This is a genomic window from Sphingomonas sp. TF3 (assembly GCF_003985085.1).
Classification (GTDB): domain Bacteria; phylum Pseudomonadota; class Alphaproteobacteria; order Sphingomonadales; family Sphingomonadaceae; genus Sphingomonas.
Genome location: NZ_RWKS01000025.1, coordinates 1 through 45489, shown reverse-complemented (window position 1 = coordinate 45489; position 45489 = coordinate 1). Strand labels below are relative to the sequence as shown.

Annotated in this window: 47 protein-coding genes and 2 tRNA genes; 24 read left to right on the top strand and 25 right to left on the bottom strand. The window is 65.1% G+C overall.

Annotation, left to right across the window (positions count from 1 at the left end; translation table 11 throughout):
* On the bottom strand, positions 1–920 hold a 920-nt coding region (locus EJC47_RS17800), incomplete at its 3' end, for an ATP-binding protein (RefSeq protein ID WP_148110558.1).
* 122 nt (positions 921–1042) lie between these two features.
* Between EJC47_RS17800 and epsC the strand changes: the two genes are divergently transcribed.
* A complete protein-coding gene (gene epsC / locus EJC47_RS17795; protein WP_126849142.1) occupies positions 1043–2011 on the top strand; it encodes a serine O-acetyltransferase EpsC in 969 nt (322 codons plus the stop codon).
* Complete coding sequence (locus EJC47_RS17790) at positions 2008–2757, top strand: gamma-glutamyl-gamma-aminobutyrate hydrolase family protein (RefSeq protein ID WP_185867715.1); 750 nt, start codon at positions 2008–2010, stop codon at positions 2755–2757. Before epsC ends, EJC47_RS17790 begins: the two co-directional genes overlap by 4 nt.
* Positions 2758–2779: 22 nt before the next feature.
* Here the strand turns inward: EJC47_RS17790 and EJC47_RS17785 are convergent, their stop codons facing one another.
* On the bottom strand, positions 2780–4129 hold the full coding sequence (locus EJC47_RS17785) for an FAD/NAD(P)-binding protein (protein WP_126849146.1): 1350 nt from the start codon (positions 4127–4129) through the stop codon (positions 2780–2782).
* A gap of 320 nt (positions 4130–4449) precedes the next feature.
* On the opposite strand from EJC47_RS17785, the gene EJC47_RS17780 reads away from it, so the two are divergent.
* The gene (locus EJC47_RS17780; RefSeq protein ID WP_126849141.1) at positions 4450–5052 is read left to right on the top strand and encodes an alpha/beta hydrolase; all 603 of its coding nucleotides are present in this window, start codon (positions 4450–4452) and stop codon (positions 5050–5052) included.
* 77 nt (positions 5053–5129) lie between these two features.
* On the opposite strand, the gene EJC47_RS17775 is transcribed toward EJC47_RS17780, so the two are convergent.
* The 4 genes from EJC47_RS17775 to EJC47_RS17760 are packed head-to-tail and all read right to left on the bottom strand — an operon-like array spanning position 5130 to position 10055.
* Positions 5130–7214, bottom strand: a complete 2085-nt coding sequence (locus tag EJC47_RS17775; protein WP_126849140.1) for a S9 family peptidase — start codon at positions 7212–7214, stop codon at positions 5130–5132.
* 52 nt (positions 7215–7266) lie between these two features.
* Positions 7267–7797, bottom strand: coding sequence for a DUF2497 domain-containing protein (locus EJC47_RS17770; protein WP_033963930.1), 531 nt, complete (start codon positions 7795–7797; stop codon positions 7267–7269).
* A 60-nt stretch (positions 7798–7857) separates the two neighbouring features.
* A complete protein-coding gene (locus EJC47_RS17765) occupies positions 7858–9369 on the bottom strand; it encodes a TolC family outer membrane protein (RefSeq protein ID WP_126849139.1) in 1512 nt (503 codons plus the stop codon).
* A gap of 20 nt (positions 9370–9389) precedes the next feature.
* Positions 9390–10055, bottom strand: a complete 666-nt coding sequence (locus EJC47_RS17760) for a protein-L-isoaspartate O-methyltransferase family protein (RefSeq protein WP_260591647.1) — start codon at positions 10053–10055, stop codon at positions 9390–9392.
* 175 nt (positions 10056–10230) lie between these two features.
* Between EJC47_RS17760 and EJC47_RS17755 the strand changes: the two genes are divergently transcribed.
* The 4 genes from EJC47_RS17755 (at position 10231) to EJC47_RS17740 (ending at position 14684) form a co-directional block, all read left to right on the top strand.
* A tRNA-Cys gene (locus EJC47_RS17755) sits at positions 10231–10304 on the top strand.
* A 143-nt stretch (positions 10305–10447) separates the two neighbouring features.
* A complete protein-coding gene (locus EJC47_RS17750; protein WP_126849137.1) occupies positions 10448–10861 on the top strand; it encodes a DUF2946 family protein in 414 nt (137 codons plus the stop codon).
* A 99-nt stretch (positions 10862–10960) separates the two neighbouring features.
* Positions 10961–13324 (top strand): TonB-dependent receptor family protein, encoded by a 2364-nt coding sequence (locus EJC47_RS17745; RefSeq protein WP_260591646.1) that lies wholly within the window; start codon positions 10961–10963, stop codon positions 13322–13324.
* Positions 13325–13334: 10 nt separating this feature from the next.
* The gene (locus EJC47_RS17740; RefSeq protein WP_126849136.1) at positions 13335–14684 is read left to right on the top strand and encodes a PepSY-associated TM helix domain-containing protein; all 1350 of its coding nucleotides are present in this window, start codon (positions 13335–13337) and stop codon (positions 14682–14684) included.
* Here EJC47_RS17740 and EJC47_RS17735 read toward each other — a convergent pair.
* Positions 14670–15068, bottom strand: coding sequence for a (deoxy)nucleoside triphosphate pyrophosphohydrolase (locus EJC47_RS17735; RefSeq protein ID WP_126849144.1), 399 nt, complete (start codon positions 15066–15068; stop codon positions 14670–14672). The two genes, EJC47_RS17740 and EJC47_RS17735, sit on opposite strands and share 15 nt — an antisense overlap.
* Positions 15069–15168: 100 nt before the next feature.
* Here EJC47_RS17735 and EJC47_RS17730 point away from each other — a divergent pair, with 100 nt between their 5' ends.
* Positions 15169–15354 carry a Flp family type IVb pilin gene (locus EJC47_RS17730; protein ID WP_033963935.1) on the top strand — a complete coding sequence of 62 codons (186 nt, stop codon included), beginning with the start codon at positions 15169–15171 and terminating at the stop codon, positions 15352–15354.
* 130 nt (positions 15355–15484) lie between these two features.
* On the top strand, positions 15485–15652 hold the full coding sequence (locus tag EJC47_RS17725) for a Flp family type IVb pilin (protein WP_010403444.1): 168 nt from the start codon (positions 15485–15487) through the stop codon (positions 15650–15652).
* A 110-nt stretch (positions 15653–15762) separates the two neighbouring features.
* On the opposite strand, the gene EJC47_RS17720 is transcribed toward EJC47_RS17725, so the two are convergent.
* The 4 genes from EJC47_RS17720 to EJC47_RS21090 are packed head-to-tail and all read right to left on the bottom strand — an operon-like array spanning position 15763 to position 19650.
* Positions 15763–16710, bottom strand: coding sequence for an acetyl-CoA carboxylase carboxyltransferase subunit alpha (locus EJC47_RS17720; RefSeq protein ID WP_033963936.1), 948 nt, complete (start codon positions 16708–16710; stop codon positions 15763–15765).
* 12 nt (positions 16711–16722) lie between these two features.
* A complete protein-coding gene (locus tag EJC47_RS17715; protein ID WP_126849135.1) occupies positions 16723–17670 on the bottom strand; it encodes a tyrosine-type recombinase/integrase in 948 nt (315 codons plus the stop codon).
* The gene (locus EJC47_RS17710; RefSeq protein ID WP_260591645.1) at positions 17667–19532 is read right to left on the bottom strand and encodes a hypothetical protein; all 1866 of its coding nucleotides are present in this window, start codon (positions 19530–19532) and stop codon (positions 17667–17669) included. The genes EJC47_RS17715 and EJC47_RS17710 overlap by 4 nt, the downstream gene beginning before the upstream one ends.
* Positions 19513–19650: a hypothetical protein gene (locus tag EJC47_RS21090; RefSeq protein WP_171010473.1), complete on the bottom strand. Its 138-nt coding sequence runs from the start codon at positions 19648–19650 to the stop codon at positions 19513–19515. Before EJC47_RS21090 ends, EJC47_RS17710 begins: the two co-directional genes overlap by 20 nt.
* An 87-nt stretch (positions 19651–19737) precedes the next feature.
* On the opposite strand from EJC47_RS21090, the gene EJC47_RS17705 reads away from it, so the two are divergent.
* The 3 genes from EJC47_RS17705 to EJC47_RS17695 are packed head-to-tail and all read left to right on the top strand — an operon-like array spanning position 19738 to position 21539.
* The gene (locus EJC47_RS17705; RefSeq protein ID WP_126849143.1) at positions 19738–20292 is read left to right on the top strand and encodes a shikimate kinase; all 555 of its coding nucleotides are present in this window, start codon (positions 19738–19740) and stop codon (positions 20290–20292) included.
* On the top strand, positions 20289–21386 hold the full coding sequence (gene aroB, locus EJC47_RS17700) for a 3-dehydroquinate synthase (RefSeq protein ID WP_126849133.1): 1098 nt from the start codon (positions 20289–20291) through the stop codon (positions 21384–21386). The genes EJC47_RS17705 and aroB overlap by 4 nt, the downstream gene beginning before the upstream one ends.
* Positions 21387–21539: a DUF2256 domain-containing protein gene (locus EJC47_RS17695; protein WP_126849132.1), complete on the top strand. Its 153-nt coding sequence runs from the start codon at positions 21387–21389 to the stop codon at positions 21537–21539. It begins immediately after the preceding gene.
* Here the strand turns inward: EJC47_RS17695 and EJC47_RS17690 are convergent.
* From EJC47_RS17690 to radA, 7 genes are all read right to left on the bottom strand, one after another.
* Positions 21526–22776 (bottom strand): MFS transporter, encoded by a 1251-nt coding sequence (locus EJC47_RS17690; RefSeq protein WP_126849131.1) that lies wholly within the window; start codon positions 22774–22776, stop codon positions 21526–21528. The genes EJC47_RS17695 and EJC47_RS17690 overlap by 14 nt on opposite strands.
* A gap of 204 nt (positions 22777–22980) precedes the next feature.
* Positions 22981–23160, bottom strand: a complete 180-nt coding sequence (locus tag EJC47_RS17685) for a hypothetical protein (protein ID WP_126849130.1) — start codon at positions 23158–23160, stop codon at positions 22981–22983.
* Between the two features lie 22 nt (positions 23161–23182).
* Positions 23183–23518, bottom strand: coding sequence for a DUF423 domain-containing protein (locus EJC47_RS17680; protein ID WP_126849129.1), 336 nt, complete (start codon positions 23516–23518; stop codon positions 23183–23185).
* Positions 23515–25272, bottom strand: a complete 1758-nt coding sequence (locus tag EJC47_RS17675; protein WP_126849128.1) for a cation:proton antiporter domain-containing protein — start codon at positions 25270–25272, stop codon at positions 23515–23517. The genes EJC47_RS17680 and EJC47_RS17675 overlap by 4 nt, the downstream gene beginning before the upstream one ends.
* Positions 25269–25703: an iron-sulfur cluster assembly scaffold protein gene (locus EJC47_RS17670; RefSeq protein WP_033963975.1), complete on the bottom strand. Its 435-nt coding sequence runs from the start codon at positions 25701–25703 to the stop codon at positions 25269–25271. The genes EJC47_RS17675 and EJC47_RS17670 overlap by 4 nt, the downstream gene beginning before the upstream one ends.
* 88 nt (positions 25704–25791) lie before the next feature.
* Positions 25792–26349, bottom strand: a complete 558-nt coding sequence (locus EJC47_RS17665; protein WP_033963942.1) for a CvpA family protein — start codon at positions 26347–26349, stop codon at positions 25792–25794.
* A gap of 267 nt (positions 26350–26616) precedes the next feature.
* A complete protein-coding gene (gene radA / locus EJC47_RS17660) occupies positions 26617–27987 on the bottom strand; it encodes a DNA repair protein RadA (RefSeq protein ID WP_033963944.1) in 1371 nt (456 codons plus the stop codon).
* A 173-nt stretch (positions 27988–28160) separates the two neighbouring features.
* Between radA and EJC47_RS17655 the strand changes: the two genes are divergently transcribed.
* Positions 28161–28709 (top strand): hypothetical protein, encoded by a 549-nt coding sequence (locus EJC47_RS17655; RefSeq protein ID WP_126849127.1) that lies wholly within the window; start codon positions 28161–28163, stop codon positions 28707–28709.
* Here EJC47_RS17655 and EJC47_RS17650 read toward each other — a convergent pair whose 3' ends face one another.
* On the bottom strand, positions 28710–29414 hold the full coding sequence (locus tag EJC47_RS17650; protein ID WP_126849126.1) for a glutathione binding-like protein: 705 nt from the start codon (positions 29412–29414) through the stop codon (positions 28710–28712).
* Between the two features lie 66 nt (positions 29415–29480).
* Here EJC47_RS17650 and EJC47_RS17645 point away from each other — a divergent pair, with 66 nt between their 5' ends.
* The gene (locus tag EJC47_RS17645; RefSeq protein ID WP_126849125.1) at positions 29481–30629 is read left to right on the top strand and encodes a glycosyltransferase family 4 protein; all 1149 of its coding nucleotides are present in this window, start codon (positions 29481–29483) and stop codon (positions 30627–30629) included.
* Between the two features lie 9 nt (positions 30630–30638).
* Here the strand turns inward: EJC47_RS17645 and EJC47_RS17640 are convergent, their stop codons facing one another.
* Both EJC47_RS17640 and EJC47_RS17635 read right to left on the bottom strand, forming a co-directional pair.
* Complete coding sequence (locus EJC47_RS17640) at positions 30639–30953, bottom strand: DUF2218 domain-containing protein (protein ID WP_126849124.1); 315 nt, start codon at positions 30951–30953, stop codon at positions 30639–30641.
* A gap of 86 nt (positions 30954–31039) precedes the next feature.
* A complete protein-coding gene (locus tag EJC47_RS17635; RefSeq protein WP_126849123.1) occupies positions 31040–31606 on the bottom strand; it encodes a PadR family transcriptional regulator in 567 nt (188 codons plus the stop codon).
* A 179-nt stretch (positions 31607–31785) separates the two neighbouring features.
* On the opposite strand from EJC47_RS17635, the gene EJC47_RS17630 reads away from it, so the two are divergent.
* From EJC47_RS17630 to EJC47_RS17600, 7 genes are all read left to right on the top strand, one after another.
* Positions 31786–33096 carry a replication-associated recombination protein A gene (locus EJC47_RS17630; RefSeq protein WP_126849122.1) on the top strand — a complete coding sequence of 437 codons (1311 nt, stop codon included), beginning with the start codon at positions 31786–31788 and terminating at the stop codon, positions 33094–33096.
* A complete protein-coding gene (locus EJC47_RS17625; RefSeq protein ID WP_126849121.1) occupies positions 33093–33437 on the top strand; it encodes an MmcQ/YjbR family DNA-binding protein in 345 nt (114 codons plus the stop codon). The genes EJC47_RS17630 and EJC47_RS17625 overlap by 4 nt, the downstream gene beginning before the upstream one ends.
* The gene (locus EJC47_RS17620) at positions 33434–34294 is read left to right on the top strand and encodes a hypothetical protein (protein WP_126849120.1); all 861 of its coding nucleotides are present in this window, start codon (positions 33434–33436) and stop codon (positions 34292–34294) included. The genes EJC47_RS17625 and EJC47_RS17620 overlap by 4 nt, the downstream gene beginning before the upstream one ends.
* A 19-nt stretch (positions 34295–34313) precedes the next feature.
* Positions 34314–34389 (top strand) — tRNA-Thr (locus EJC47_RS17615).
* Between the two features lie 299 nt (positions 34390–34688).
* Complete coding sequence (locus tag EJC47_RS17610; RefSeq protein ID WP_185867714.1) at positions 34689–35741, top strand: efflux RND transporter periplasmic adaptor subunit; 1053 nt, start codon at positions 34689–34691, stop codon at positions 35739–35741.
* Positions 35738–38881 carry an efflux RND transporter permease subunit gene (locus EJC47_RS17605; RefSeq protein WP_126849118.1) on the top strand — a complete coding sequence of 1048 codons (3144 nt, stop codon included), beginning with the start codon at positions 35738–35740 and terminating at the stop codon, positions 38879–38881. The genes EJC47_RS17610 and EJC47_RS17605 overlap by 4 nt, the downstream gene beginning before the upstream one ends.
* 11 nt (positions 38882–38892) lie before the next feature.
* A complete protein-coding gene (locus tag EJC47_RS17600; RefSeq protein WP_185867713.1) occupies positions 38893–40290 on the top strand; it encodes an efflux transporter outer membrane subunit in 1398 nt (465 codons plus the stop codon).
* 79 nt (positions 40291–40369) lie between these two features.
* Here EJC47_RS17600 and EJC47_RS17595 read toward each other — a convergent pair whose 3' ends face one another.
* A complete protein-coding gene (locus EJC47_RS17595; RefSeq protein WP_126849116.1) occupies positions 40370–41032 on the bottom strand; it encodes an RluA family pseudouridine synthase in 663 nt (220 codons plus the stop codon).
* A gap of 92 nt (positions 41033–41124) precedes the next feature.
* Here EJC47_RS17595 and EJC47_RS17590 point away from each other — a divergent pair, with 92 nt between their 5' ends.
* Positions 41125–41904, top strand: coding sequence for a M15 family metallopeptidase (locus EJC47_RS17590; protein ID WP_033963953.1), 780 nt, complete (start codon positions 41125–41127; stop codon positions 41902–41904).
* Here EJC47_RS17590 and wrbA read toward each other — a convergent pair.
* Positions 41894–42496 (bottom strand): NAD(P)H:quinone oxidoreductase, encoded by a 603-nt coding sequence (gene wrbA, locus EJC47_RS17585; protein ID WP_126849115.1) that lies wholly within the window; start codon positions 42494–42496, stop codon positions 41894–41896. The two genes, EJC47_RS17590 and wrbA, sit on opposite strands and share 11 nt — an antisense overlap.
* Positions 42497–42559: 63 nt before the next feature.
* The gene (locus tag EJC47_RS17580; RefSeq protein ID WP_126849114.1) at positions 42560–43258 is read right to left on the bottom strand and encodes a pirin family protein; all 699 of its coding nucleotides are present in this window, start codon (positions 43256–43258) and stop codon (positions 42560–42562) included.
* Positions 43259–43388: 130 nt separating this feature from the next.
* On the opposite strand from EJC47_RS17580, the gene EJC47_RS17575 reads away from it, so the two are divergent.
* Together EJC47_RS17575 and ctrA are read left to right on the top strand one after the other, a co-directional pair.
* Positions 43389–44300: a LysR family transcriptional regulator gene (locus EJC47_RS17575; protein WP_033963958.1), complete on the top strand. Its 912-nt coding sequence runs from the start codon at positions 43389–43391 to the stop codon at positions 44298–44300.
* Positions 44301–44438: 138 nt separating this feature from the next.
* Positions 44439–45143, top strand: coding sequence for a response regulator transcription factor CtrA (gene ctrA / locus EJC47_RS17570; RefSeq protein ID WP_126849113.1), 705 nt, complete (start codon positions 44439–44441; stop codon positions 45141–45143).
* A gap of 5 nt (positions 45144–45148) precedes the next feature.
* Here the strand turns inward: ctrA and EJC47_RS21220 are convergent.
* The coding region (locus tag EJC47_RS21220) for a hypothetical protein (RefSeq protein WP_221885183.1) at positions 45149–45489 on the bottom strand (341 nt) is incomplete at its 5' end.

The window sequence follows — 45489 nt, the reverse complement described above, 5'->3', positions numbered from 1 at the left end:
TGCAACGGTGCCAACGCAATTTCAGTAATCGGGAGCGCATGCGATTTGATGGCGTCCAGAAACCCGGACGGCTTCAGATGCAAATGCGCTTCGTCTTCGCGATAGGCTAGAATGACGAGGGTGTTTTGCGGTGGCGTCCTGGCGAGGCTGACCAACATTTCCAGCGAGAACGGGTCCGCCCACTGAATATCGTCCAGGAACAGAATCAACGGTGCCTCTCGCGTGGCGAGCGCACCGATGGTTGCCAGCAGCGCCTGATGCAGCCGAATTTTCGCAAGCGCGGGCGACATATCTGTTCTCGCACCCGCCGTCCCGAGAACGATCTCCATATCCGGAACAAGATCGACCACCAATCGCGTGTCGTTCCCCAATTGCGGAAGGAGGCGCGCGCGTAGGTTCTGCAACGTCGCGTCGCTTTCGCCGAGCAACGCATGCGTCAGGCCATGCAAAGCCTGGGCAATCGGCGCAAACGGCGCGTTGTGATGTAACTGGTCGCATTTTCCAGTGGTGAAACGATGTGGCGATGCCGCCATGAGCATCCGGAAGCGGCGTACCAACGCCGACTTTCCGACGCCGGACACCCCCGAAAGCAAAATCCCTTCTGCTGTGCCGCTGCCGCAAACCCGCGCCAGCGCGTCTGCGAGGGCAGCGCTCTCGGCGATACGGCCGAACAAACGGCGTGTGAACGTGGTATCCGACGGACCGTCGCTGGCGGGCTCCGCAATATCGCGGTTTGGCGGCGTAAAGCTGGACGGGCTCCAGGGATCGGCTGAGGTCATATCAATCCAATACCGTTCAGAAAGGAGACTCGCATGCATCTGATCGGCATGGCCTTTCGGCCATGCAATAAAGTCGAGCGCGGCTCCGTCCCTGGGGAGGCGAAGGTCGCGCTGGATATATGGCGTAATACGGTTAGTCATCGGCGGATTGTACAATCTCAACACGGACGGCAATGTCGCGCGCAAACCCGCGCTTGCGCGGGCAGAAGCATTTCTATTATTTCCGAGTGGATCGATAGGATATCCTCCACAAAGGAGGCCCCGTGACCGATTTACGCACCGACAACGATATCGCACCGATTCCCCCGCGCACCGTTGGCGACGCGATCGCCGATCTGCGCGAGGCGCGCGAGGAATGGCGGTCACGGCAGGACGAGGCACGCGATGTGGAAAGTTTCCCGTCGCGCGCGGCGCTGGAGCGGGTGCTGTCCCTGCTTGCCGCAGCGTTGTATCCGCGTCGCCTCGGCCATTTCCGCGGCCCCGTAGCGGAGGAGGACACTTTCGTTGTCGCCAAGCTGCTGGCCGCGATAACCGATCTCGAGCGTGAGATCGGCCATGAACTCGGCTATTGGCAGTGCGAGGCCGGGGTCTTCGAGGCCGACCATGCCACCACCATCGTGCGGCTGTTCACGGCCACGCTCGGCGACATCCGGCGCTTGATCGACAGCGATGTCGAGGCGGCGTTTCTCGGCGATCCGGCAGCGCGCAGCGTGGACGAGATCCTGGTCTGCTATCCCGGCGCGATCGCCAGCCTGCACCACCGCATCGCACACGAACTGAACAATCTGGGTGCCCCCATCGTTGCGCGGCTCATTTCGGAAATCGCCAACGAACGCACCGGCATCGATATCCACCCTGGTGCGCAGATCGGCCCGCGCTTCTTCATCGATCACGGCACCGGCGTCGTGATCGGCGAGACGGCGATCATCGGCGCGCGGGTGCGGCTGTATCAGCATGTCACGCTCGGTGCGCGCAGCCCGGTCGGGGCGACCCGCGACGACGTGCGCCACCGCCATGCCCGCCACCCGATCATCGGGGACGATGTCGTCATCTACGCCGGTGCCACCATTTTGGGCCGGGTGACGATCGGCGCGCGATCGACCATTGGCGGCAATGTCTGGCTACTTTCGGATGTGCCCGAGGACAGCGTGCTCGTTCAGCCGGAGGCGCTCCGGCTGGATCGCAAAGCGGGGCTGGACTTGCGCGAGACGTTGCTCGGGCAATCGGCATGACGGTGGCGAAACGCCCCGTCATCGGCGTGCTGTGCTGCAACGAAACACTGGGGCGGCCGGTGCAGACCGTCGCCACCCGCTTTGTCGCCCCCCTTGCGCGCTTTTCGGACAGCACGGTGATGCTGGTGCCGGCGGTGCGCGATGCCGTCGATATCGCCGTGCTCACCAGCCTGCTCGACGGCGTATTGTTGACGGGATCGCGCTCCAACGTCGCGCCGGAACGCTATGGCGGTGCCGCACTTCCCGAAGGCCAGCACATCGACCGCGAACGCGACGAGGTCGCGCTCGCCTTGGCCGGACGGATGATCGAAGCCGGCAAGCCCGTGTTCGGCATTTGTCGTGGTTTGCAGGAGATCAACGTTCTGTTCGGCGGCACGCTGTCGACCGATTCGTGCAGGGGACGGCATCATCGCGGGTCCTGGGACGGGTGCTTCGACACGCTGTTCGGCCACCGCCACGATGTCGAGCTGAACGACGGCGGTCTGCTCGCTTTCGCGACCGGGCGTCAGCGGATGTCGGTTAACTCGGTCCACGAACAGGGCATCGATCGGCTTGGCAGCGGACTGACGGTGGAAGCGGTCGCCGCCGATGATGGCCTGATCGAGGCGATCCGCGCGCAACCGTGCGGGGCCGAGGTGCTGGCGGTGCAATGGCATCCCGAATGGGATGTCGATCACTCCCCAGAAAGCCGCGCCTTCGTCTCCGTGGTCGGCACTTCGCTGCGCGCCGCCTCAGACGCACGATAGCTACGGCCCCGGCGCTCCACCGCTAAAGCCCTTCCGCCACCCAATGCGCGTTGGAGAGGCGGCGGGCCAAGGTCCACGCCTGCCCGCGAATGTCGGGCACCGCGACGATTTCCCAGAACGCGCCGCGCGTCATCGGCCCGAGCGCGAACAGGCGACGGTTGGCCATGCCATCACGACCGATCACCCGCATCTGCTCATCCACATCGATCCCGAGCCGCGCGGTATCGGGGCGAATGACGCCCCGCGCCACCAAAGCGCCGAGCATCGGCGCGCTGGTCCGACCGAGATCGCCTTGCGGGCCCGTGCAATTGATGATCCGTTGAACGATGCGGGTCCGTCGCGCGTCCTCTCCGCGAGGTCGCCACTCGACCGCAACACCGTCGGCGCATGTCGCAGCGAGACCGATCTTGCCAGCGACGATTTCAAGCCGCCCGCTTGACCGCAAGGCGGCGATGCGGTCGGCCACTTCGGGGGCCAAACGGTGGCGGTGAATGTCCCACCACGGGCGCGCGTGGCGAATGAACCGTGCGCGCTCCGCAGCGGTGGCGGCGCGCCACATATCCTGGGTGAATGGGCGCAACTCGTCGATCGCGCTGCGCCAGCCGATGGCCGCGCTGCGCCTGCGGAGGGCTCGCACCAGATGGGAGAGAACCGTCGACGGCCGCTCCGCAATCGCAGTCCACGCGCCAGCCGGTGCAGCATGGGCGTGCGGTAACAATCCTCGCCGCGACAGCGCGACAACCCGCCCCGCAAACCCCTTTGCCTCCAGCAGCAACACGACATCGACCATCGTCAGCCCGGTGCCGAGGATCAGCACCGTATCATCGTCGAGCAAGCCTTCGGTCGCCTCCGCACTCCAGCAATCGCCGACATAGCAGCCGGGTCCAAGCGATTCCGCCGCCAGCTCGACCGGCGTATGCGGTGGCAAATTGCCCACCGCCAGCACAGCGGCATCGGCCTCGACCGAGGCACCATCGGCCAGCAGGACGCGCACGCCGCGATGCTCTGTCACGTCGACCGCCTCGCCGCGCACGATCCGCAAGCGGCCGGGAAAATCCGCGGCGACGCGATCGAGCAGTTCGCGCAGATAGGTGCCGTAAACCAAGCGCGGCACAAAGCTTTGCCCCGCCGCCGCGTGTCCACGACTCGCCAGCCAACGCACGAAATGGCCCGGATCGTCGGGAAACGCGCTCATGTTGGACGCTCGCACGTTGAGCAGATGCGATGGGTGCGCCGCGCCATAAGCAAGGCCAACGCCTGCATCCGCTTGCTGGTCGATCAGGGTCGCACGCGGTCCATCATGGCGCAGCACGTTGATTGCGGCGAGCGACCCCGAGAACCCCCCGCCGACGATCGCCACATGCGCAATCACGCCCTCCCCCGGGGGCCGACGCCATTGCTGCCGTTCCTCGAGCGTACGCGGTTCACATCCATCTCCCATGTCGTGCACTTCACCGAGAAGGACGCACCGGCTGCGGCGATATAGCCGAGCTTAGCGCCCAGATAGATTTCCCTGCGTCCAATTGCCCGCACTTCGGGACAGACTATCGATCTGGCGCAACCGGCATACGCTCTGGCGCAGCTCTATTGCCTAGTACCGTAGTAGGAATAGCTTTTGATACGTGGAAGCGAAATCCGACTCGACCTCCGGGAGAGTCGCAAGCGACTACCAAAGTTGATGGGAGAGCAGTCATGGTCTTTGTTACCGACGTGCTGACCGACACTCCGCTGCCGATCCTGGTATCGGTACGCGGAGATTCGCCGTCCTCCACCCCAATCGCCCGGGTCGAGCTGGACCTTTCGAAATTCCACAATGGCCGCTGGGCGGTGCAGCTCGACGCGACCTTTTCACGCGGCGATGCACCAGTGGTGATCCTCGCGCGTGGGGTGGCATGCCTGGCCATAGCGTGGTGGGCCCAACTTTCGCCGCGCAGCTATCTGCGATCGGTTCGCGGTGCCGTGTTCGACTCGCCGCTCGCAGTGGACATGAGCCAAGTGGCCGTGGCAGCAGCAATCCGGAGTGGGCCTGCCTATCGCCTCCCCTTTCCCTCGATCGTGGTAAACGATGCATCGTTCCGGATCGGGGAGGTTCTGCATCTTGCCGACAAATGGGGCAGCCGGTTCGTCGAAAAGGCCGGAGCTTCGGCTGGCCAGCCCAGCAATCGCAACGGCCGCTTCACTGATGCCGAAGAGGGCCTGCTGGCCTATCTGGACGTGCTCGATCGAAGCGTGCCCGCGCCGCAATCGCACGCCGCGCAGGTGCCCGAAGTCCCGGTCCTCGCCCCGCAAGACTAACCGTCATTGCCAAGGCGTACGACCGCGCGCCTGTTCCTGTCCCCGGGAGCCCGGGGACAGGATCGTCAAAGCAGGCGTCAGCCGCCCTTGCGGCCTGATGCGCCGACGATCGGGGGTTGCGGCGCAGTGGGGGCGGTCCACTTGTTCATCCACCCCAGCACTTCGCGATACCATTGGCGGCTCTCGCGTGGCTTCAGCACCCAATGGCTGCCGCCCGGGAACACCACCAGCCGCGATGGGATGTCGCGCCGCTGGAGCGCGGTAAAAGCGGCGATGCCCTGCGTATAGGGAATGCGGTAATCGCCTTCGCTGGTGATGACGAGCTGCGGCGTCTTCCATGCAGTCACATGGTTGACCGGGTTCCATTTCTCGAACGCGGCGGGGTCCTCATAATAAGGATGGCCGCCATGTTCCCATTCGTCGAACCACAGTTCTTCGGTTTCATAGGCCATGGCGCGGGCGTCGAACACGCCGTCATGCTGCACGATGCACTTGAAGCGATCGGGCCAGTTGCCCTCGATCCAGTTCATCATATAGCCGCCATAAGAGGCCCCCAGCGCACAGGCATTGTCCGCGTCGAGCCACGCAAACTTGTCGGTCGCGGCCTTCAGCCCGGCCTTCAAATCCTCCAGCGGCCAGCCGCCCCAATTGTTGCGGATCGCATCGGTAAAGCCCTGCCCATAGCCGGTCGAGCCATGGAAATCGACCGCGACCAGGCCATAGCCAGCGCCCGCGAACACCGCCGGATTCCAGCGATACGACCAGCTATTGTTGCTCGACCCCTGCGGCCCGCCATGCACCATAAACGCGATCGGCACCTTTCCGGTGCTGCCCGCAGGCTTCACCGCATAGCCCCACACCGTATCGTTATTGGCCCCGGTGAAGCTGAACTTGGTGACGCTCGGCATCTCGACATCGGCCAATTTGGCGGCGTTGACCGACGTCAGGCGGACCGAACTCTTGCCGGCCAGCCGGTAGAAATCGTCGGGCGCGGTCAGCGAGTTCATCGCATAGACGAGCCCGGTCGGCGTCGGCACCACGGCCGACACACTGCCCGGCCCGGTCAGCCGCGCGACCGTGCCGGTCACCGGCGAAACCGACCAAATCGGGGTTTCCTGCGTATCCTCGGCGGTCACGAAAATCGTCTTGCTGTCCGGGCTCCAGGCGATCGAGGCCACCGAGCGATCCCAGCCTTCGGTCAGCGCGCGCACTGCGCCGCTCTTCAGGTCGCGCAGCATCAGCACTTGCCGATCGGCCTCATAGCCCGGCCGCTTCATCGCGAACCAGGCGAGATATTTGCCGTCGGGCGACGTGGTCGGGAGGTTGTCCATCCCGTGATTGGCATCGGTCAGATTGGCCGGTGCAGCCGACCCATCCGCAGGTGCCGCGAAGATATCGAGATTGGTCGACAACGGCTCGATCCGGCCCGCTTCGCGCAACGCGAAATACACCGTCTTGCCATCGGCGCTCCACGACACTTCCTCGCCGCCGCCAAACGGCTTGGACGGCGCGTCCCCAACCAGTTTGCCTTCGATTGGGACGCCATTGCCGGTCGCGCCCGTTGCGGTCAGCGGCAGGACGAACAGTTGCGAGCGCGTGCCATCGGCCCAGCTCGCCCAATGCCGCACGAACATCTGGTCATAAACGCGGCCGTTGCCGGCATTGGCATCGCGCTTGATCATCGCCGGTTCGAGGCTGGGCGCGCCCGGCAAGCGGTCCGCCCATATCAGCAGTTTGTCATCCTGCGGCGAGACCTTGAAGCCGCCCATCCCGCCCTTGAAATGGGTCAGCTGCAGCGGCGCGCCACCCGCGATACCGATCGACCAGACCGCATCCTCGCCGCCCTTGTCGGACTGGAAATACACGGTCTTGCCGTCATGCGAGAATTGCGGCGCAGTCTCGTTGACGTCGGCCTCGGCGATCAGTTTTTCCGGGCTGGCCCCTTTGCGCGTCAAATCGAGCCGCCACAGATCGAAGCGACCACCATCGATGGTCAGGTCGGTCTCGCGCTGCTGCCACACCAGCCAATGCCCGTCGGGCGAAACAGCCGGAGCGGAGACGCGCGACAGCGTGGACACATCGTCGATCGTGAGTTGGCGGGCGACCGCAGGCGCGGCAATGAAGGCGGCCGTCAAAGCGGTCGCAGCAAGCAGTGTTTTCATGAACGCAGGTTACAGCAGAACCGCGCGGCCGCTGCAATCACCGCCGGGCGGCTTATTTGCCGGTAATGCGGTCGATTTCCTTGGCCACCATCGTCTCGACGATCGCGGGCAGATTGGCATCGAGCCAGTCGCGCAACATCGGGCGCAGCATATCGCGGACCATGCCTTCCAACGTGTCCGATCCGCTGACCTCGGGCTTCACCACCAGCCGCGACAGCACATCCAGCGGCCCGCGCGAGGCTTCGGCGGTGCGCGGTGAAACAATCGACTCGGGCGCGGGCGTTTCAGGCACCGGCTTTGCCGCGACGGGCGGCGGCGCGCGAACGGGTTCGGGGGCTGGCTCCGGCACGAGTTCCTCCCTGGTCACGGCCCGGGCGATCCGCGCCGATTGTGGGTAATTCTCGGGCTGAGGACGGCGGTCGAGCTCGGGGGCCGGTTGGCTCAACTCGAGAATTTCGTCGTCACTAAAAGGGGTTGGCTCGGATCGCGCGGGCAAAGCACGCGCCGGTCGCTTGGCACGCGCCGGGGCCGCGTCATTCTCTTCCGCGATGATCCGCTTGATCGATGAGAGGATGTCCTCCATCGATGGCTCCGTGCTCAAATCCCCCATCGACAACCCCTGAAAAGTGCGTCGATCCGCCGGTTAGCGGTTCTTCGTTGCTTCACCTGCGGTAATTGGGGCACTTCTGTCAACTGGCGCGTCCAGAATCGGATCGAGCGGGCGGGTGACCTTGGCGTCTTGCGGGCGAGTCGCGTTGGTCCGCGTGCCCGTAACCGCAGGATCGGGATCCGACGAAAAATCCCAAATCCGTCCGCGCACGCTCTTATAATGCGCCACCGGATCGTAAAGCGGCCCGCCATCAAGCCCAAGGTTGCGCGCCTCGGCCCGCCCCATGGCCGCCAGCAGCGCAAAGCCCGCGACATACGCATCACGCCGCGCCGTCACCAAGGTGACCTGCGAGTTCAGCAATTCCTGCTCGGCATTGAGAATATCGAGAATGGTGCGGTTGCCGACGCTGTTTTCGGCGCGCACACCTTCCAGCGACAATTTGTTGGCGTTGACCGCCACTTCGCTCGACGTAATCACCTCGAGCGAGGACTTCCAGACAGCATAAGCCGACCGCGCTTGCGAGATGACGCCACGCTCGGTCTCGGTAACGCGCTCGATCGCCTGCAAGCGCGCATCCTGCGCCTGCCGGATCTGCGCCGATGGACGCCCGCCCTGATAGAGCGGCATCGTCAGCCCAAGACCGACCGTCGAGGAAGTGCCCGTCTGGCCAATTGCCACGCCGGTGCCCGAACCAAGCGATCCGAGATAGTTGTAATAGTTGCCGCCGACGTTGACGCTGACCTTGGGCAAGCGATTCGAGCGCGCTACGCCAATGTCATACCCTGCGGCTTCGCTCGCTTTGGCGGCCGCCAACAGCGTCGGATTGTCCTTCAACGCCACGTCCACCGCAGTGTCGGGATCGGCGGGAAGATTGGGAAGCGCCGGTGGCGGCTCAAGCGCGTCGGGCGCAGTGCCGACGAAGCGGATATAACTTTCCCGGCTGGAAATCAGCCGCGCCTGCGCCGTTTCAAGCTGCCCGCGAGCGATGGCGAGACGGGCTTCAGACTGCGCGACGTCGGTCCGGGTAAGATCCCCCACCTGAAACCGGTCACGGCTGGCCTGCAGATTGACCTCAAGCACCTTCACATTCTGGGTATTGAGGCCGACGATCGCTTCATCGCGGATCACGTCCATATAGGCCCCCACGACCGTGGTGAACAAATCGGACTCGGTTCCGCGCAAGCTCAACTGGCCGCCTTCGACCCTGGTTTGCGCAGCCCGCACGCTGTTGCGCACCGCGCCACCAGCATAGAGCGGCACCGACAAAGTCGCGCTCGCCGTGCCGCTGCGGTCCGGCGACACGAAGCTGTTCGAGGATTTGACGACGTTTTCGGTATAGGCGCTTTGCAAGGTGACGGCAGGAAGCGCCTGCGACCGCGCGATCGGCACATTTTCGTCGTTTGAGCGCACATTGGCGCGCTGCGCGGCGAGTGTCGGGTTGGTGTTATACGCCTTGACCAGCGCCTCGCGCAGCGTCTCCGCAGAAAGCGGGGTTGCCGCAAGCCCGAGCAGCGCAACGCCAGTCAGAAGGTGTATCGATCGCATGGGTCGCTGGTCTTTTCTGCTTAGAACGTGAAAGTGCGCGGCTGCGCAAAGCCGGGAAGCGGCACGCATTCGATGTCGGCAAAGGCGAGCAGGCCGAAGCCGCCTGCGCTGCGCCGTCCGGCCGCGAGGCGCGTTACGCCGCGATCGATGATCCCGGCCACCGCACGCCCGCCAATCGCGACTTGCTCGACCAGGGCATCGGACACACCCTCGACCGCGCCGTCGATGACCAGTACATCATAGGGCGCGCCAGCGGCATGGCCGTTTTCCAGCGGCCCTTCGACCAGAGTGATATTCGCCGTCCCAGCAAGCGCGGCCCGGGCATGGGCGGCAAGTGCCGGGTCGCATTCGACCGCCACCACCGACGCCACCAGTTCGGCCAGGACCGCAGCGGTGTAGCCGCCCGCCGCGCCGATCAGCAGCACGCGGTCGGTGGGGAGCAGTTCGGCCTGGGTCAGCAAGCGTCCCGTTGCGATCGGCACGTTCTGCGCGCGGCCATGCCCGAGCGGCACGGCGGTATCGCGATACGCCAGCGCTGCCACCTCGCTCGGCAGGAACGCCTCGCGCGGGACCGAGTCCATCGCCGCGACGACGCGCGGGTCGCTGACGGCATTGGTGCGAAGCTGGCTTGCCACCATGGCATGGCGCATCGCGAGCATATCCGAATCGTGCGTATTCAAGTTCATCGTGCCACCCTTGTCGGACACCCGGTTTTGCACAACTGTTGTAGTTGCACAATACACTAGTTGAGAGTGCCCACCTCTATCGTGGCGAACCGGGTTCGCCAAGCGACGTGTATCGGCATTTTTGCAAGCGCGTGGTTGACAGCGGGCGCGGACGCTTGCATCTGCGCCGCTCTTCGGCCCGATGGCGGAGTGGTGACGCAGAGGACTGCAAATCCTTGCACCCGGGTTCGATTCCCGGTCGGGCCTCCACAACAGCTTCCAGAGATCTTCACGCGCTCTGCGAATTGCTGTCTTTCCGATGAGCTTGCTTCGCGCAAGATGACGTCGAATCGACTTCGGTAGAGACATTTTGCCCTCGTGACATCGTGGGCCGTCCGCCATAAAGGCCGCCCGTGCACAGGCTCCGAGCTCATATCCAGCAACACCGCGCCCTTGCGGCATGGCTGCTGGCGTTTGCACTGCTGCTGAAAGTCGTCGTGCCCAGCGGGTACATGCTGGACACCTCCAACGGCGTGATTCGCATCGCCATCTGTTCGGGCATGGGCCCGGTGAAGACGATGGCAATGGCGATGCCCGGCATGGCCGACTCCGCATCGCAAAAGCATCACAAGGACGGCGAAAAAGCCGACCAGCCGTGCGCTTTTGCCGGCCTGAACGCGCATTCGGTCGCGGCGACCGACCCGATCCTGCTTGCGCTCGCCATCGCCTTTGTGATGGCGCTCGGCTCACGGCGGATCGCGCCGCCGCTGATCGGGCTGCGCCTCCATCTCCGCCCGCCGTTACGCGGACCACCTGCCACCCTGTGACGATCGATAGAGCCGCGACGCGCTGAGGCAGCGTCGTCGCGACGGACGCGCATGGCCCAACGCCGCGCGTCCGCTACCAGCGTTTACAGGGGATTTTTCGTGCGCCTTCCATCTTTGTTTCTCGCGGCGTCGATCGCCGCGCTTGCCGCTGCGTCGGCTTCCGCCCAGACCAACGCCGACACACGACGCCAGGACTTGCTGCGCCAACGCGCCGCGATCGATGCCGAATTGCAGCGCCTCGATGCCCCCGCTCCCGCAGCGGAACGTCAGCCGACCCAGTCAAATATCGCAGCAACGTCGACCGACGACATCATCGTCACCGGGCGCGCGTTGACGCTGACGACCAAGGTCGCGGGGCAGACCGACACCACCATCACCAACGCCGCGTTCCGCAATACGCCCGCCACGACCATCGCCGACATCGTCAAACTCTCCCCCGGCGTCACCGTCATCGGCGGCAATGGCCCACGCGATGTGGGTGTCTCGATCCGCGGCTCGAACGCGCGCAACAGCTTCGGCGCGCGCAACATCCAGGTGTTTGAGGATGATTTTCCCGTCACCCAGCCCGACGGCCTTGCCCGGTTCGATCTGACCGACCCGCATGCTTATGGCGCGGTCGATGTCGTGCGTGGCCCGTCCTCGGCGCGCTATGGCAATTATGCCGTCGAAGGGGCGATCAACTTCCGCACGCGGCGTGGACGCGACCTGCAAGGCGTCGAGGCCGGAGTCGATGGCGGCAGCTATGGCTATCTCAACACCTACGCCACGCTCGGCCATGCCGGACCGGGCTATGAATATGCGGTGTTCGGCAGCTTCGCCCGCGCCGATGGTGCGACCGGCCATACCGGCTATCAGACCGGCACGATCAACGCTCTGGCGACCTTTGCCCTATCGGACCGCGACCGCGTCACCGGCAAGGTGATTTACAATGAAGGCGAGTTCCGCCTGTCCACGCGGCTGTCCTTCAACCAATATCTCGCCAATCCGTACCAGCAGGGGTGCGATCTGACGGCGAGCGCTGCGGCGGGCTGCGGCACGATCTCGGTGTTGGCGAATGGCGTCAACGGCACGCGCATCGCCCAGACGGCGAGCGAGGGCGATCTCGCGCGCAACGACCGCCGGACCATTGTCGGTGCGCGCTATGAGCATGACTTTTCCGCTGGCACGACCTGGCGCACGCAAGCGACCTTCGACAGCCGCGTGGTATTTCAGCCGACCAGCGCAACCCCGTTTCGCGGCACGCTCAACAGTTACAATCTGAGCTCTGACGTCACCGCGCACAGTCAGATATTGGGCATGGATGCGCTGAGCTTTATCGGGATCTTCTACAACTATCTCGACGGGCAGAATTACTCGTTCAACAAGACGCCTGCGGGCCGCAATGGCATTGGCGCGCCGACCCAGACGGTGTTCGGCGGTGTACGCAATATGGGGGTTCGCGCCCGCGAGGAATTGGGGCTGACGCAGGACCTGCAGCTGATTCTTGGCATTGGCTATGAGCATTCGAAGATCGACATGCGCCAGACGAACTACGCCTACCCTGTCGGTGCCAATCCGACGCTGACCAATATCCCGGCGATCCGCGATTTCGACAATGTCGCGCCCGAGGCGTCGCTGGTATGGCAGGCCGTGCCCGCAGTGCGGCTGCACGCCCGTGTCGGTACGGCCTACGGTATTCCGCAGTCAGGCCAGCTTTTCGTCACGACGGCAGGCGTCGCCGGCAACAATATGGACCTCAAGACGCAGACCAGCACCGGCGTGGATGTCGGCGCGGAGCTGACGCTTGGCGACACCCTCAAGGCCGAAGTGACGGGTTATTATGAGTGGTTCCGCAACGAGCAGGTTAGCCAGTCGGCGGGGGTGAACCTGTTGTCCTTCACTACCAACGTGCCGCGCTCGATCCATCGCGGCGTGGAAGTCGGCGTCAACTGGAAGCCCCTGCCCGCGCTCCTGCCCGGCGGCTATGTCCAGGCGACCTACAGCTATAACGACCAACGCTATACCCGCTATGTCGAGCGGCTGACCTCGGGGGCGGTGTCGGCCGCCTTCGACCGCGCCGACAACCGCATTCCGGGCGTGATCCCGACCTTCGCCAACGGGCGATTGGGCTATGACCAGCCGCACGGTGCCTTCGCCGGGTTGGGCGGCTTTGCCGAGGTGACCTACCGCTCGCGCTATTTCATCGACAATGCCAATTTGCTGCGCATTCCGGGCTACACGCTGGTCAATCTCAACCTGCATTACGATCCGCCCGCTGCAGCAGGCTGGTGGTCGCGTTTGTCCTTTTACGCATCGGTGCAGAATTTGGCCGACAAGACCTATGTGGGTTCGGCGTCGATCATCTCGGACAGTCTGGGCGCTGCGGGTGCACAAAACCCCGCCTCGGTGCTGATGGGCACCACCGGATCCTTGTACGCGGGCCAGCCGCGCACCGTCTATGTCGGCCTGAAGGGCCGGTTCTGAGGAGGATGTGATGGCCAACCCCGCCCGCCCGCAACTCAGCTATAACGCCGTCTGGCGCTGGCATTTCTATGCCGGTGTGTTCTGCGTGCCTTTCGTGATCTGGCTGGCGCTGACCGGCACGATCTATCTGTGGAAACCGCAGATCGAGGCATGGCTCGACCAGCCCTATTCGCACCTGCCCACCACCGGGCCGACGGCGTCGCCCGATGCGCAGGTCGCCGCAGCCTTGCGCGCGGTGCCGGGATCGACGCTGCACAAATATGTGCTGCCCGAGCGCCCGGACGAGGCGGTGCGCATCCTCGTCACCAAGGATCGTCAGGACCAACGCGTCTATGTCGATCCGCGTTCGCTCGCTGTCCTCAGCGTCGTCAGCGAGGAGCAGCGGCCGATGCGGCTGATCTTCCATCTGCACGGCGAATTACTGGCGGGTGCGTTTGGCAGTTACATGGTGGAGATCGCCGCCTGTTGGACGGTCGTAATGCTGCTGACGGGCTTGTATCTGTGGTGGCCGCGCGGGCGATCGGGTTTGGCGGGGGTGCTGTATCCCCGCCTGGCGGGCGGACGTCGGGTGTTCTGGCGCGATCTTCACGCCGTCTCGGGCATTTGGGTATCGCTGTTCGCCCTCGCGCTGATCCTCACCGGGCTGCCCTGGGCCAAGGGTTGGGGCAACTATCTCACCGAAATCCGACAACTTACCGGCACCGCGCGCGGGCCGGTCGACTGGACGATCGGCGGCAAGCCACCGCAGGCCGAAGCGATGTCGGGAGACCATGCCGGACATGGCGGCATGGCGATGCCGCGCGCGCCAATCGTGTCGGGCGAACTCGCGCGCGTCATCGGAGTGGTGCGACCGCTCGCGGTGGCTCCTCCGGTGCTGATCTCGCCGCCGATGCGTCCGGGCGACCCCTGGACGGCAGCGTCCGACGCGGCGAACCGACCATTACGTAGCACGGTAAAGATTGACGGTCGCACGGGCACCGTCATCAGTCGCGAAGGCTTTGCGCAGCGCCACTGGATCGATCAAACGATCGGCTACGGTGTTGCAGGGCACGAGGGCGCGCTGTTCGGCCTAGCAAATCAGCTACTTGGCACCATTACCGCGCTGTTGCTGGTGGTGCTGGCGGTGTCGGGCGTGGTGATGTGGTGGCGACGACGGCATGTTGGCCTGGGCGCGCCGATCGCGCTGTCCCGCCCGCGCCTTGGGGCGGGACTGGCCATCGCCATCCTCGCCCTGGCCTTATACCTGCCCTTGTTCGGCCTGACCCTTATAGCCGTGCTGGTTGCCGAAAGGGTTGTGGGGCGATGGATGCCCGGCCCCGCCATCTGGCTTGGACTGCGGGCAAGCCTAGCCCCGCGCTAACGCAGTCTCCAGGGCCGGGATAAATGGCAAATCGGCCGGGGGCATCTCCAGCCCCCGCAGGTCGGCGGGGGCGTGCCACGCGATCGCCGTCGCGTCGAGCGCCTGCGGCTCGCCTGTCCAAACCCGACACACGTAGAGCAAGAGCAGCAAATGCCGGTCGGCAAGCGGTGCGCTGGCGAAGGTCAGCGGCGCGAGCGCGGTCGGCGCGACCACGACGCCCAGTTCCTCCTCCAGCTCGCGCACCAACGCCGCCTCGGGCGTTTCACCGGCTTCCACCTTGCCGCCGGGAAACTCCCACAAGCCCGCCAATGCTTTTCCCGGTGGTCGGCGCTGCACAAGCACCCGCCCCGCACCGTCCACCAAGGCGGCGGCCACGACCAGCATCACGAGCGCCGCTCCGATGTAATGAGATTGTTAGGCATATCGTAACCCACCTGTTTTAGAGATCGGGAACCAGCAGCTGTTTCGGTGGCCTCGAACTCCTATGATCCTCGACACGCTGAAAAAGCTCCTGGGAGATCGCCGCGGTGCCACAGCCGTCGAATATGGTCTTATTGTCGCGCTGATCGTGATTGCGATGGTCACCGCGCTAACCCAGCTCGCCAATTCCACCACCACCATGTGGGGCAACGTCAGCACCAAGGTCTCGGCGGCCACCGCTGGCGTTTAGAGTCGCCCGCCCGACAAAGTTCCGTCGGGCTTAAACCTTTTTCAACTCTGCCTCCCTAGACTCGGCAGCGTTGGTCCGGTTTTTCCGGCCCGACCGGGTACTGAAGCTTTCACCAACGGAGACCGGAATCATGAAGACCATCCGCAATTTCATCAAGAATTCCAAGGGCGCGACCGCCATCGAATACGGCCTGATCGCAGCACTCATTGCCGTCGCCGCGATCGCCGCGATGCAGGGTCTGGGCACGCAACTGAACAAGACCTTCACCAACGTCACGACCAACATGAAGGCTTCGTAAGACTCTTACGAACTCCTCTAATATGCCAGGGCGGCGGAACTACGGTTCCGTCGCCCTTTCATTTGCCTCACGACCGAATATCAACCCTGGCGGCCGCGATCGCGCCCGCGTTAAAGTCGGCCCATCGCCAGAAATTTTGCACGTCGGGACCGGCGCAGCTCGGCGGGGCTCTGGCCATCAAGGTTCGACAAGGCCGCGTCGATCGCATTGCCCAGCGCCGCGATGGCCGCGCCCGGGTTGCGTTGCGCACCGCCCAACGGCTCGGGCACGATCGTATCGATGACCCCGAGACCCTTCAGGTCCTGCGCAGTGACTTTCATCGCCTCGGCGGCATCGGCGGCTTTGTCCGCCGTGCGCCACAGGATCGACGCACAGCCTTCGGGCGAAATTACCGAATAGACGGCGTGTTCGAACATCAACACCGTATTGCCAGCCGCCAGCGCGATTGCGCCGCCCGAGCCACCCTCGCCCACCACCGCCGCCACCATCGGCACGCCAAGCGACAGGCACATTTCGGTAGACCGCGCGATCGCTTCGGCCTGGCCACGTTCCTCGGCCTGCACACCCGGAAACGCGCCCGAGGTATCGACCAAAGTTACCACCGGCAGGCCGAAACGGTCGGCCAATTGCATCAGGCGAATCGCCTTGCGATAGCCCTCGGGCTTGCCCATGCCGAAATTGTGGCGCAGCCGACTGGCGGTATCGTCGCCCTTTTCATGGCCGATCACCAGTACGCGCCGCCCGCGCAGGGTAGCAAAACCGCCGAGGATCGCCTGGTCGTCGCCAAACGCACGGTCGCCCGCCAGCGGCAGGAAATCCTGAAATAGCCCCGCTACATAATGTTTGAAGTGCGGACGTTCGCCGTGGCGCGCGACCTGGGTCTTCTGCCAGGGCGTCAATTTGGCATAGGTGTCGCGCAGCAACTTGTCGGACTTCGCCTGCAGCCGCGCGACCTCCGCGTCGATGTCGACCGTGCCTTCGGCTGCGGTCTCGCGCAATTCGTCGATCCGCGCTTGCAGCTCGGCGATCGGTTTTTCGAAATCGAGGAAAGTTGCCATAAGTCGGGCCGGTTAAGCCCCGCGCTTCCTTGCGTCAACGCGTGCCGTAGCTTCGGCGAGCGGATGACGCGCATTGACCAGCTCGATCAGGCGGCTGGCATCGACATGCGTATAGATTTCGGTGGTCGCAATATCGGCATGGCCGAGCATCGCCTGCAGCGCGCGGAGATCGGCTCCGCCCGCCAGCAAATGCGTGGCAAAGGCATGGCGCAGCACGTGCGGGCTGACGCGATCGGGCGGAATCCCGGCCTCCGCCGCCAGTGCTTTCAGGATCTGGTAGAGGCGAATGCGGCTCAAATGCCCCTTGCCGGAAGGGAACAGCCACACGCTGTCCTCGGGCACGTGCAGCCGCCAGACCGCAACGGCTGCGCGCGCGCGATCCGACAGCGGCACCAGCCGCTCCTTGTCGCCCTTGCCGCGCAGGATCAGATAAGGCCGGTCGGGCGCAATAGCGCGGCGCGAGAGCGATACCAATTCGGTCGCGCGCAGCCCCGATCCGTACAATAGCTCGACCAACGCCGCCATGCGCAGGTCGTTGGGGTCGGCGGGGACGCGCGCGATCCGCTCGGCGATCGTGGCGAACAGGCGGTCGATATCGGCATGGTCGAGCACCTTGGGCAAACCGCGCGATGCACCCGGACGCGGCAAGGCACCGCCGGGATCATCCGCCCGCAACCCCTCATCCGCCAGAAACGCGAAAAAACGCCGCAGCGCCGCCGATTTGCGCGCTACGCTCGCCTTGGACAGGGCGAGCCATTCGCCACCCAGCCGGGCAAGGTCGTCAGGCGTGGCGCTGCTCAGCCGCCCGCCAAGCACCTCCGATGCGAGCGCCAGATCGCTGCGATAGGCGGCGATCGTGTTCTTTGCCGCCCCGGCTTCCGCCGCCAGCATCTCGAGAAAGCGATCGATCAACGCGCGATCCTCGCGCGGCGAATCGGGCGCGCTGGGGCGCTCGGTCAAAGCCGCGAGATCGCCTCGACGGCGATCATCCGCGCCTCGCCCGACATGCCGACCGCGTGCAGTGCGGCCGTGATGTGATAGATCGCCTCGGGCGAGACCCCATGCCACTGCCGCGTCTGCATACCGATCGCCGCGAGCAGCACCACCGTGCCGGGCTCATGATCGCGCGCCGCCTTGGCGATCGAGCGCGTCCAGCTATTCTCCTGCGTTATTCGCAACCCCAGCCCTTGCGCGCCACGCTCGACTTCGGCACCCGACATCCGCCCTAGCCCCGCCATTGCGGCAAAGAACATCCGGCGCTTCAACCCCTCGGCATCGTTCGCCCCGGAATAGGCGCTGACGTCGCCATAATTCAGCGAGGGCATTGCCGGATCGACCAGCGTCAGCATCGCCCAGGCATTGCTGCCGCGTCCCGCTTTATCACGCCAGCGCAGTGCCGGAACATCCAGCCCGGCGCTCAGCATCGCGGCGACCAGTCGATCGATATCGGGCTGCTCCAGTGTCGTCGGAATGCGCGCGGCAGCCCCGGCAGTCAGCACCAGCCGGGCATAGCGGCCTTCGGCGGTCTTGGGTTCATCCCACAACCGCACCAGCGCATCGGCGCGCGCCTTGGCGTCCGGCCCCTCATAGGCCGCGCGCAGATCGCGCGCGATCCCGACCTCGGCACCCGTCTGATCGTCTCCCGCATCGATCGCGCTATAGAGATCGACCAGCGCCGCGCTCGACAGAATGCCACGCGCTGCGGCCAGCTCGGCCACGGCGGCGCGCACCCGCGGGTCCAGCGTCGGGGACAAAGCCCGCCAGCCCTGCACGGCAGGCGATGCGGTTGCCAGCAGCGACTCGGGGATCTCGACCCCGGTGGCAGTGGCCATGCCGTATCGCCAGGCGGTCAGGTGATCGACGCTGTCCCACTCGATCGTCACCGCCTGGCGTCCGCTTTGACCGGCACCCGCGACCTTTTGCGCCAGCAAAAAGTCGACGCCACCGGCAATTCCGGCCTTTCGCGCCTGCGCCAGCAACGGTTGCGCCCGCGCGGGCGTGCCAGACAGCCCCGCGCAAATCGCCCGCGCCATGATCCAGCCGCGTTCCTGGCCAAGCTCCGCCCCGGCCTCGGCCGCCGGGCATAACGCTGCCGCGTCTCCCGTCGCCAGCGCGGCCTGCATCGCCGCCTCGAACATCTTGGGCGTATAATCCTCGGTATCGACGGCTTGTGCCATCGCCCGCGCGGCCACGGATTCGCCCATACGCGTCAGCAACCACGATCGTTCCGCCGCGAAATCCGCACCGTTCACGCCGCGCGGGGTATCGACCCGCGCCATCAGCGCGCGGCGCAGCGCAATCGACACCCAGCGCGACGCGACCGGGGTGTTCAACCGTTGCATCAGCACTTCAAGGAAGCGGCCGTCGGCGCGGCCAAAGGCGTTCGGCCCCATCGCGCCCTCAGGCGGACCCGCGACACCGACGCGCGCCAGCGACCGGCGCGCGAACGATGGCATGTCGGCGCGCACGAAGGCGGCAAAGTCGGTCGGCGCGGGAGGCGTGGCGGCGGGGCTCGGCACAGTCGTCGGGGTCGCGTCGGGCGCTGAAAACCCTGCCGACGCGGCCGCTGGAGTCTGTGCGAGCGGCGGTGTAGCCGCTTGGCTCGGTTGCGCGGGGGCCTGCTGGACCGGCTTGGGCCGCGCCGCCGCCGGAGAAGGCGCGGGCGTAGGATCGCCAAAGCCGGGCGGCAGGATCGATTCGGGGCGTTGCTGCCCCAGCGCCGGTATTGCCAGCACCGCCGCGAGAGCGGTGCCGACGCGCAGCGCGATGGTCAGCTTGCGCGCGGTCGCGCCGGACACACCGCTACTTTTGGAGATTCGCAAGCGGGACGGCCTTTTCGACATGCTTCAGCGGCTTTTCGCGCGCGATCGAGGAGAGTCCGAACAGGACACCCACCAATACGACCACGATGACGAGGAGGATTACGAGCGAGCGGGACATGGGCCAAGACCTGTAACAGAACAATTTGGGCTGCGCCCGCAAGGCCTTTTGCCCGAGACGCCCGTGCGCTGTATAGCCCTCGCTTCGATGTTGCAAAGCCCAGCCCCCACCCCACCCCAATCGCCGAAATGGACCGGCCAGCCCATAGTGCTGGTTGGCCTGATGGGCGCTGGCAAATCCACCGTTGGGCGCCGCCTGGCGATTCGGCTTGGCTTGCCCTTTGTCGATGCCGATACCGAGATCGAAACGGCCGCGGGGATGTCGATCCCCGATATTTTCGATCGCTTCGGCGAGGCCTATTTTCGCGACGGCGAACGCCGCGTGATCGCGCGGCTGATGGAGGGCGAACGGCGCGTGATCGCCACCGGCGGCGGCGCGTTCGTGGACCCGCAGACGCGCGCCGCGATCCTCGAGCGGGGTTTTGCGGTGTGGCTCGATGCCAAGCCCTCAGTGCTGGTCGAGCGCGTCTCGCGCCGCGACACGCGCCCACTGCTGCGCGGGCGCGATCCGCTTGCCGTGCTCGAAGAACTGGCGCGCGTCCGCAACCCGTTCTACGCGACCGCGCATCTCCGCGTCTCCAGCCACCGCGCGCCGCACGACGCGACTGTCAACGCCATTCTGAAGGCCCTCAACCAACCATGACGACCATTCCCGTTTCGCTGGGCGCGCGCAGTTACGATGTGGTGATCGAGGCCGGGCTGCTTGCCCGCGCCGCCGACTGGCTCGCGCCGCTGTCGCGCGGGCGGCGGATGGCGATCGTCACCGATGAGAACGTCCTGCCGCATTTGGCGACCGTGCAGGCCGCGCTGACTGCGGCAGGCGTAGCCAGCGAGGCGATCGTGCTGCCGCCGGGCGAATCGACCAAGAGCTGGGCGATGCTGGAGCAGCTGACCGACCGCTTGCTCGATCTTGGCGTGGAACGCGGCGACCATGTCGTGGCGCTGGGCGGCGGGGTGATTGGCGACCTTGTCGGTTTTGCGTGCAGTATCCTGAAGCGCGGTTGCGGCTTCGTGCAGATCCCGACGACGTTGCTCGCGCAAGTCGATTCGTCGGTGGGTGGCAAAACCGCGATCAATTCCAAGGCCGGCAAGAATCTGATCGGCGCTTTCCATCAGCCGGCGTTGGTGCTGATCGACCCCAATGTGCTCGACACACTGCCGGAGCGCCATGTCCGCGCGGGCTATGCCGAGGTCGTGAAATACGGCCTGATCGACGATCCCGACTTCTTCGCCTGGTGCGAAACCCATGCCACCGCGCTGATCGCGGGTGATGCCGACGCGCGGCTCTACGCCATCGCCCACTCGGTCGCCGCCAAGGCGCGGATCGTTGCCGAGGACGAACGCGAGACGACTGGCGCGCGGGCGCTGCTCAACCTCGGCCACACCTTCGGGCATGCGCTGGAAGCCGAAGCGGGCTTTTCCGACCGGCTGCTCCACGGCGAAGGCGTCGCGGCCGGAATGGTGCTCGCCTTCGGCTATTCGGCGGCGCGCGGGCTTGCTCCACAAATCGATGCCGATCGCGTTGCCGCGCACCTCCGCGCGATCGGGCTGCCCGATGGCGCGGCGGCGGCGGGCATCACCGCCGATGGCGAAACACTGGTCGCGCACATGCTGCACGACAAGAAAATGGACGCGGGCACGCTGCCTTTCCTGCTCGCACGCGGGATTGGCGGCACTTTCCTCGACAAATCGGTCGATCTGGCGGACGTGCGCGCATTTCTGGATCGAGCGGCCTAAGTGCCGAACGGCGTCGCCAAGGCCGACCTGCCTGAAAAGATCTGCCCGGTCTGTCAGCGCCCGTTTGCATGGCGGAAAAAGTGGGCGCGCGATTGGGACAGCGTCGTTTACTGCTCCGAACGCTGTAAGCGCACGCGGATCAGCGCCGCTTGAGCAAGGCCAGGCCGCCAAGGCTCAGCACGCCCGCCGCCACCAGATAGGCCCCGACCAGCCCCAGCCCACCCCGCGCGGCCAGGGCCTGCGCCGCGATCGGGGCAAGCGCGCCACCCAGGATTCCGCCGAGATTGAAGGTGATCGACACCCCGGTATAGCGTACCCCGGCGTCGAACAACGACGGCAGCCAGCCGCCGAGCGGGCCATAGGCAAAGCCCATCGCGAACAGCGACAGCGCCAGCCACGCGAACACCACCCACAAGGACGCAGACCCCAGCATCGTTCCCATCAGCAAGCCCGAGGCGACGCAGCCGACAAACCCCCAGCGCAGCATTGCGGTCGCACCGAACCGGTCGGCCAAGGTGCAGGAGACGATCACGCCCGCAGCCAGGAACAGGATCGCACCGAGTTCCAGCCCCAGAAACGCCTGCCGCCCATGGCCAAGCGCGGTAGTGCCGTAGCTGAGCGCAAACGCCGTCGTCAGATAGAAGAGCGCAAAACAGGCAACCACGCCGACCGTGCCCGCCACCGTCGCGCGCAGATGCAGGCGGAACAGCTCGGCGATCGGGACTTTGGGCAAGGCATCGTGCGCAGCGGCTTCGCGGAAGGCAGGCGTCTCGGTCAGCTTCAAGCGCACCCACAGACCAAGCAGCACCAGCACCGCGCTCGCCAGAAACGGCACCCGCCAGCCCCAATCACGGAACTGTTGGTCGGTCAGCGTCGCGCCCAGCAGCAGGAAGAAACCATTGGCGGCGATGAACCCAACCGGCGCGCCGAGCGGCGGAAACATCCCCCAGCGATTTTCCTGGCCCTTGGGCGCATTCTCGACCGCCAGCAGCGACGCCCCGCCCCATTCGCCGCCGAGCCCGAGCCCCTGCCCAAAGCGCAACAGGCACAAGAGCGACGGGGCGACCCAGCCGATTTGCGCATAAGTCGGAAGGAAGGCGATCGCGACGGTCGAGCCGCCCATCAGCATCAGCGAGGCGACCAGCGTCGACTTGCGCCCCAAACGGTCGCCGAAATGCCCAAACACCGCCGCCCCCAGCGGCCGGGCGAAGAAGGCGAGGCCGAAGCTCGCGTAAGAGGCCAGCAGCCGAACCGCCGGATCCTGCGCTGGGAAGAAAAGCGGGCCGAACACCAAGGCGGCGGCGGTCGCGTAAATATAGAAATCGTAGAATTCGACCGAGGTGCCGATCAGGCTGGCGAGCAGGATGCGGCGGGTCGAGGCGCTGGTCATCCGCCGTCCCTATCGCGCCTGTCGGGTATTGTCGAAGGGATGCATAGGGCGCTCGTCACCCCGGCCTCGTGCCGGGGTCCACCGGGATATGAGACGATCGATGGCAGAATACGCTTCGCAGTGGATGCCGGGACAAGCCTGTCCCGAGCTACGTCGAGGGGCCCGGCATGACGGGAGAGGCGCTGCGCTCCGCCAACGCGTCCGTCACGCCACCGGACGCGGCACGCGCTTGCCCTTGGTCCGGCTGGTCAAGTGAAACGCGCCGCAGCGATCACACCGATAGGGGCGCAGCACGAGACCGCTCGCCTGCGCCCGCAAAAGTGCCTCGTTTTCAGTGCTGAACTGCACCTTCCTGCGACAAAAACTCAGCTTGGTGCGCGCCACGCACGTGCTCCTCGTGTCAGCGTCACGCCGCGCGCGCAGCCACCCACGCCAGCCACAACCACCCGCCGATCAACAACACGCCCCCGATCGGCGTGATCGCGCCGAGCCAGCGGGGCGCACCCAGCGCCATCAGATACAGCGTCGCGGCGAACAGCGCGCCGCCGCTGAGGAACAGCCAGGCTGGTGCGCGTGCCTCCATCCGCCATGCCACCAACGCCACGACGGCATGGATCAACTGGTAATGTGCGCCTGTTTTGAGCCATTCAGCCGCCTGGCCGCTAGCCCCATGCGCGCCAAACGCCCCCGCGCCGACGGCTATTGCGCCCGAAAGCGCCGCGAACAGCCCGATCCAGTTCATCCTGCCTGCTCCTCGCTCAGCCCGGCGCGTTGATCTTGCGTAATCATGATGCCACGCGCCGCGCGAATGTCGCCCGCCTCGGACTGCACGCGCAGACGTTCCTTGTCGTTGCGGCGATAAATGTCCTCGGTACGATCGATCTCGGCATGGTCCACGCCGATGCTCTCAAGCGCCATGCGCCCCATCTTCACCGCCGATTCGAGCACTTCGCGCACGACGCCATCGACCGGGGCGCCCTTCAGCTTGATCACCGCGCGACGATCGAACGCGCGCACGTAGATTGACGCTTTGGGAAAGGCGTTGTGGACCCCGGTAACGAGATCGGGCGAAATCTGGTCGCCATCCATGCAGAACAGGATCAACTCCGCCTCGCCCGCACCCGCCTGACGCAGCAAATCCAGCCGCGTTCCGTCACCATAATAGACCTTGGCCCCGAAATCGCTGGCGACATCGATCATCTCGATATCGGTGTCGATCAGCGTCACCGGCACGCCTTGCGCGATCAGCATTTGCGCCACCGTCTGGCCGAAGCGACCATAGCCGACGATCAGCGCATTGGCCCCGTCGGCCTTTGGGCCGTCACGCTCGCCCGCGACGACCGGCTCTTCGCGGATGCGCTTGGTAATCATCATCAGGAACGGCGTCGTCGCCATCGACAGCGTGACGATCGCGCCGAACAGGCTCGCCGCCTCGGGCGCGATCAGGAAGGCACGCTGCGCCTGGGCGAACAGCACGAAGCCGAACTCGCCACCCTGGCTGAGCAGCAGCCCGAGCGCGAGCGCGGCGCGCCACTTCATGCGAAAGGCCATACCGATGCCGAAGATGATCACCGCCTTGGTCGCGATCAGCGCGAGCGCCATGCCGATCACGAAGAACGGCCGCTCGGCGATCGCGTGCAAATCGAGCATCATGCCGACCGCGAGGAAAAACAGGCCGAGCAGGATGGAGCGGAACGGCTCGACATCGGCCTCCAGCTCATGCCGATACGGGCTGTCCGCCAGCATCACGCCCGCGACGAATGCGCCCAGTGCTGTCGACAGACCAAGCGCCTCCATGATCGCCGCCGCGGCCACCACCGTGAACAACGCGGCGAACACGAACATCTCGCGCTCCCCCAGATTACCGATGATGCGGAACAGCGGGCGCAGCAGGAAGCGCCCGGCGAGCACCAGCCCGGCCACGGCGAGCACGGTCGACAGGAACAATTGCCAGCCCGGCGGGCCATGCGCGTCCGCCGGATTGCGCGACAGCACCGTCACCAGCGTGATCAGCGGCACGATCGACAAATCCTGGAACAGCAGGATCGAAAAGGCGCGCTCGCCAAAGGGCGTGCGCAGGCGCCCCGCCGATTGCAGCATCGGCAACACCTGCGCGGTCGAGGAAAGTGCGAGCGGCAACCCTAGCACCAACGCCGCCGACCAGGAGAAATGCACCGCCGCGACGAGGCCGGTGACCGCCAGCCCGCACAGTACCACCTGCAATAGCCCGAGCCCGAAGATTTCCTTCTTGAGCGCCCACAATCGCGATGGATTGAGTTCCAGCCCGACGATGAACAACAGCAGCGTGATGCCGAGTTCGGCCACGCCGATCTTGGATTCGGCATTGCCGACCAGATGCAGCACTTGCGGCCCGACGACCGCGCCCGCGACGAGATAGCCGAGCGTCGCGCCGAGGCCGAAACGGCGGAAGATCAGGACGAAAACGAGCGCAAAGCCACCGAGGATGACGCCATCGAGCAGCAGCGATTCGTTCATGCCGGTGCCTTTGCGGCGGCAGCGGCGGCGGCTTCGGCGGCCGCTTCGAAGGCTAGTCGGATCGACGCGTGCCGCGCGCTGTGCGGCAGTGCAGGCGTGAACAATTCGAAGCCGGGCCAGTCGGGCAACGGCCCCTGCCCCGCGAGCCAGGCGGCCAGCGCATCGCGCGCAGCGGCGATCTCAGCGGCGGATTTGCCGATCACCGCCGCGCCCATCAGCGACGACGAGGCCTGACCCAGCGCACAGGCGCGCACCAGCAGACCGAGGTCGGATACGCGCCCCTCAGCATCGACATTGATATCCACCGTCACGCGGCTGCCGCAGATCGGCGAGCGTTTTTCCGAGGTCGCCATTGGACTTGGCAAGCGCTGATGATGCGGAATGGTGGCGGCGAGCCGCAGGATTTCGGTGTTGTAGAGCGGCGCGTTCATGCAGCGGATGTAGGGCATGCCGGGGGATTCGTCACCCCGGCGATGGGATGTTCTGCGCCGCTTTGCGCGGCCAGGGACCGAGAAATCGCTACTCGCCCGCGCGATCGGAGTCGGCGACGTTCGCGCCATGCCCGAACACCGGCTCGCCCTTGCGGCGGCGATCGACGAAATCGGCGATGCTGGCGCTGGTGCTGTTGAGGAGGGGATAGACCTTGGCCGAGGTCAGCCATTCGGGGCGATGCGCCGGGCCGCCGCTGACGGTGTCGGTCATCAGCACCACCAGCAGGAAAGCCAGGCTCGCGAGGATCAAGCCCTTGAGCGCGCCAAAGCCGAAGCCGAGCGCGCGATCGACCGGCCCCAGCACCGAATCGCGGGTACGGGCACCGATCGCCCGCGCAACCATGCGCCCGCCATAATAAGTGCCGCCCGCCAGAATCGCGAAGGCGAGCACCGCCGCGCCCGTCGTCGTGCCGACCACGCCGGTCAGCGCATGAGTCAGCGGCACATGGAACAGCTTGATCGCAAACACGATTCCGACCCAGGCGAACAGCGACAGCACTTCGGTGACGAAGCCGCGCGTGATGCCGAGCGTGGCGGCACCACCAACGGCGAGCAGGACCAATATGTCGAGGGCGGTAAGATGCATGGCGCGCGTCTTACAAGCGTGGGACGGTGGAAGTCGAGTGGGTGCGGGCGTGCTGGGGGTTACGGGGTTTGGGGGAGTGCTTTCCTCAACCCGCTCGTTTCGAGCGTAGTCGAGAAACAGCCACAAGCGCTGTGCCAGGTTTCTCGACTACGCTCGAAACGAACGGACGGAGAGCTACGGACAGCGAGCTACGGATAGGGAGAGGATGCGACCAAGAGTCATCACGCTCCACCAGTGGAAGATTTGCGGGAGGGCGCAACGCCACCCTCACCGCCCCAGCATATGCTCCACGAAGCTGGCCAGCGTGCCGAAGCCGCTCAGCTTCAGGCCGCTTTTGTCGTCGGTAACCGCCGCCGGCAGCAGCGCGCGCTCGAAGCCCAATTTGCCCGCCTCCTTCAAGCGCAGCGGGCCATGCGCGACCGGGCGGATTTCGCCGGACAGGGCCAGTTCGCCGAACACCACCGCATCGGCGGGCACCGGGCGTTCCGACAGCGCCGAGATCAACGCCGCCGCCACCGCCAGATCGGCGGCCGGGTCCTGCACGCGGTAGCCGCCCGCAATGTTGAGATAGACTTCGCTTGAGGAGAAACTGAGCCCGCAGCGTGCCTCCAGCACCGCCAGCACCATGGCGAGGCGCCCGCTGTCCCAGCCGACCACCGCGCGCCGGGGCGTGGCCCCGCTCGCCAGGCGCACGACCAGCGCCTGGATTTCGACCAGCACGGGTCGTGTGCCTTCCAGCGCCGGGAACACCGTGGTGCCGGTCATGCCTTCCTCGCGTTGCGTGAGGAACAAGGCGCTGGGGTTGGACACTTCGGCCAGCCCTTCCGCCACCATCGCGAACACGCCGATTTCATCGGTGCCGCCAAAGCGGTTCTTGATCGCGCGCAGGATGCGATATTGGTGGCTGCGTTCGCCTTCAAAGCTCAGCACGGTATCGACCATATGTTCGAGCACGCGCGGGCCGGCGATGCTGCCATCCTTGGTGACATGGCCGACCAGCACCACCGCCGTGCCGCGTTCCTTGGCGAAGCGGATCAATTCCTGCGCCGAGGCGCGCACCTGGCTGACGGTGCCCGGCGCGCCCTCGATCAAATCGCTATGCATCGTCTGGATCGAATCGATCACCAGCAAGGCAGGTGGCGTCGCCTGGCCGAGCGTGGTGAGAATGTCACGCGTCGAGGACGCCGCCGCCAGCATCACCGGCGCATGGCCGAGCCCGAGCCGCCGCGCGCGCAAACGCACCTGATCGGCCGCTTCCTCGCCCGAGACATAGGCGACTGGCAGCCCGGCCAGCGCCATCTTCGCGGCCGCTTGCAGGAGCAAGGTGGATTTGCCGATGCCGGGATCGCCGCCGATCAGCGTCGCCGATCCTTCGACGAACCCGCCGCCGAGCGCGCGATCAAGCTCGGCAATGCCGGTGGCGAGCCGATCGGGTAGCGTGATCTCGGCATCGAGGCTGACGAGCTGAAACGCGCGCCCGCCGCCCTGCAGATTATGCTTCGCCTGGAACGGCGTGACGGTAGCGGGAGCTTCCTCGACCAGCGTGTTCCATTCCCCGCAATCGGCGCATTGCCCCTGCCAGCGGTGCGACACCGATCCGCAGGCCTGACAGACATAGCGCTTTTGGAGTTTTGCCATAAGCAGCGATGTAGCAACACCGGAACGAGAGGGGAACAAATTTCGTTGTGGGTCGTGTCGTCCACCCGCCCGGCGCACGCGTTTTTCACGAAATCGGGACGCCGCCTTGTTAGCGGGCGAGTCGCGGGGCTGACCGTCGAGCACGACCCCGCGCCGGGAACAGGGGAAGCACAATGGATTCGGCAACGGCGATTACGCGCGCGCGCAGCGGGCTTGGCAAGAAGACCGAATATAAGAGCCCCGGCACCATGCCATCCTTCGCCGCCGCGACCATCCCTTCCAATGGCAAGCTCGATTGCAGCGGCTTTGTCTATTGGAGCATCCGCTTCCCATCGGTTCCGCCACAATCGCGCATCGTCAACCACCCGCTCTACAAGAAGATCAACGGCGGCTGGTTCGAGACCACCGCGATCCACGCCGACGGCCTATCCTCAACCGGCTATTTTCGCGCGTTGCCGGAGCCGGTTGTCGGCAGCTTCCTGGTCTACCCAGATTACACCGGCACCGATGGCCGGACGCATGATGGCCATATCGGCATCGTGACCGCGCTGGACATGGCCCAGCATGGCATCGCACGGGTGAAGGCGATCATTCACTGCTCGCTCGGCGGATGGCACCAGCACGGCGACGCGGTCCAGGAGACCGCGCCCGCGCCGTGGCTTGCCCACAGCAACTCCATTGCTGTGTGGTATGAAGGCTTTTCGGACGCGCCGCCGGCCTGACTACCCCCGCGCCGGGATCGCCAGACCGCGCTGCACCGCTGGCCGTGCGAGGCCGCGTTCGAGCCATGCCTTTACGTGCGTGAACTGGTCAAAGCCGACCAGCTCGCCCGCGCCGTAAAAGTCGACCAGGCCGTTCACCCAGCCGAGCATCGAGATATCGGCGATCGTATAGTCATCGCCCAGGAACCAGGTCTTGTCCGCCAATACGCGGTCCATCACGCCCAGAATGCGCTTGGCCTCGGCCACGTAACGATCGCGCGGGCGCTTATCCTCAAAGTCCTTGCCCGCGAACTTCACGAAGAAGCCGACCTGGCCGAACATCGGGCCAACCCCACCCATTTGGAACATCACCCACTGGATCGCCTGCCAGCGCGCAGCGGGATCGCTGGGGAGGAACTTGCCGGTCTTTTCCGCCAGATAGAGCAGGATCGCGCCGGATTCGAACAAAGCGAGCGGCTTGCCGCCGGGCCCATCGGGGTCGAGGATCGCGGGGATCTTGCCATTGGGGTTGAGCGATTCGAAGGCGGGGCTGTGCTGGTCGTCCTTGGCGAAATCGACCAGATGCGGGTCATACGCCAGCCCCGTCTCTTCCAGCATGATCGACACTTTCACACCATTGGGCGTGGGGAGCGAATAGAGTTGCAGCCGGTCAGGATGAGCGGCGGGCCAGAGTTGTGTGATCGGAAAGGCGGAAAGGTCGGTCATCGGCGCAAAAACTCCTTTGACGCGAGAGATAGTCATCCGGCGATAGCTTCGCTATGGCCCGGCACGATGGAAGCGTCCGATCTCCGCGTAGCCCTGTTCAGCGGCAATTATAACTATACCCGTGATGGTGCCAACCAGACCCTCAACCTCCTGGTCGGCTATCTGCTCAGTCGCGGCGTGAAGGTGCGAATCTATGCACCGACGAGCCGCACCCCAGCATTCCCGCCGGTCGGCGACCTGGTCAGCGCGCCATCGATCAAGATCCCGTTGCGCGGCGAATACAAGCTGACGCGCGGCATGGGCAACCGTGTCCGGCGCGATCTCGACGCCTTCGCGCCCAATATGATCCACGTTTCGGCACCGGACCGTCTGGGGCACAAAGCGCTCAATTATGCTGAAAAGCATAACATCGCCCGGGTTGCTTCGTACCATACGCGGTTCGAGACCTATATGAGCTATTACGGCTTGGGGTTTCTGGTGCCGCCGATGATCGGTATTCAGAAGCGTTTTTACAGCCGGGTCGATGAAGTGCTCGCGCCAAGCCAGGTCATGGGCGAGATCCTGCGCGAATGGGGCGTGCCCACCCCGGTGACGCGCTGGTCGCGCGGGGTCAATCACGATCGCTTCAACCCCGCGCAGCGCGATCTGGCGTGGCGACGCAGCCTTGGCATCGGCGATGACGAGGTCGCGGTCGGCTTTCTCGGGCGCCTGGTCAAAGAAAAGGGGCTGGACGTCTTCGCTGCGGCCCTCCGCACGCTCAAGGCGCGCGGCGTTAAGCACAAGACGCTGGTGATCGGCGAAGGCCCGGCGCGCGACTGGTTCGCGCAGGAAGTGCCCGATGCGGTGTTCGCGGGCTATCTGACCGGCGACGATCTGGGCAAGGCAGTCGCATCGATGGACGTGTTCTTCAACCCGAGCGTGACCGAGACCTTCGGCAATGTCACTCTGGAAGCCATGGCGGCGGGCGTGCCCGTCGTCGCGGCCCGCGCCAGTGGTGCCGTCGGCCTGATCGCCGACGGCGTCACCGGGCTGATCGTGCCCCCGACCGACATCGAAGGCTACGCCGACGCCCTACAGCGCTTCTGCGAGGACCATGCCTTCCGCAGCACCGCCGGGGCCGCCGGTCATGCCGAGGCCGCGACCTATCAATGGGAACGCATCAACCAGACCGTGCTCGACACCTATTTGAAGGTACTCGCGCGCCGCGCCGCATGACGTGCGCGTTCAGCGCCAATCATAAGCGAGTGGTGCCTCGCGAAACGCGAAGCGATCGACATGGCGCGCGACCGCGCCTTGCAACGCTTCGAGCTGTTCGACTGCGCTAGCCTCGATCCGCACCACGAGCGCATCGGGTTCGGCATCGAAAGTGACGGTGGCATCGCCCGGGAAATTGGCCCCGCGCGCATCCTTTGGAAACACGATCGTGCCGTGCTCGGGGGTGAAGACCACCGCCAGATTGTGCTCCCAATGCTTGCAGGTCTGCTGAAGGTACTTGCTCGCATGCGCCGTCGGCACGCGCGCGGTTGTGCTCAGGGTCATATCACGTCTCCGAAGGGGAGGCTCAGCCCCCGCCGCAGCCGCGGCATTTGCGAGGCGACGGCGGAGGAGCTGAAGCCGGGTCATTTTTACAGCCGCTCGATCTTCTGCGCGGCTTCGTCGATCAGCGCGACGACTTCGTGCAGCGTTTCCTGCGCCACGTCTTCGCTGCGCAGCTTGTGGATCAATACCTCGCGCAGATTGCCCATCGCCCGGCGCACCGACGCGCTGTCAGTCCGCGCGCGTTCTGCGCCGACCTCGGCAAGACGCGCAAACAGCGCCGCGACCTGTTCCGCATTCTCGGCGAGATGCGCGGTGCCGGTTTCGGTGACCGCGAAGAGCTTTTTGGCCCCTTCGGCCTGCCGCGCCTCGATCAGGTCCATGTCGTCGAGCAGCGTGAGCGTGGGATAGACGACGCCCGGGCTCGGCGCATAGGCACCGCCGGTCAGTTCCTCGATCGAGCGGATCAGATCATAGCCGTGGCGTGGCTCGTCGGCGATCAGCTTGAGCAGCACCAGCCGCAATTCGCCGCCGTCGAACATACGCCGACCGCGCGGGCCACCCCGCCCCTCACCGTCGCCCCGGCCGTGCCCATGACCATGGCCACGCCCGAACCCGCCGCCGAAGCCGCCACCAAAGCGTCCGCCCATGGCCATGCCTTTACGGCCAGGATGACAGCCACGGTCTCCGCGACCGCCGCGTTCTACAAATACAAACATATCGTTCCTTTCTATAACACGATGGCACTAAGATATATCTTTATTGCATCGACGCAAGGGGTTCGTGCATTTTTTTGGGGAAACCCTATCTTGGCCCTACTCGCCCGAGGAAAATGATGCCCGACCTGTTCGCGACCTTCGATCCCCCCGCCGCCGACCAGCCGAGCGCCACCGCCCCGCTCGCCGACCGGCTGCGCCCGACGACGCTCGCCGAGGTGGTGGGGCAGGATCACATCACCGGCCCCGAAGGCGCGATCGGGCGGATGGTCGCGGCGGGGCGGCTGTCGTCGATGATTTTGTGGGGGCCGCCCGGCACCGGCAAGACGACGATCGCGCGGCTGCTCGCCGATGCGGTGGGCTTGCGCTTCATGGCGATTTCGGCGGTGTTCTCGGGCGTCGCCGATCTCAAGAAAGCCTTTGCCGAAGCCCGCGATCACGCGAAGATCGGCAAGCGCACGTTGCTGTTCGTCGACGAAATCCACCGCTTCAACCGTGCGCAGCAGGACGGCTTCCTGCCTTATGTCGAGGACGGCACCGTCACGCTGGTCGGCGCGACCACCGAGAACCCGTCCTTCGAATTGAACGCCGCCGTGCTCAGCCGCGCGCAAGTGCTGATCCTGCACCGGCTCGATGCGGCCGCGCTCGGCAAATTGCTCGACCGCGCCGAGCAGGTCGAGGAGCGCCCGCTGCCGCTCACGCCGGAGGCGCGCGACGCGATGATCGCCAGCGCCGATGGCGACGGGCGCTTCCTGCTCAACCAGGCGGAGACGCTGTTCGCGGTCCACCTGCCCGAACCGCTCGATCCTGCCGGGCTCTCCGCCTTTCTGCAGCGCCGTGTCGCGGTGTATGACAAGGACCGCGAGGGGCATTACAACCTCATCTCCGCGCTGCACAAAGCGGTGCGCGGATCGGATCCGCAAGCCGCACTCTATTATCTGGCGCGGATGCTGACCGCGGGCGAGGAGCCGCTGTACCTGCTGCGCCGCATGGTGCGGATGGCGGTGGAAGACATTGGCCTCGCCGATTCCAATGCGCTGACGCAGTGCCTTGCCGCCAAGGATGCCTATGATTTCCTCGGCAGCCCCGAGGGCGAACTGGCGATCGCGCAAGCGTGCCTGTATCTCGCCACCGCGCCGAAATCGAACGCCGCGTACAAGGCACAGAAGGCCGCCTGGAAATCGGCGCGCGAGACAGGATCGCTGATGCCGCCCGAGAATATCCTAAACGCGCCGACCAAGCTGATGAAGGACATTGGCTATGGCAAGGGCTATGCCTATGATCACGATACCGCCGAGGGCTTTTCGGGCGCGAATTACTGGCCGGCCGAAATGGCACCGCAGACCTTCTATGTGCCGACTGAGCGCGGCATGGAAAAGCGCATCGCCGAACGCATGGCGTGGTGGGCCAGCCTGAAGGGGGAGGAATGAAGGACTGGGAGTCGCTCGCCGCCTTTGCGCTGACGCTGCCCGACACCGTGGCCGGGACGCATTATGGCGGGGCGGCGATCAAGGTCGCGTCGAACGGGCGGGCGTTCGTCTCGATCGGCAGCGAGGCAGGTTCGTTCGTCCTCTCGATCGACGCGGATACCAAGGAAATGCTGCTCGAAACCGACCCCGCGACCTTCTGGCAGACGCCGCATTATGAAGGCTGGCCTGCGGTGCTGGTCCGCTATGACACTAGCGATCTGGAACGGGTGCAGGACATGGTCACCCGTGCGCGCGACCAGGCGGCCGCGCGCAAGGCCGCCAAGCCCCGCAAGAAAGCGTGACACCGGCGCATTTCTCACGCTTCGCCGCGATCGACTGGTCCGGTGCCAAAGGCGCGCGCCACCCCGGCATCGCGCTGGCGCTGTGCGAAACCGGCACCGCCGCCCCTACCCTCGTCTCCCCGCCGCGCGGCATCTGGTCGCGCGCCGACATCCTGCACTGGTTGCGCGATCGGGCGGATACGCCCTTGCTGGTCGGCTTCGACTTCAGCTTCGCACCGCCTTATGTGCTGCGCGGGGCGTATCTACCCGGCGAGGACACGCCGACTACGGCACGCGCTTTCTGGGCTTATGTCGACGCGCATGCGCCCGACGCCGATCTCGGGGCAGCCTCCTTCCTCGAAGCACGGCGCGGCACGCATTTCTATCTCGGTGCGCGCGACGGGACCAAGGCCGACTTCCTCCACTTCCGCCGCTGTGAAGCGCATCACAATGCCGCAGGCTTCGGCAAACCCTCGACGGTCTATGATGCGATCGGTGCCGCGCAGGTCGCCAAAGCGAGCTTCGCCGGGATGCGTCTGCTCCATCATCTCAGCACGGACGTGCCCATATGGCCGTTCGATCCCGCTCCAACCGCCGGCGCGTGCGTGGTCGAGATCTACACCACCATCGCGGCCCGCGCCGCAGGTGTGCGCAAGGGCCTCAGCAAACTGCGCGATCCTGCCGCACTCGACGTCGCGCTTGGCGTGCTCGGCAGCGCACCGCACCTTCCTCTCCCGCGCTATACCGATCATGCCACCGACGCGATTTTGACTGCGGCGTGGCTGCGCGCCAATCGCGCACACCCGGAATTTTGGCATCCGCCTGCCCTCACCGCACAAATCGCACGCACGGAGGGCTGGACCTTCGGCATATCCTGACGCATTGAGCGTGCGACGTGCCGGCTTAGCTCAGTTGGTAGAGCGCCAGTTTTGTAAACTGGATGTCGCGGGTTCGATCCCTGCAGCCGGCACCATTTCCAACGTGGGCGATTCGGGTAACACGTCCGCTGCATTGGCCCGGCCGTCTCGGTGACAAGAACCCAAAACCGCGCCCAACCTTCGTATAAATTACAAATCCACATCGCTGCCTAAAAAGAACACCGTCGTCGGTTGAGGGGTCACGAACGTCATGGCCCCGGCCGCGCATCGGAGGCCTGTGATGCATCGGGGAAAGCGGCGCGAGCTAACGCATTTGGCGCTCGTCGGCATAGCGTCGAGTTTGGCAGCCTGCAGCGCGTCTCCCGCCGCGGAACGGGTGCCCGCCGTCCCGGTCGTGACCGCCGTCGTTCAGCGCGGCAATCAGCCCGTAACGCTTGGTGCCCCGGGCCAGCTGCAAGGCTATTACACTGTCGATGCACGCGCGCAGACCAGTGGCAGGATCACCAGTTTATTCTATGTCGAGGGACAGACGGTCAAGGCCGGTCAGCCGCTTGCACAGATCGATCCGCGCCCTTTGCAGGCGGCGCTGGAGGCCGATCGGGCGCAACTCGCGCGCGACAGCGCGGCGCTGGACGGGGCGCGTGATCTGCTCGAGCGTAACGCGCCGCTCGTCTCGCAAGGGCTTGCATCCGCGCAACAAGTCGCTGCCTACCGAACCCAGGTCGCCCAACTTGCCGCAACCGTGGCAGGTGATCGCGCGGTCCTAACGCGCGACCGCCTGTCGCTCGCCTACACCACAATCCGTTCGCCCATTTCGGGCGTGGCAGGTCTGCGCAAAGCCGATCCCGGAGCGTTGGTCGGCCCGTCGGACGCCGCCGGAATCGTGACGGTCGCGCAGGTGCAGCCGATTGCCATGCTGTTTTCGGTTTCGCAAAAGGATCTCGATGCAATCCAGCGCGCAGTGGTTGGCTCGCGGACGAACCTGAAAGTCGCCGTCACGACGCAAGGCGATGGACGACCCGTTCTCGAATCCGGCGAATTGGTCGTTCTCAACAACCAGATCGATCCGGCAACCGGCACCGTGCTTCTCAAAGCGGTCCTGCCGAATGCCGACCGCAAGCTCTGGCCCGGACAATTGGTACATGCACAGCTCGAACTGGGCATCCGGCCCGGTGTCATAACAATCCCGTCCAGCGCGGTTCAGCGGAACCCGCAAGCGACGTTCGTCTGGCTGGTGTCCAACGGTCACGCGCGCATGCAGCCGATCAAGGCCGGAGCATCGACGGGTGATCGAACGATCGTAACCGCCGGCCTGGTCGGCGGCGAAACCGTGGTTACCGACGGCCAGTTCGCGCTGACTCCCGGGGCGGTGGTGACGGCCCAGGCCAATCCCGCCTCCGCCCCGGTGCGATCGGATGACCCTCACCGGCTGGGCATCGTTCAATGAGCGCGCCCGAGGCATCGGAGCTGACTCCATCGGGCGGGCTGTCGGGCCCCTTCATCCGGCGCCCGGTGGCGACGATGATGCTTGCGATAGCGCTGCTGCTCGCCGGCATTCTGTCCTATCTGCAGCTGCCGGTTGAATCGTTGCCGAACGTCAGCGTCGCGACAATCCAGGTCACCGCACAGCTGCCAGGCGCGGACGCGACCACCAACGCCGCTGCGGTCGCAACCCCGCTGGAGCGTCAGCTTGGGCAGATCCCGGGCCTGACCCAGATGACATCTTCGAGCGCTCTCAGCTTTGTGCAGATTTCATTGCAGTTCGCGCCAAACGTTTCGGCCCAGCAGGCCGCGCTTGGCGTGCAGCAAGCGCTGATCGCGGCACAGGCGAGTCTGCCCCCGACGCTGGTCGCGCCGCCAAGCTTTCGCCTCGTCAACCCGGCCGACCCGCCCGCCCTCATCCTGGGAATCACGTCCGACGCGCTGCCGTTGACCACGGTCGACGATTATACCGAGAGCGTCCTGTTCGGTCGCCTATCGCAGATGCCCGGCGTCGGCCTGGTCACGATCGGTGGACAGCGGCAGGCTGCCATGCGGGTCGAAGTCGACCCGGCGGCCCTAACGAGCCACGGACTGACAATGGCCACCGTGCGTACGGCGCTTCAGCAAAGCACGCTCAAAGCCGCCAAAGGAACGATCCGCGGCGACCGCCAGACCTGGGGCCTGTCGACCAACGACCAGCTCGATACCGAAAAGGGCTTTTCAGATGTGGTGATCGCCTATCGCAACGGCGCACCGATCCGCATCTCTGACATTGGCAGCGCGCGGATCGGGCCCGCAAACACCCAGCTTGCCGGCTGGTTCAACCGGAAGCCGGCCATCATCCTCAACGTCTTTCCGGCAGCCGGAGCGAACGTGATCCAGACGGTCGCGCAAATCCGGGCGGCGCTGCCCAAGCTGCAGGCATCGCTGCCGAAGGCGGTGCAGATCCGCATTGTGTCCGACCGAACCACGACGATCCAGGCCTCCGTAAGCGACGTCCGGTCCACGCTTCTGCTGACGGTCCTGCTCGTAATCGGCACGATCTTTCTTTTCCTCCGCGAGCCACGCGCCACCCTGATCCCGGGGATAGCCGTCGTGCTGTCGATCATTGGCACGTTCGTCGTGATGCGCCTGTGCGGATTCAGCCTCGACAATCTGTCGCTGATGGCGCTGTCGATCGCAGTCGGCTTCGTCGTCGATGATGCGGTTGTGATGATCGAGAACATCACCCGCTACGTCGAACAAGGCCTGACGCCGTTCCAGGCGGCACTGAAGGGTGCGGGCGAGATCGGTTTCACCATCCTCGCGATTTCGACATCGCTGCTTGCAGTGTTCATCCCCTTGTTGCTGATGAGCGGTCTGGTCGGCCGGATGTTCCAGGAGTTCGCGCTGACGGTGGCTTCGGCGATCGTCCTGTCGGTGATCGTCTCCCTAACCCTGACACCAATGTTGTGCAGCATTCTGCTCAAGCCAAGCCGTGCCGACGCCCGGCATGGCCGACTCTATACCTTGCTCGAGCGCGGCTTCGCGCGGCTGACTGCGGGTTACGGCAAAGGGCTGGACGTCGTACTGCGCCACCAGCGGCTCGCGCTCGTCGCGATGGGCGGCACGGTCGCATTGACCGGCCTCTTGTTCGTAACGATCCCAAAGGGTTTCTTTCCTGAGCAGGATACCGGCATGATCGCCGGGATTACCGAAGCCAGCGGCGACATCTCGACAACGGGGCTGGCCGCCCGCCAGACGGCGCTCGTCGACATCCTGCTAAAAGACCCCGCAATCCAGACCGTCGCGAGCTATATCGGCCCGGGCGGAAGCAGCCCGGCCCCCAATCAGGGCCGTATGTTCATCGCGCTCAAGCCGTTCGGACATCGAGGACCCGATGGCGGCGCACAGCAGGTCATCGCTCGGTTGAACAAGGCCGTCGCAGGGCTCGCCGGGATCAAGCTCTACCTCCAGGCGTCGCAGGACATTACGATCGGCGCGCGAGTCTCCAAGAGCCAATATCAGTTCACGCTGGTCGACGCCGACAGCGCCGAACTCAGCGAGTGGTCGCAGCGCGTGGCGTCGGCCTTCAAGAAGATCGCCGGTGTCACCGATGTGACCAGCGACGCGGGCAGCAACGGGCCACAACTTGCGATCACCATCGACCGCGACGCCGCTGCACGCCTCGGCATCACACCGGAAACCATCGATACCGCGCTGTACGACGCCTATGGCGAACGCCCGGCGACGAAGATCTACACTCCGGTGAACCAATATTTCGTCGTGCTCGAATTCGCTGCGGCACAACGGGCGACACCGGATTCGCTACAGCAAATCTATCTCAGCGCGTCGAACGGCGACCGAATCCCACTGTCGCAGGTCGCCACGATCCAGCCCGACTCAGCCCCGCTGGTGGTGAACCATCAGAGTGGCTTCCCCTCGACGACCATTTCCTTCAATCTCGCGCCAGGCGTGTCCATCGGCACTGCGGTAAGCGCAGTTCAGAAGGTCCAGGCGCAGCTTCATCTGCCGCCCACCTTGCAGACATCGTTCGCGGGCAATGCACAGGCGTTCCAGTCCGCGCTTGCGGGCCAGGGGATCCTGATCCTGCTGGCTCTTGTGGTCGTGTATCTCATTTTGGGGATGCTCTACGAAAGCTGGATCCTGCCCCTGACGATCCTGTCGACCTTGCCTTCGGCCAGCCTGGGGGCGTTGCTCACGCTATGGCTGGTAGGGCGCCCGCTGGACGTTATCGGAATTATCGGCATCGTGTTGCTGATCGGGCTTGTGCAGAAGAACGGCATCATGCTCGTCGATTTCGCGGTCGAGCAGGAAGCCGCAGGCTTGGCACCCGAGGCAGCCATCCGCGAAGCTTGCCTCACTCGCTTTCGGCCAATCCTGATGACGACCCTGTGCGCAATGCTTGGCGGCATCCCGTTGATGATCGGGACGGGCGCGGGTGCGGAAATCCGCCAGCCGCTCGGCTATGCCATCGTCGGCGGACTGATGTTGTCGCAGGTACTGACGCTGTTCACCACGCCGGCCGTCTTTCTCGCAATCAATCGCCTGTCCCGCCGCCGCAAGGCCTCACCAGGGCCGCTTCAGCCGGTGCCGCAGCCATGATGGGTCCCGCAATGTCGTCTCCTTGCTCATACCCGCACCGGATCATCGGTATTCTGCTCGCGAGCGCAACGCTGGCGGGATGCGCGCTCGGCCCCCGCCCGGTCCCGCCCGCCCCGACCGTCCCCGCGCAATGGAACAACCCGGTCGCCAACCAGGGAGAGTGGCCGAGCGACGACTGGTGGAGCGCATTTGACGCCCCCGAACTGGAACGCCTGATCACAGACGCGCAGTCGCTCAATACGGACATAGCCCAGGCTCAAGCGCGGTTGGTTCAAGCCGATGCGCAGGCGCGGATCGCGGGTGCGGCCTTGCTGCCGACGGTCGCGCTCCAGCCGGGCGCATCGACCATCCGCAGCCTCAGCCCCACCGGCACGCTGCGGCGCTACAGTCCGTTGCTCGGCGTCGCGAGCGCTTCCTACGAAATAGATTTATGGGGCAAGCTTCACGACGCGCGACGCAGTGCCATCGCCAACGGCCAGGCGGCGCGCTTTTCGATTGCGGTGGTGCGTCTCGGCGTGACGAGCAGCGTGGCGGCGACCTATTTCCAGCTCTGCGCGGTGCAAGACAAGATCGCGGACGCCAAGAATGACGTCCTAAGCGCGACCCGCATATTGGAGGGTCTGCGTATCCAGCAACAGCATGGGCTCGTCACGGGTATGCAACTGGCCCAGCAGACCGCCCTCGTCGCCCAGTTCGAAGCGGCGATTGCCCCGCTCGAGATCCAAAGGACGCATCTTGCCGACGCGCTGGCGATCCTGAGCGGCCACACACCCGAAGAGATTGCGATCACGGGAGGTTCGCTCGAAACCGTGAAGATCCCGCATGTGGCAAGCGGTCTTCCTGCCGACTTGCTCCTGCGTCGCCCGGACGTTCAGGAAGCCGAACGCCTGCTCGCCGCTGCGAATGCCAATATTTCGGTGGCCCGCAAGAACTTCCTGCCCTCCATTGCCTTGACCGGAACAGGTGGAGCGCAAAGCGTCGCGCTGGCAAGTGCGGTGGGTGCACCTGCCGCGATCTTCAATTTCGGTTTGTCGACGCTGCAGCCGATTTTTTCGGGCGGGCGACTGCGAGGTTCGCTCGACTATGCCAATGGCCGTTACGCCGAGCTCGCTGCCGGCTATGCGCGCGCCGTACAGCAGGCGCTTGGAGACACCGAGGATGCCTTGGCGACAGTCTCCGGCGAGGACATCGAGATGGCCAGACGCACCCAAGCGCTGGCCGCTTCGCGCAATGCAGCGGAGATGGCGCGCAAGGGTCTCGAAGGCGGCCTCACCGACACTCTCCCGCTCCTGCTGGCCCAGCAAAGCCTCGCAAGTGCGCATAGCAGCTATATCGACGCGCGCCTCAACCGGGTCCTCGGGGCGGTAGCCTTGTACAAAGCCTTGGGCGGCGGTTGGCAGAAGCCCTGATATCCCGCGCGACGACCGGCCGATGCGCGAACAATATCTCTTAACTTCGCCTACTCTTCCGAGTGCAATCGGCGAGCGCTCAGCCCTCGCTGAACCCCGCCACCACAAACCGCTCCGGCAACGGTGCTTTGGCGATAATCGGCTCCTTGCCCGCACGCGGCACGGTCAATTCGGCGGCGTGGAGCAGGGTCGCACCCTCGCCCTTGCCATAGATCGGGTCGCCCACCACCGCCGCGCCCAACGCTTCGGCAGCATGGACACGAATCTGATGCGTACGGCCAGTTTCGGGAATGAATTCCACAAAGCTGCGCCCGTCCTTGATCTCGAGCACGCGCCATGCCGTGCGCGAGGGCTTGCTGCCTTTGGTGCCAAGGGGATCGCCAACCATGCGCCACCCGGTCTCGATCGTGCTGACCTTGGCCAACGCCAGGTCGATCAATCCGCTTTCGCCTTCGACCACGCCATCGAGCACGGCGAGATAGCGCTTGCGCACAAGCCCTTGCTCGAACGCCTGCTGCAGCCTGGCATGCGCCTTGGGATTGCGCGACAGCAGGAGACAACCAGACGTATCGCGATCGAGCCGATGCACCGGCACCGGCCAGCGTTTGAACCCGAAGGTCAGCCCGTCGAGGTGGTTTTCGAGGCTAAGCGAGCCATCGCGCGGGCGGTCGACCGGGAGGCCGGCGGGCTTGTCGATGACGAGTGCCTCGCCATCGAGAAAAAGAACATGGTTTGCGAGCATTTCGGCCTCTTGCCACCGCTAGCGCCGACATGCCAGAGATTGTGCCTGTGAGCAGATGCGGAAGATCGATAACGCAGGTCGTTTTTGGGGCGATGGGCATCGTTCTCGCCCTGACTGCGGCTGCCCCGCAAAGCGATCTTCCCGCCCCTATGCCGGACGGCCGCATGCTCGGCCATCTGCCCTATGCCGAGGCCCTGCGCGGCGACCTGGTCGAAGCGCCAGCGGGATTCGGGGTTGGGCAACCATGCTTTATCCACCGCGACGCGGCACCGGATCTGGCCCGGCTGCTGACTGCAGCAGCGCTGACCCCGGGGGTCGGCCGGGTCCTCCATGCGGTATCCTGCTTTCGCGCGATCGCGCATCAGCGTGCGGTCTTTTGCCGTAACGCCCGGCCCGGCATTTGCCCCGATCCCTTCAATCGCGCCCGCTTCGTCGGGCCACCCGGCTATAGCGAACATGCCACGGGCTATGCGATCGACTTTGCGGTGCGCCCCGCCGCCGATTGCCGGGACGTGGATGCCTGTATCGCCGCCACCAACGCCGGGCGCTGGCTTCTTGCCCATGCGCCGGACTATGGCTTCGAACTGTCCTTTCCCAATGGCAACCCCCAAGGGGTGACGTGGGAACCGTGGCACTGGCGCTGGGTCGGCGCGAGCGTCAACGTGTCGGGCGCGGCACGCGCGCGCCTGACCTTCGCCCGCGCGCGCACGACCTACCCCGGAAAGCCGGGTGTTGCCAGCGACCGCGACGCCTGGCTGATCGCCACTGCACCGCAACCGCCGCTCTTGCTGATCAGCAAGGCAGCCACGACGCCGCCACCGCCCCTGTTGGGAGCGATGGCGGCGCCCTGGAGTCAGGAGCTCAGGCGCTAAGCTTGGCCGCCGTTTCGGCGATGCGCTTGCCCTGATAGCGCGCACCGGCCAGTTCCTCCGCTTCGGGCTGACGGCTGCCGTCGCCGCCTGCGATCGTGGTCGCGCCATAAGGCGAACCGCCGCGCAGCTTGTCGACGCCCATCTGGTCCTGGAAGCCGTAATCGAGGCCGACGATCGTCATGCCGTGATGCAGCAGGTTGGTGATGATCGAGAACAGGGTCGTTTCCTGGCCGCCATGCTGGCTGGCGGTCGAGGTGAACGCGCCGCCGACCTTGCCGACGAGCTTGCCCTGAAACCATACACCGCCGGTGGTATCCCAGAACGACGCCATCTGGCTTGGCATACGGCCGAAGCGAGTCGGCGCGCCAACGATGATCGCGTCATAATCGGCAAGGGCGTCTGGGCCCTCGATCACCGGATGGGCGGTGTCGGTCTTGAAACCGGCCGCTTCGATGACCGCCTGCGGGGCGGTTTCCGGCACGCGGCGGATATCGACCTCGGCCCCGGCCGAGCGGGCACCTTCGGCAACCGCATCCGCCATCTGCTCGATATGGCCGTAGGACGAATAATAGAGAACGAGAACCTTGGTCATTGTACAGTCCTTCTTCATTGCTCCCCTCCCGAGAGCGGGCGGGGGTTGGGGTAGGAAAACGGGTTATTCTGAATCGACGAGCACCAGTTCGGCATCTTCCAGCGCGGTGATCGTAACGGTCTGGCCACCATCCATCGCGGCACCGTCGCGCGCCTTGAACGTTTCGCCATTGATCTCGATCGATCCGGTCGCGGGCACCAGATAAGCGTGGCGTCCGGGCAGGACGTCATGCGTGATGCTCTCGCCCGCCCGCACCATCGCGGCGAGCACGCGCGCATCGGCGCGGATCGGCAGAGCTTCGGCATCTTCCGCGAAGCCGCTGGCGAGCGTCACGAACTTGCCCGAACGATCGTCCTTGGGAAACGGCTTGGCACCCCAACTGGGCGATCCACCGGTCCGCGTCGGCTCGATCCAGATCTGGAACAGCGTCGTCGGCTCCTGCTCCAGATTGTATTCGGCGTGGCGCACGCCGGTGCCGGCACTCATCACCTGCACATCCCCTGCGCCGGTGCGGCCCTGATTTCCCATCGAATCCTGATGGGTGATCGCACCCTTACGGACATAGGTGATGATTTCCATGTCGCGGTGGGGATGCGGCGGAAAGCCGCTATTGGCGGCGATCTCGTCATCATTCCATACCCGGATCGCGCCCCATCCCATCCGGGCGGGCTCATAATAATCGGCAAAGGAAAAATGATGACGGGCATTGAGCCAGCCATGGTCGGCATGGCCCAGGCTCTCGAACGAGCGTTTCTCGATCACGGTGTTTCTCCAGCGGAGGAATTCTGTTGCCGCCAAGATAGAGCTTTGGATCACACGGTAAATGGAAACGCTGGAAACCTATCGTTTCCCCATCTACAAATGAGGAGACGTTTCTATCGAGGATTTTTCCATGCGCTTGCCCGATCTTGAAGCTTGGGCGATCTTCGCCAGCGTGGTCGAGCATCGCTCCTTCAGCGGCGCGGCGGATGCGATCGGCGTTTCAAAAGCGACGGTTTCGAAAGCGGTGACGCGGCTCGAGACGCATCTGGGACAGTCGCTGTTCCACCGTACCTCGCGCCGCCTCTCGCTTACGGAGAATGGAAAGGCCTTGGCAGAACATGCGGCGCGCATTCTGGCCGAAGCCAATGCCGCCGAAGAGGCTGCCCATGCCGCGGCAACTGCACCAACCGGCCTGGTGCGCGTCGCCGCGCCGATGTCGCTCGGGCTGATCGCCATCGCGCCGGTCATCGCAGATTTTCTCGCGCTGCATCCAGGCATCACGATCGACCTCCACCTGTCCGATGCGCGCGTCGATATCGTCGCAGAAGGGTTCGACATCGCATTGCGCATCGCTTCGCTGCCCGACAGTTCGCTGCGCGCGCGCAAGCTCGCCGACATCCGCATCAACCTTGTGGCGGCACCCGAATATCTCGCGCGGCACGGCCGACCGACCCATCCGGGCCAACTCGGCGAACATCGCTGTTTCGCCTACACCAACATTACCGCGCCGTGGCGATTCGTCGGGCCGGATGGGACCGAGGTCTCGGTGCGTCTGCAGGGCCCGCTCGCGACCAATAGCGGCGAGGCGATGCTGCCGGCGCTCCGCCGAGGCCTGGGCATCGCGATGCTGCCGGACTTTATCGTCGGCGACGACTTGGCCACCGGTCGGCTCGAAACCATCCTCGAGGATTGGACTCCCTATGGGGGAGCCTTGCACTTGATGACCCCGCCCGGCACGCTGCGGCCAGCGCGGGTGGAGGTGCTGATCGCCTATCTGAGCGAGCACCTGAAAACGCTTTGTTCCGTAAAAATCCCTAAGTGAATCCCCGCGACTCGTGGATTCAGGCCGCTTAATGTGAAATTAACCTTTTGCCTTCATCACTGATGAGGTTAATGGAGTGTGAGGCAAGTCGGACCGCAGGGGGCCCGGAACGCCTGACGAGAAACGGGGAACGCCCAGATGCGCGTATTGCTGATCGAGGACGAGCCGACGACCGCCATGGCGATCGAGCTCATGCTGACCACCGAAGGGTTCAACGTCTACAAAACCGATCTTGGCGAAGAAGGCCTCGATCTCGGTAAGCTCTATGATTACGACATCATTCTGCTCGACCTCAACCTGCCCGACATGCACGGCTATGACGTGCTCAAGCGCTTGCGGGTTGCGCGCGTGCAGACGCCGGTGCTGATCCTGTCGGGTATCAACGAAATGGACTCGAAGGTGCGCAGCTTCGGCTTCGGTGCCGACGATTACGTCACCAAGCCCTTCCACCGCGAAGAGCTGACCGCGCGCATCCACGCCGTCGTCCGTCGCTCGAAGGGCCACAGCCAGTCGGTCATCCGCACCGGCAAGCTCGCGGTCAATCTCGACGCCAAGACGGTCGAAGTCGATGGTGCCCGCGTGCACCTCACCGGCAAGGAATATGCGATGCTCGAGCTGCTCAGCTTGCGCAAGGGCACCACGCTGACCAAGGAAATGTTCCTCAACCACCTCTATGGCGGCATGGACGAACCCGAACTCAAGATCATCGACGTGTTCATCTGCAAGCTGCGCAAGAAGCTGTCGATGGCCTGCGAAGGCGAAAATTATATCGAGACGGTGTGGGGCCGTGGTTACGTGCTGCGCGAACCCGACGAGATGATGGCCTCCGCCGAAGTCGCCTGATCGCGTCACTCCGTCAAACCGAACAGCGTTCCGCTCCGGCGGATCCGGGCCGCGCCATCTGGGGGGATGTCGCGGCCTTTCTTTTGTCGGGCATCGCCCAATCCCGGACGTTCGAGCGGCAATCCGGGCTCTCGATAGCGGCCATTCTTTAAGCGTGATCTTTCCCGTTTTCCCGTCTCCGACTGGCCATTTCGAGAAAGAGCATCCGGGAACAGATTTTGGGAACGGGTGCGCCCCGGACGGCTCCCGACGCGATCGCTAAGGCGACCGTCCCGATATGGGTTCCTAATCGGGAAAAAGTGCGTCCGCTCGTTGAGCGGGTCGCGGTATAATCCATTCTTCATTG

What these genes read in the sequence shown, in the direction of transcription:
- wrbA (WP_126849115.1), bottom strand. Translation starts at nt 42,496, where the DNA reads ATGACCAAGGTTCTCGTTCTCTATTATTCGTCCTACGGCCATATCGAG.
- EJC47_RS17690 (WP_126849131.1), bottom strand. Translation starts at nt 22,776, where the DNA reads ATGACCAGCGCCTCGACCCGCCGCATCCTGCTCGCCAGCCTGATCGGC.
- EJC47_RS17600 (WP_185867713.1), top strand. Translation starts at nt 38,893, where the DNA reads ATGTCGTCTCCTTGCTCATACCCGCACCGGATCATCGGTATTCTGCTC.
- EJC47_RS17630 (WP_126849122.1), top strand. Translation starts at nt 31,786, where the DNA reads ATGCCCGACCTGTTCGCGACCTTCGATCCCCCCGCCGCCGACCAGCCG.
- EJC47_RS17735 (WP_126849144.1), bottom strand. Translation starts at nt 15,068, where the DNA reads ATGCTGGTCGTGGCCGCCGCCTTGGTGGACGGTGCGGGGCGGGTGCTT.
- EJC47_RS17765 (WP_126849139.1), bottom strand. Translation starts at nt 9,369, where the DNA reads ATGCGATCGATACACCTTCTGACTGGCGTTGCGCTGCTCGGGCTTGCG.
- EJC47_RS17720 (WP_033963936.1), bottom strand. Translation starts at nt 16,710, where the DNA reads ATGGCAACTTTCCTCGATTTCGAAAAACCGATCGCCGAGCTGCAAGCG.
- EJC47_RS21090 (WP_171010473.1), bottom strand. Translation starts at nt 19,650, where the DNA reads ATGTCCCGCTCGCTCGTAATCCTCCTCGTCATCGTGGTCGTATTGGTG.
- ctrA (WP_126849113.1), top strand. Translation starts at nt 44,439, where the DNA reads ATGCGCGTATTGCTGATCGAGGACGAGCCGACGACCGCCATGGCGATC.
- EJC47_RS17775 (WP_126849140.1), bottom strand. Translation starts at nt 7,214, where the DNA reads ATGAAAACACTGCTTGCTGCGACCGCTTTGACGGCCGCCTTCATTGCC.
- EJC47_RS17650 (WP_126849126.1), bottom strand. Translation starts at nt 29,414, where the DNA reads ATGACCGACCTTTCCGCCTTTCCGATCACACAACTCTGGCCCGCCGCT.
- EJC47_RS17605 (WP_126849118.1), top strand. Translation starts at nt 35,738, where the DNA reads ATGAGCGCGCCCGAGGCATCGGAGCTGACTCCATCGGGCGGGCTGTCG.
- EJC47_RS17770 (WP_033963930.1), bottom strand. Translation starts at nt 7,797, where the DNA reads ATGGAGGACATCCTCTCATCGATCAAGCGGATCATCGCGGAAGAGAAT.
- EJC47_RS17780 (WP_126849141.1), top strand. Translation starts at nt 4,450, where the DNA reads ATGGTCTTTGTTACCGACGTGCTGACCGACACTCCGCTGCCGATCCTG.
- EJC47_RS17625 (WP_126849121.1), top strand. Translation starts at nt 33,093, where the DNA reads ATGAAGGACTGGGAGTCGCTCGCCGCCTTTGCGCTGACGCTGCCCGAC.
- EJC47_RS17595 (WP_126849116.1), bottom strand. Translation starts at nt 41,032, where the DNA reads ATGCTCGCAAACCATGTTCTTTTTCTCGATGGCGAGGCACTCGTCATC.
- EJC47_RS17590 (WP_033963953.1), top strand. Translation starts at nt 41,125, where the DNA reads ATGGGCATCGTTCTCGCCCTGACTGCGGCTGCCCCGCAAAGCGATCTT.
- EJC47_RS17635 (WP_126849123.1), bottom strand. Translation starts at nt 31,606, where the DNA reads ATGGCCATGGGCGGACGCTTTGGTGGCGGCTTCGGCGGCGGGTTCGGG.
- EJC47_RS17670 (WP_033963975.1), bottom strand. Translation starts at nt 25,703, where the DNA reads ATGAACGCGCCGCTCTACAACACCGAAATCCTGCGGCTCGCCGCCACC.
- EJC47_RS17760 (WP_260591647.1), bottom strand. Translation starts at nt 10,055, where the DNA reads ATGAACTTGAATACGCACGATTCGGATATGCTCGCGATGCGCCATGCC.
- aroB (WP_126849133.1), top strand. Translation starts at nt 20,289, where the DNA reads ATGACGACCATTCCCGTTTCGCTGGGCGCGCGCAGTTACGATGTGGTG.
- EJC47_RS17665 (WP_033963942.1), bottom strand. Translation starts at nt 26,349, where the DNA reads ATGCATCTTACCGCCCTCGACATATTGGTCCTGCTCGCCGTTGGTGGT.
- EJC47_RS17655 (WP_126849127.1), top strand. Translation starts at nt 28,161, where the DNA reads ATGGATTCGGCAACGGCGATTACGCGCGCGCGCAGCGGGCTTGGCAAG.
- EJC47_RS17725 (WP_010403444.1), top strand. Translation starts at nt 15,485, where the DNA reads ATGAAGACCATCCGCAATTTCATCAAGAATTCCAAGGGCGCGACCGCC.
- EJC47_RS17640 (WP_126849124.1), bottom strand. Translation starts at nt 30,953, where the DNA reads ATGACCCTGAGCACAACCGCGCGCGTGCCGACGGCGCATGCGAGCAAG.
- EJC47_RS17790 (WP_185867715.1), top strand. Translation starts at nt 2,008, where the DNA reads ATGACGGTGGCGAAACGCCCCGTCATCGGCGTGCTGTGCTGCAACGAA.
- EJC47_RS17675 (WP_126849128.1), bottom strand. Translation starts at nt 25,272, where the DNA reads ATGAACGAATCGCTGCTGCTCGATGGCGTCATCCTCGGTGGCTTTGCG.
- EJC47_RS17730 (WP_033963935.1), top strand. Translation starts at nt 15,169, where the DNA reads ATGATCCTCGACACGCTGAAAAAGCTCCTGGGAGATCGCCGCGGTGCC.
- EJC47_RS17680 (WP_126849129.1), bottom strand. Translation starts at nt 23,518, where the DNA reads ATGAACTGGATCGGGCTGTTCGCGGCGCTTTCGGGCGCAATAGCCGTC.
- radA (WP_033963944.1), bottom strand. Translation starts at nt 27,987, where the DNA reads ATGGCAAAACTCCAAAAGCGCTATGTCTGTCAGGCCTGCGGATCGGTG.
- EJC47_RS17740 (WP_126849136.1), top strand. Translation starts at nt 13,335, where the DNA reads ATGGCCAACCCCGCCCGCCCGCAACTCAGCTATAACGCCGTCTGGCGC.
- EJC47_RS17705 (WP_126849143.1), top strand. Translation starts at nt 19,738, where the DNA reads ATGTTGCAAAGCCCAGCCCCCACCCCACCCCAATCGCCGAAATGGACC.
- EJC47_RS17575 (WP_033963958.1), top strand. Translation starts at nt 43,389, where the DNA reads ATGCGCTTGCCCGATCTTGAAGCTTGGGCGATCTTCGCCAGCGTGGTC.
- EJC47_RS17645 (WP_126849125.1), top strand. Translation starts at nt 29,481, where the DNA reads ATGGAAGCGTCCGATCTCCGCGTAGCCCTGTTCAGCGGCAATTATAAC.